General features: G+C 45.4%; 37 protein-coding genes (1 of these 37 running past the window's edge). 26 read left to right on the plus strand and 11 right to left on the minus strand.

Translation table 11 applies throughout. The annotated features are described in order from the left end of the window. Nucleotides 1–521: 521 nt before the first annotated feature. From JJU34_RS09490 to JJU34_RS09510, 5 genes are all read left to right on the plus strand, one after another. Nucleotides 522–824 carry a hypothetical protein gene (locus JJU34_RS09490; protein ID WP_228692118.1) on the plus strand — a complete coding sequence of 101 codons (303 nt, stop codon included), beginning with the start codon at nucleotides 522–524 and terminating at the stop codon, nucleotides 822–824. 147 nt (nucleotides 825–971) lie between these two features. Next, a complete protein-coding gene (locus tag JJU34_RS09495; RefSeq protein ID WP_228692119.1) occupies nucleotides 972–2009 on the plus strand; it encodes a WYL domain-containing protein in 1038 nt (345 codons plus the stop codon). Nucleotides 2010–2116: 107 nt separating this feature from the next. Next, nucleotides 2117–2401: a hypothetical protein gene (locus JJU34_RS09500; RefSeq protein WP_228692120.1), complete on the plus strand. Its 285-nt coding sequence runs from the start codon at nucleotides 2117–2119 to the stop codon at nucleotides 2399–2401. Between the two features lie 30 nt (nucleotides 2402–2431). Beyond that, entirely contained in the window at nucleotides 2432–3409 is a 978-nt protein-coding gene (locus JJU34_RS09505; protein ID WP_228692121.1) for a DUF4407 domain-containing protein, read from the plus strand. 255 nt (nucleotides 3410–3664) lie between these two features. Beyond that, nucleotides 3665–4243, plus strand: coding sequence for a hypothetical protein (locus tag JJU34_RS09510; RefSeq protein ID WP_228692122.1), 579 nt, complete (start codon nucleotides 3665–3667; stop codon nucleotides 4241–4243). A gap of 442 nt (nucleotides 4244–4685) precedes the next feature. Here JJU34_RS09510 and JJU34_RS09515 read toward each other — a convergent pair whose 3' ends face one another. From JJU34_RS09515 to JJU34_RS09550, 8 genes are all read right to left on the minus strand, one after another. Continuing rightward, nucleotides 4686–4883, minus strand: coding sequence for a hypothetical protein (locus JJU34_RS09515; RefSeq protein ID WP_228692123.1), 198 nt, complete (start codon nucleotides 4881–4883; stop codon nucleotides 4686–4688). 1274 nt (nucleotides 4884–6157) lie between these two features. Continuing rightward, complete coding sequence (locus JJU34_RS09520; RefSeq protein WP_228692124.1) at nucleotides 6158–7093, minus strand: hypothetical protein; 936 nt, start codon at nucleotides 7091–7093, stop codon at nucleotides 6158–6160. A gap of 2263 nt (nucleotides 7094–9356) precedes the next feature. Continuing rightward, nucleotides 9357–9527, minus strand: coding sequence for a hypothetical protein (locus tag JJU34_RS09525; protein ID WP_228692125.1), 171 nt, complete (start codon nucleotides 9525–9527; stop codon nucleotides 9357–9359). 1046 nt (nucleotides 9528–10573) lie between these two features. Further along, on the minus strand, nucleotides 10574–11458 hold the full coding sequence (locus tag JJU34_RS09530; protein ID WP_228692126.1) for a glycosyl hydrolase family 17 protein: 885 nt from the start codon (nucleotides 11456–11458) through the stop codon (nucleotides 10574–10576). A 2-nt stretch (nucleotides 11459–11460) separates the two neighbouring features. Beyond that, entirely contained in the window at nucleotides 11461–13797 is a 2337-nt protein-coding gene (locus JJU34_RS09535; RefSeq protein WP_228692127.1) for an MFS transporter, read from the minus strand. A gap of 32 nt (nucleotides 13798–13829) precedes the next feature. Further along, on the minus strand, nucleotides 13830–15104 hold the full coding sequence (locus JJU34_RS09540; RefSeq protein WP_228692128.1) for a glycosyl hydrolase family 17 protein: 1275 nt from the start codon (nucleotides 15102–15104) through the stop codon (nucleotides 13830–13832). 35 nt (nucleotides 15105–15139) lie between these two features. Further along, nucleotides 15140–16879 (minus strand): glycoside hydrolase family 3 N-terminal domain-containing protein, encoded by a 1740-nt coding sequence (locus tag JJU34_RS09545; protein WP_228692129.1) that lies wholly within the window; start codon nucleotides 16877–16879, stop codon nucleotides 15140–15142. Between the two features lie 44 nt (nucleotides 16880–16923). After that, nucleotides 16924–20352: a hypothetical protein gene (locus JJU34_RS09550; RefSeq protein WP_228692130.1), complete on the minus strand. Its 3429-nt coding sequence runs from the start codon at nucleotides 20350–20352 to the stop codon at nucleotides 16924–16926. 739 nt (nucleotides 20353–21091) lie between these two features. Here JJU34_RS09550 and JJU34_RS09555 point away from each other — a divergent pair. The 12 genes from JJU34_RS09555 (at nucleotide 21092) to JJU34_RS09610 (ending at nucleotide 42552) form a co-directional block, all read left to right on the plus strand. Then, nucleotides 21092–22303: a proline dehydrogenase family protein gene (locus tag JJU34_RS09555; RefSeq protein WP_228692131.1), complete on the plus strand. Its 1212-nt coding sequence runs from the start codon at nucleotides 21092–21094 to the stop codon at nucleotides 22301–22303. Nucleotides 22304–22312: 9 nt separating this feature from the next. Then, entirely contained in the window at nucleotides 22313–24034 is a 1722-nt protein-coding gene (lysS, locus tag JJU34_RS09560; protein ID WP_228692132.1) for a lysine--tRNA ligase, read from the plus strand. Between the two features lie 202 nt (nucleotides 24035–24236). Then, nucleotides 24237–25427, plus strand: coding sequence for a formaldehyde dehydrogenase, glutathione-independent (gene fdhA, locus JJU34_RS09565; RefSeq protein ID WP_228692133.1), 1191 nt, complete (start codon nucleotides 24237–24239; stop codon nucleotides 25425–25427). A 339-nt stretch (nucleotides 25428–25766) separates the two neighbouring features. After that, on the plus strand, nucleotides 25767–27011 hold the full coding sequence (locus tag JJU34_RS09570; protein WP_228692134.1) for a mandelate racemase/muconate lactonizing enzyme family protein: 1245 nt from the start codon (nucleotides 25767–25769) through the stop codon (nucleotides 27009–27011). A gap of 441 nt (nucleotides 27012–27452) precedes the next feature. Further along, nucleotides 27453–30584 carry a SusC/RagA family TonB-linked outer membrane protein gene (locus JJU34_RS09575; RefSeq protein WP_228692135.1) on the plus strand — a complete coding sequence of 1044 codons (3132 nt, stop codon included), beginning with the start codon at nucleotides 27453–27455 and terminating at the stop codon, nucleotides 30582–30584. 4 nt (nucleotides 30585–30588) lie between these two features. Next, nucleotides 30589–32127 (plus strand): SusD/RagB family nutrient-binding outer membrane lipoprotein, encoded by a 1539-nt coding sequence (locus JJU34_RS09580; protein WP_228692136.1) that lies wholly within the window; start codon nucleotides 30589–30591, stop codon nucleotides 32125–32127. Nucleotides 32128–32375: 248 nt separating this feature from the next. After that, on the plus strand, nucleotides 32376–33434 hold the full coding sequence (locus JJU34_RS09585) for a LacI family DNA-binding transcriptional regulator (protein ID WP_228692137.1): 1059 nt from the start codon (nucleotides 32376–32378) through the stop codon (nucleotides 33432–33434). 45 nt (nucleotides 33435–33479) lie between these two features. After that, the gene (gene dgoD / locus JJU34_RS09590) at nucleotides 33480–34706 is read left to right on the plus strand and encodes a galactonate dehydratase (RefSeq protein WP_228692138.1); all 1227 of its coding nucleotides are present in this window, start codon (nucleotides 33480–33482) and stop codon (nucleotides 34704–34706) included. An 85-nt stretch (nucleotides 34707–34791) separates the two neighbouring features. After that, nucleotides 34792–36144: an enolase C-terminal domain-like protein gene (locus tag JJU34_RS09595; protein ID WP_228692139.1), complete on the plus strand. Its 1353-nt coding sequence runs from the start codon at nucleotides 34792–34794 to the stop codon at nucleotides 36142–36144. A gap of 240 nt (nucleotides 36145–36384) precedes the next feature. Further along, nucleotides 36385–40815, plus strand: a complete 4431-nt coding sequence (locus JJU34_RS09600) for a CotH kinase family protein (RefSeq protein ID WP_228692140.1) — start codon at nucleotides 36385–36387, stop codon at nucleotides 40813–40815. Between the two features lie 200 nt (nucleotides 40816–41015). After that, the gene (gene truA / locus JJU34_RS09605) at nucleotides 41016–41801 is read left to right on the plus strand and encodes a tRNA pseudouridine(38-40) synthase TruA (RefSeq protein WP_228692141.1); all 786 of its coding nucleotides are present in this window, start codon (nucleotides 41016–41018) and stop codon (nucleotides 41799–41801) included. A 55-nt stretch (nucleotides 41802–41856) separates the two neighbouring features. After that, entirely contained in the window at nucleotides 41857–42552 is a 696-nt protein-coding gene (locus JJU34_RS09610; protein ID WP_228692142.1) for an SIMPL domain-containing protein, read from the plus strand. Nucleotides 42553–42602: 50 nt separating this feature from the next. On the opposite strand, the gene JJU34_RS09615 is transcribed toward JJU34_RS09610, so the two are convergent. From JJU34_RS09615 to JJU34_RS09625, 3 genes are all read right to left on the minus strand, one after another. Then, nucleotides 42603–44183 (minus strand): Rne/Rng family ribonuclease, encoded by a 1581-nt coding sequence (locus JJU34_RS09615; protein WP_228692143.1) that lies wholly within the window; start codon nucleotides 44181–44183, stop codon nucleotides 42603–42605. Nucleotides 44184–44374: 191 nt separating this feature from the next. Continuing rightward, the gene (locus JJU34_RS09620) at nucleotides 44375–45193 is read right to left on the minus strand and encodes a tetratricopeptide repeat protein (RefSeq protein WP_228692144.1); all 819 of its coding nucleotides are present in this window, start codon (nucleotides 45191–45193) and stop codon (nucleotides 44375–44377) included. Between the two features lie 26 nt (nucleotides 45194–45219). Then, nucleotides 45220–45528 (minus strand): HU family DNA-binding protein, encoded by a 309-nt coding sequence (locus JJU34_RS09625; protein WP_035807102.1) that lies wholly within the window; start codon nucleotides 45526–45528, stop codon nucleotides 45220–45222. Nucleotides 45529–45689: 161 nt separating this feature from the next. On the opposite strand from JJU34_RS09625, the gene mutY reads away from it, so the two are divergent. From mutY to JJU34_RS09670, 9 genes are all read left to right on the plus strand, one after another. Further along, complete coding sequence (mutY, locus tag JJU34_RS09630; RefSeq protein ID WP_228692145.1) at nucleotides 45690–46763, plus strand: A/G-specific adenine glycosylase; 1074 nt, start codon at nucleotides 45690–45692, stop codon at nucleotides 46761–46763. A 52-nt stretch (nucleotides 46764–46815) separates the two neighbouring features. After that, the gene (locus tag JJU34_RS09635; protein WP_228692146.1) at nucleotides 46816–47262 is read left to right on the plus strand and encodes a single-stranded DNA-binding protein; all 447 of its coding nucleotides are present in this window, start codon (nucleotides 46816–46818) and stop codon (nucleotides 47260–47262) included. 134 nt (nucleotides 47263–47396) lie between these two features. Then, the gene (gene gldE, locus JJU34_RS09640) at nucleotides 47397–48740 is read left to right on the plus strand and encodes a gliding motility-associated protein GldE (RefSeq protein ID WP_228692147.1); all 1344 of its coding nucleotides are present in this window, start codon (nucleotides 47397–47399) and stop codon (nucleotides 48738–48740) included. A 369-nt stretch (nucleotides 48741–49109) separates the two neighbouring features. Next, entirely contained in the window at nucleotides 49110–53600 is a 4491-nt protein-coding gene (gene gltB, locus JJU34_RS09645) for a glutamate synthase large subunit (RefSeq protein WP_228692148.1), read from the plus strand. A 1-nt stretch (nucleotide 53601) separates the two neighbouring features. Continuing rightward, nucleotides 53602–55080 (plus strand): glutamate synthase subunit beta, encoded by a 1479-nt coding sequence (locus JJU34_RS09650; RefSeq protein ID WP_228692149.1) that lies wholly within the window; start codon nucleotides 53602–53604, stop codon nucleotides 55078–55080. A 307-nt stretch (nucleotides 55081–55387) separates the two neighbouring features. Then, entirely contained in the window at nucleotides 55388–56104 is a 717-nt protein-coding gene (locus JJU34_RS09655) for a hypothetical protein (protein ID WP_228692150.1), read from the plus strand. Between the two features lie 9 nt (nucleotides 56105–56113). After that, complete coding sequence (locus JJU34_RS09660; protein WP_228692151.1) at nucleotides 56114–56863, plus strand: hypothetical protein; 750 nt, start codon at nucleotides 56114–56116, stop codon at nucleotides 56861–56863. Between the two features lie 274 nt (nucleotides 56864–57137). Beyond that, a complete protein-coding gene (locus JJU34_RS09665) occupies nucleotides 57138–57659 on the plus strand; it encodes a hypothetical protein (protein WP_228692152.1) in 522 nt (173 codons plus the stop codon). Continuing rightward, nucleotides 57656–57671: the beginning of a hypothetical protein gene (locus JJU34_RS09670; RefSeq protein WP_228692153.1), read on the plus strand. The gene runs 929 nt beyond the window's last position; 16 of the gene's 945 nt are visible here — the first part of the coding sequence; it begins with the start codon at nucleotides 57656–57658; the stop codon falls past the right edge of the window. Before JJU34_RS09665 ends, JJU34_RS09670 begins: the two co-directional genes overlap by 4 nt.

Genomic DNA, 57671 nt, shown 5'->3' on the forward strand with positions numbered 1-57671 from the left:
ACCAAAAGCTATAAAACGAAGCTGTACACCTGCCCAATAGTCATCCCGATTCGCTTCGCTGCTCGGGAGAGGCTATCCTCCCAGGCGGACACTGTCCACTACAATAAGGAGGACGGAGCGTTAAGAAATCAGCCCTTAGGCTGGTTTTAGCGACGGGCCAGGCAGCGGGTGGGCATCGGGTCAACGAATAATCTAAGCTACCGCTACCTCAGGAAACATACGCTCAGGACCTTCGAGGTTTAATAAACCTCAAAGGTCTGCCAAGAAGTCATTGCGGTATGCTATGCTTACTTTGATCAGACGGCTATAACCTGTCAGGTCAAACAGTTGCGTATGCAACCATCATCCTAATTAGAGAATTTATCGCCGGATCCACCGAATAGGAAAAAGCGAAATTTTAAAAAATAGTATCCTAAAGCAAAAATCCCAACAGCAACCTATCTGAACTAATATTTTAATCATAAAACATAACAAGCCCAATGAAATATACTGTCAACACAAGCTCTTGGAAACCCGAACATATGAAGTTCGAGTTTCAAATCAGACACCTTGAACCGGCGAAGGTGTTTATCAACATTTCAGACCTCAAATCAGTCGACGGAGATAAAATTATCCTTAAAGAAACACCGCACAAAAACTACCCTTATCTGCCGCTCTATTTTCAACACCAAGGTGCGGACAAAGTACGAAAGGTCCTTGCCGGAGAATTGGCCGAAAGGGTAATCGAAACTATTCTATTAGAGGAATCCGGTACGCAACTAATTGGCTATATGGAAATAGCCTATGGACGGATCATCAATATCGCACCTTTTGATCCAGGCTGATGAGCCAAAGTTAATCCCACCGGTCTGACGGTTTAAAACCGTCAGACCGGTGGGGCCATTTATGCAATCTAAAACTTTGGGTTTTCGCATAATATCGACATCTTGTGATGCCAATTTCGCACGCTTGTTTTTCCCAAGTTTCCAAACATGCCCAAAAACCGATTCGCAGAAGTCCGATACCGGGTCCTTGATCGCTGTCTACGAGACAGAACCAGAAAGTATACGGTGTATGATTTAGCCGAGGAGTGTACAAAGGCTATTTTTGAAATCGATGAAATCGATCGGCCTACCTTATCCACCAAGCAGATCAAGAATGACCTGATGTTTTTAGAATCAGAGGCGGGATACAGAGCTCCGATCATGCATGAAAAGCTTCCGGGAGAGACCAAACACTTTTACCAATACGAAGATCCCGGTTTCTCCATCAGTCAGCGGCCCCTGACAGACCAAGATGTGACACAGCTACGGCAGTCGCTTGCTATTCTACGGCGTTTTAAGGGGATGCATTTCGACGGCTGGATTGAAGATTTCTCTGGAAGAATCGCTCAACTCCATGATATTCCGGATATACGGCATGTCGATAGCCACCCCATAATCCGGTTTGAACACGAAGACTACTTTACCGGCGCAGATTGGATCGAACGGTTGTACAAAGCAATCGAAACAAAAGAACCGCTTCAACTAACCTATCAACAGTTTGGTCAAAATCCGGTGGAACACCACGTTTCTCCTTACCTATTGAAGCAATATAACCGTCGCTGGTTTTTATTGGGTAAAACGAGACGGTCTCCTACTTGCACCACTTTTCCGTTGGATCGGATCAAACAGGTCGATCGATCCAAGTATCCCTATGAGCCTTACCCCGGCGATCAGCCGGAGGAGTTTTTTGAGGACATCGTGGGGGTAATCAATGATCCGGACCAGGAACCGATGGAAATTCTCCTGGAAGTCGATCCTTCCCGCTTTCCCTATCTCAATTCTAAGCCGATCCATGATTCCCAAAAAAGGTTGTCAGTCGATGCAGATACCCCAGGCTGGCACCGAATACGGTTCCTATTAAAACCCAATTATGAATTTTATGCCATCTTACTGTCTCATGGTGATAAAGTGAAGGTAATTTCACCTGAAAAGGTGAGAAAAAAGCTGAAGGAGATCATTAATAAAATGGCTTCCAATTACGAGTAGGGCGTTTTTCACGTTAATTTTCCCGAAATACCCCAAGTAGGAAGATAGACTTCCTACTTGGGGTATTTTTTTGCATTGTCAAACAGGAAAAAGAAAGGAGGCCAATCATGACAACTACGCAACTGACTGAGAAACAAAGCTACTCCGCGGGTCTTCAGGACCCACAGTGGCAATTGCTTAGGGAGAAAGTGCTCGATAGAGACGGACATCGGTGTCGCTGCTGCGGTAGCGAGCATTCCCTGCAGGTTCACCATCGGCAGTATCACCGCGACAGAAGCTCCGGGGCATGGAAATCTCCTTGGGAGTATCCGTTGACGCTTTTGGTGACTCTATGCGATGAATGCCATTCGGAGGGGCATCGGCTTTACCCGATCCCTGTAAAAGAAGTCTAACTTAGTTTATCACCTTTAAATTTTACGACCATGACAGTATTTATGAAAATCTTCTGCAAACTATTTGGGTATGACTATCAACTAGCGATCAGTCAACCAACCATAAGCCGTCAGCGCATTATGATACTAGGTACGCTGATCCTAATTCCGGTTGGACTGTGGGCATTTTCCGGGTATTACCTGACGTATTATCTATTGGGAACCAGTCATGTGCTGTCCTTGGCCATAGCGGCTGCGCTTGGGTTGGTGATCTTTTTCGTAGATCGATCATTTGTGGCAACTCCCAAGACGGAAAAGGGCTTCGGACTCACGACGCTGAGGGTTGGGTTTGCATTGGTAGCCACTGTTTTGGGATCACTTGCGATCGATCTGGCCCTTTTTGAAGGCGATTTGGAGGAGTACCGACAGGCAAAAGGTACGGGCGAGGCGAAAGTCTATGCGGATGGGTATATAAAAGAAAAGGAAGTTGAGATCCAGAAGTTGGAACTTGCGCTGTCTGAAGCAGAACGTTACTACCGGGAGCGGGCGCTGGCCTTTGAAAAGGAGATAGATGGGAAAGGAGGAACCGGTCAGCGGGGATTTGGCAAGGTAGCTAGTGCAAAGGAACGGGAAAAAGATCAGGCGGCCGAGCGGGTAAGGGCAGCGGAAGCGGCGCTGGAACAGTACAAGCAAGCCATAAAGGACGATGCGGAAGCCTATGCAGCCGGTATGGCTGGGAAGCGATCGGATGCTTTGCTCAGCAAGATCAAGGACCTGCATGAGTTTGTGTTTTCGGATGGCTTGGTGATGGCGGTATATGCATTCTTCTTTGGGTTTGTGTTTTTGTTGGAAGTTTACTTCATGGCTTATAAAGCCTCCGTTGGGGAGAGCCTCTTTGAAGAATTCCTACGAGCGGAGGAAGAATATGGCAGGCAGAGGCTGGACACCTACAGATTGCAAAAGCAAAAAATCTTGCGTGACCGTCAATTGCTGGGAAGTGATTACGAGCGATATAAGTACCTTCTGTAGGAGGGTTGGGTATGGGTGGTTGAATTTTTTCATTGACGGAGTGCCACGGGTGATAACTATTTTTTGGCACTCTTCTTCAACAAGCCAAATTAGGAAAATTGGTTTCCCTGATGAAATCGAGCATGCCGTACTCGTCACACACTGGGATGACTATGCTACATGCGAGATTCCATGTGACCGCTAAAAAACAATTATAGACACATGAAACCTAGATTTGTAATCGAATAAATGTAAAACCTATAAACGACACGTGCTATGACAATTTTCAGTAAATTATTCGGAAAAAGACCTGTAGAATCAAAAACTACTGCGATTCATCAGGCAACAGAACCAGCGAAACCAGTTGTTCCGAGAGATTTGTTTATCGAGGACAGGGACCCCTCCTTTTTCGAGGCGGATACTAGATCTGCTCCCAAGATCGAGAGGAGTTTGCTACAGGACATCCTAAGTCTGGACTATGAGGCAATGGGTAGGACGGCAGGATACAGTTTACACGACCTGGGTAGAATGGACGAGCAGTTGGACAAGATCGCGTCGGAATTTAGGTTAGCCTACGCACGTGCCATACAAGATCTGGATATAGAAATCGACGGACTGGAGCGACACATCACGGATCGACTGGAAGCCGAGACGCCGGACACCTTTAGAAGGATTAAAGGCAGGTATGATCTATGTGTGCGGGAAAAACGGGAGTTGATGCTTCAACGGGACTTGGCGGTGACCGGAGAAGGGTATATGGAAAAGGCTACACGGTACTTCCGGTCGGGATTTAGAGCGGGCTATGACCTGTACATTGAAGAAAAGTTGCTTTTCAAACATCCCAAAACGGTCTAGTCATGAATTGCGCGTCAAGGAATCGGCACCTTTTCCCCGAGGGAGGCAAGGTAGTCTTTCGCGGGAGTATGTTTGCATACCATAAGAGCCGCCCCCTATGAATGGCATTCCAAGCCAATGTATCCAACGACCAAGGCGAACAACCTTGGGTAGCCCATAGGTACTCCCCGGATTTATTTCTGAGGGAGTTTTTTTTGATTTGTGACGTTGACCCGAATTACTTTTCAAGCAAACTCAGATTACTACTGATGAAATCGAGCATGACGCAAGCGACACACACTGGGATGACTATCAGCCATGCGAGATTCCATGTGACCATTGAAAAATCAATTATAGACACATGAAAAATGGAAAGGATCGAATCTCATAGATTTAGAGTCCTAGTAGGTGATGGATAAACAGTGATATCCAAGGGAAAGCAATAGAAACATCCATTCAAATCTTATTTCCGCTTTTCGTCCTTTTTAAACCGTTCAAACAACCTGGCCTTCATTGTTTCGTAATACTCTTTCCCATAGATTTTATAAAAATACTCGTCGCCTACTAATTCGATGTGTGGGTCTTTTTCTGGATCCAGGTAGAGGTTCTGTATATCCCTGTCCAACTCTTCGTCCGTGATATTCATTTTCTTATCTTTCATTTTTCAACTACTTTCTTGTGAAATTATAAAGGCCTTTGATAAACTGGCCTTGATAGTCATTCATGATAGACCAAATTTCGCTGAGAAGTAAAAGCCTATGGAGATGAATTAGGGCATCTCTCTGCTTGCTGCTGGGCCCTGCTAATTTTCTAATGCGGAGGGGCGTTTTTGTTAATGGATCCGGCTAGTGATTCCGCGCCTTTGGCGCTTCGGTGGCGCATTCCCATTTTTCCTTGGGCGTTGCCCAAGGCTAGTGATTCCGCACCTTTGGTGCTTATTTAATTGCCGACACCAAAGGTGTTGCAATGAAAGGTCGTTTACGCAACGGCTGCTTGAAAACTGTCAGAGCTGTTTTGAACTCTGACATCTTTTTGTGGTTTGAAAACCGGTCAGACGGTTCCAAACCGTCTGACCGGTAGCAAAGACAGCGGCCGCAACACAGACGCAGAGACCGCAAAGGATTTAGGTTTAGGGGCGTAGCCCTGATATCTTAATAGAAAACAAAAGATGACTCGTCCTGAAAAAAGTTTACAGATTTAAATTTTATTTACTGTTAGTCCTACCACAAATTTACAATGAAACATTTCCGGCTCGGTGGATAGATTAGTTATCTTACCTTCGCTTTACCCGTTTTGGTACCTCTTTAAAAAATACCGGGTTGTTTTCACACTGAGGATAGAAACGGCAATGCAAACATAAAACCCAACACCTGTCGCATCGAAAGAACCCCAAGGGGCCAACCACATCAAACCTATGGAAGCGATCGTACTATCGAACCATTCGTGTAGCAGTATTTTTTGGAATTTTGTCATGTAACCAATCGGCTAAGTGAAAGCGCAGGAACTCTGAAAATATTGTGTGTATCAAATCTAAAACCGACCCAGTGAAATTTCTTTTCAGTCAAGAAGTAATTTTTAATTCAGGATGTTTTTCTCACGGAATGGGGATTGTTTTTAATTGGAGATCTATGGCAATGCAAGTAGGAGACGTCGGCCCTATATAGTTGAAAGTACAAATTTTATCAGTTGATAAGATTTGTACTTTCAACTCAGCTTAATCTACCAAATGTCAGTTCCGTTCACTTGTTGCCTTTCGTTTTAATGGCTTTAAAACCATAATAAGTAAGAAAGTAAGAAAGAAACCCAGCAGCTATTGATGTATAAAACCCGACTTCGGTGGGATTAAACGAACCATGTGAGCCAAACGCCATCATAATTAGAATGAAGAAGAAACTGCCTATAGCAAGTCTTTTTTTAAAACGATCCATACTTTTTCTATCTGAAACAGGATGTTAACAATTGCGATGCAATGCCATAGGTAACGCCGGTAATAAATCCTCCAGCCCCTCCAACAACAGCTGCACTGACGCATCCTGTGACTGTACCAACTATTGGAAAAGTAACTGTACCCGCTGTGGCCCCAGCATAACATGCGACAGTACCGGAAGTTACTAAGCCAACCACACCATCCGCTAATACGCTTCGGGTATTTACCGAACAACCAGAAGCTTGAAATACCCCTCCTGATTCTGGAAGGAGAATTCTTCTAAATCGGTCAATTCCTCCTTCAAGAACAAAATCTGCATATACCAATGTTCCCGTACTTACGCTCAATAGCCCCAATTTCTCTTCATAATTTAACGAATTTGAGTTTATTATTTGGGTTTGAAACGCTTGGGCTATGCTTTTAGTAACAATTGGATCATTAGAAAGTTCCACATTTCTGATAAAAGGATCAAGCATCGCTGTTTGATTGGGAGTAAAATAATCCCCTGAATTAAAGGCATCAACACGCGTCCGCGCATGAGGGTTGGAGCCGCCCCAAAAACCTTCAATCCCCAATAGGAATTCGTCCTTGTCGTGCCCCTCTAGGCCGATCATATCCTTTGCCATCGCATGCGCAATTTCGGTAAACAGCTTTTCGCTGTTCTCTTGGAGGTCGATGGATTTTGGGTTTGGCGTGTAGTTTTCGACTGCGCTTAATGCGATTTCTATTCCATTGGAGTAGAGTTTAGTCAATTCCTCGATCTCGGCGGAAAAGTTCGAAGGTGGTATTTGCTCATCGCTGGCAACAAATGAATCGCAGGATGCAAACATAAACAGGCTAGCGGCTATGGTAAGCATCCTCTGTTTTAATAGGACTGGGAATCCATTGCTATTCAGGTTTCCTACTACTACACATTTCCAGTTTTTAATTTGGGTCTGTTTCATGACAAAATAGATTTTTTGGTTGGAAATAATTTAACTGAATATCCAAATCTAGAATCGACCCACTGAAATTTCATTTCAGTCTAAAACATTTTTTTGCGTGAGTAAGGCGTTTCAAACAAAGACCGCAAAGCTGACGCAACGATCGCAAAGGGGTGAGTTCAGGGATCAGCCCTGAGATCCTGGTGCTAGCATCCGAATCCTTTACATTTGTGAGGTTTCACGCAAAGTCAGCAAAGACAATGCAAAGATCGCAAAGGAGTTAATGTAAAGTGCTTTAGCCCTGCAATTTTAGTAGTACTTTTACCGGCAAGGGTTTAGTTTACAACCGGTCGGACGGTTCCAAACCGTCTGACCGGTAGCAAAGACAGCTGCCACGACAGAGATGCAACGATCGCAAAGGGGTGAGTTCAGGGGTGTCGCCCTGCTATCTTAGTAGAGATCAGATAACACTAGATATAGATGAAGTGTTTTACAATCAATTTGAAACGGTATTTTCAGGGAGCCTGATTAGATCGAGTGTACAGATTCGCTTTTTGTGGTAGTAGAGTAGCGTGATATGTTTTCTATCTGGAAGCATAAACGGGCAATCTTTTCCTATAAAAAAGGAAATGGTTATTTTCCAGGTGTTTCTGCTTAATCTGCCAAATGTTAGTTTCTTTTACTTTTTACCTTTCATTATAATAGCTCTTAAACCATAAAAAGTAAGAAAGTAAAAAAGAAAACCAGCTCCTATGGATGTATAAAACCCGATTTCTGTAGGATTAAACGAACCATGTGAGGCAAACGCCATCATAGTTAAAATGAAGAAGAAAGTGACTATTGCAAGTCTTTTTTTAAAACGCTCCATTTTATCTTTTTTATCTGAAACAGGATGTTAACAATTGTGATGCAATGCCATGGGAAATGCCGGAGATAAATCCGCCAGCCTCCGCAACAGCAGGCGCATTCGTGACGCTTTTACCGTCAAGGGTTTAGTTTACAACCGGCCTGACGGTTTTGAACCGTCTGACCGGTCGCAAAGACAGTGGCCGTAGCGGCACCGTAACGATTGCAAAAGGGTTGAGTTCAGGGGCGTTGCCCTGCTATCTTAGTAGAGATCAGATAACACCGGGACCGAAGGGGCGTTAGCCCTGACATCTCTTTGCCGGAATAAGCTAAGGTTAGGGCCAAATCCACCCAATTGCACTCTCCTAATGTTTATGCCGTGATTAGCTATCACTACTAGGGAGCTTCTATATGCTTTGTTACGAAGGGTGTATTTAGCAAATTTTATTTTTACAATGCTATGAGAAAAATAACTTTCCGGATAATTTAACTGGAAAGTTATTAATTACCTTTAATAGTACTTTATTAATCCGATCATTCCTCAGGGTTTTTTTGGAATTTTTTAACTGTCCAAGCAGTAGAGAACGACACGAACAATCCTGTAAATAAAGCCCAATAGAAGCCAAAATGATTTGGATTTGTCGAGCCCAATGGATTTAATACCATCAGCGTAAATGCACACAGCAACCCAATGAATAGTGATACTACATGCTCTTTCCAGTTTTTAAACTTCATTATATTAAGGTCTCCAGCAAGTGTACAACAAAGAACCAACTATTCCTAGCTCAGCCTATTCCTAGTGCAGCTCCTTCTATAAAACCACTAGCTCCGCCAAGAACAGCCCCAATTTTTCTTCATGATTTAACAAATTTCAGTTTATTATTTGGGTTTGGCGTGTTATTTGGGTCTGTCTCATGATGATATAGATTTTTTGGTTAGAAATAAGTTAACTGAATGCCCAAATCTAAAATCGACCTACTGAAATTTCATTTCAGTCTGGACGATTTTTTTGGTTCCGGAAGTTTTATTAACGCAAAGACCGCAAAGGTGACGCAAAGATCGCTAAGGGGTTGAGGGATCAGCCCTGACATCTTGGTGAGGGAATTTGAAGGCTGCTAAGGGTATAAGGCCTTATTTGATTTTGCCCATATAATCCTTCTGATATCTTTTTAGCAAATAGTGGAGAGACAAAACCAATATAACCCCGTTGAGGATTGAAATATAAAACCCAGGCTCTTTGTAGTTGAACGTTCCATAGGGCATTAACCACATGCTCAGCACGGATACCAAAAAAATATCGAACGGAATACTGTAAACTATTTTTACGATTGTTTTCATAGCCAATGGGGTAGCAGATTGGGAAAGGCATTTGGATGTGTCCTGCATCGTCCACAAAATCTCACACTCCGCATACACTCGAATAATGGGGCGATTATTTTCAGATTTTCCGGTAATAATGGGCTCTAGCCAAGAAGGTGCCTAGGCAAATTGCCAACATCAATAAGACGAATAGGATATGGATATCAACCAATTGGAAGATAAAATTCACCAAGAGCAATGCGTTCAACGCCAGTGTAATGGTAAAGACTCGTTCGATTTTTGACTTCATAGCCAAATCTAAATCTGACCCACTGAAATTTCATTTCTGTCTGGAAGTTTTTTTAACGCAATGGCCGAAAAGGTAGGCAACGCTCGCAACGGGGTGAGTTCAGGGGTCGAGAATAGGGGCGTTAGCCCTGTAATCTTAGTAGTGTAAAAAAGTTAACACTGGAAACCAAGGGGCGTAGCCCTGACATCTTCAAACCGACTGAAAGAGGGCCATTACGCAAAATTAATGTATCAGATTCACTGGTTCTTTCCTTGCTTTTTTTGGCTTGACGGACCACGAAACCACCAACTTAAGAGAAAATAATTCAGAATCCCAGCGAATATGGAGGAATAGAAGCCAATCTCCGTCGGATCAAACGACCCATTAGATCCAAACGACATCAGCACTAACGTAAAGATGAGGCTTCCAATCAAGAGAATAATCTTATCCCAATTCACGGCGAGTCTATTTTAATTTACCTAAAAAGTCCGTCTGGTATTTTTTCAACGCAGCCCGAATGCTAAACTCCAATGAAATTGCGAGGACGATACAGATATAGAATCCAAGTTCTGTAAAGTCAAACGTACCATAGGGCATTAGCCACATGAACATCAAGCTCATTGATACAATTCCTACTATTGGTTTCAATAGGATCCTTCTCATTTTTTGATTCTTTTTTCAATCAGCACCTCTCAGACTGTGCGTATGGTTTTAGACAGGGGAAAATGTTCTAGAACACACTGACTATCTGGAGGTAATTGGTCCAAATACAAAAATACCCCCTACCCACTGAAATTTCATTTCAGTCTGGAAGATTTTTTTGGTTCTGGAAGTTATTTTAACGCAATGACCGCAAAGGTGACGCAAAGATCGCTAAGGATTTGCGTTCAGTGGCCTAGCCTTGTAATCTTAGCGGAAAACAAGATAATCCCGGGAGCCAGGGGGCGCTAGCTCCGGCATCGTTTTGCGGGATTAGGCCGGTTGTTAGGTCAAGTTACCCATTCAAAGTTCCTGGATCGTTGGTAGGAATTGGTATAGGCTAGGGATTACCTACCCATTTTTCCACCCTAAAATTTGATCTGTTCCTCTTTATCCCACAATCCCCAATACGCGCCCACATCTCCCTCGGTGCCCACTTTCCACGACTCATCGAAGGAGGAGAAATAGAATAGTTCAATGGACTCCTGACGTGACCAGTTTTGGATGTTTATAAAATACTTCATAAAATTTCCATCCGATGGCACCGCACCATAGAGCGGCGTACCTTGGCTGGGCCACCCGGTCTCTGTGACGATTACTTTTTTCCCTTTTCCCGCTCTTACGGCCCTGGCATACATGTCTTTGATATAAAGTAGGGAATAATCGAGGGCGCAACCTTCCCAGTAGGGGTAGCAGTTAGCCAGTAGGATGTCACAGGCATCGGTGATACGGGGTTTGTGCTCAAATTCATAATAGGCATCCACATAACCTACCGGAACAGTGGGCAGCTCGTCTTTAACCTGGAGAATACATCCAAGCAGTTGATCTTCCGTGAGGTCTTTTCGGTACAGCACCTCATTCCCTACCGCAGCAATGTCCACATAGCCCTCTTTAGCCAACTTGATCAGGTTTCGGATCTCTTCTTGATTGATCTTGTCGTCCTTTCCCAACCAGGCACCCACAAGCGTCTTCATGCCATACGCTTTGGCGATTTTTGGGATCAGTTCGTTGCCTTCGGTGCAGGAAAAGGAGCGGATCCACTGGGTGTAGGGCCGTATGATCTCCAAGCGCCTTCGGATTTGTTCTTCGGTAAGGAGATCTCCGGGTTGTTGCCCATCTACATAGGGGCTGAAACAAAGGCCGTGCATGCCCAGGCTCAATGTCTCTCGGAAGTTTTCCGCAAGTTCGTTGGACGATAAGCCCTGCCATTCTTTTCCGGCGAGGGTCAAAATTTTGTCAGCTTTAAACGACATAGTTATTTGTATTTTAGTTCGTCATTTTTATCCCATATTCCCCAAGACTGCCCCACATCTCCTTCCTGCCCAACCTTCCACGATTCATCAAAGGAGGAAAAGTAAAACAGTTCGATCTTTTCCTTTCGCGCCCAATTCTGGATGTTTATAAAGTAACGCATGGCATTTTCTAAGGAGGGGTGCGCCTGATGGTTGCCGGTTCCCGTATTTGGCCAGCCCGTTTCCGTGATGATCACCTTTTTGCCCTTAGACACCTCTTTCGCCAGGGAGTACATATCCTTCAAATGGGCGGCCGCATGGTCAATGTGACTGCCTTCCCAGAAGGGATAGCAATTGACCAACACCACATCACAGGCGTCCACCAACATAGGGGAATCTTTAAATTGGTAGTAGGCATCCACATAGCCAACCGGGATTCCGGGCAATGCCTCTTTTACCCTGGCCAGGTAGGCCAATACTTCTCCCTCCGTCAGTTCATTTCTAAGCAGTACTTCATTTCCAATCACGGCCATATCGACCAGCCCCTGATTGGCCAAATGGATCAAGGCTTGGATTTCCTTTTCGTTCTGTTCTTTGTCCCGATCGATCCAGGCCCCTACCATGGTCTTTAATCCTTTGGCTTTGGCGGTTTTTGGAATAAATTCATGTCCCAGTGTACAGGAAAATGAGCGGACCCACTGGGTATAGGGCGCCACAATTTCCATTCTTTTTTGGATTTGAGCTTCGGACAATGTTTCTCCTATGGTTTGTCCTTCCAAATAGGGGCTAAAACAAATTCCGTGAAGGCCTGCATGGAGCATTTTGCCGAATTGGGCTTTTAATTCATGGTCCGCATGGTGCGCAGGAAATACAAAATCGGTGTCCAAGGTTTTTGGGCCCATAAGGAGTAGGGATTCCTTCCTGCGGTAAATGGGGGTGCGTTGGATTGGTACCGGATTTTTGCGGGCATCCAGTATCGCCCTGATTTCGTTCGATCGTTCTTCTGTCAGATCATAGTCACGCATCACATACATTGCCACCAAGGTGCCAAGTATGGGCAGGCCGGAATAGAATGCCCGTAAGCCTAAAACCGCCCCCTCGCTTTGGGTTTCCAAGGTAGCATCAAAGCCAACGACGGTCAAAATCGCCCCGCTTAGCAGACCGGCTATGGCAAAGCCAAACTTGACCATCCACCAATAGATGGCTCCGAATACTCCCTCCCGCCGTTTTCCCGAACTCAATTCATCCAAATCAATCACATCTGCGGTCATGGACATCATCAGGGTAAACAAACTGCCTATGCCAAAGGAAAAGAAGGGCAGCGCAAAAAGAAACATGTAAGGTTTGCCGGGAATAAACAAAAACCACAGCAGGATGTATCCAAAGACCGAAATACCCTGCGATAGGATAAAGGCCCGTTTTTTTCCCATCTTTTTGGAAATCTTGGCGACAATGGGAATCACGATAAAGGTGGTCACCAGTGCGCCGACACTCCCAAATAGGGTAGGCCAGACCCCAGCTGCCCCGGCATCTCCATTAAATAGGTAATAAACCACGATGAAGAAGGAAAAGGCAGCGATGGTATTGAAAGCATTGAAGATAAGAAAGGTGGCAATACATAACTTCCGAAATGGGATGGAAGTGAAGGCCTCCTTAAATCCCTGCAAGATTTCCTTGAGGCTGGAGCCAATGGTCTTGACAGTCAGCGGAGAATAATTTTCATGCAACGTGGATTCGCTTTTGATAAAAATGGCGGGAACCAGGGCAAAGATCATACAGACAAACCCCACACCAAAGGCCAGCTGCCGGGTGGCAACATCCGCTGATTCAAACCAGGTGGGGTCATACATGATCACCCAAAACCAAGGAGCGATCACCCAGGCCCATTGTCCAATCCACTGCGCCACGGCCATGATGTCTGTGCGCTCGTGAAAGTCATTGCTCATTTCATAGCCCATGGCCACGTAGGGGACACTAAAAATCGTCAACCCAAGATAGAAGATAAAGGACCAAAACAAGAAATAGAGGAAGTTGTATTCTACCCCATTCTCCCGATACAATTGCCACATCACGACGAAGGAAATTCCCAACAGAACGGCACCGACAAACACATACTGCCTTCGTCGCCCCCATTTGGACTTGGTGTTGTCCGAGATAAATCCCATGATGGGATCTGTGATAGAATCAAATACGCGGGGGAGAAAGAAGAGGATTCCCCACATCCAACCGGGAAATCCTAGGTCCTGCACGAGCACCACCATAAATATTCCCAATACGGCCGGGAACATCTGATTGGCTAGCATGCCGATGCCAAAAGCAATCTTTTGGCCCATCGGAACTTTATTGGTAATTGTTGACATGGTCATTGGGGTTTTAAAGGGTTTTTAAAGACTTATTTAGCAGGTGGACTGAGTACTTCTTGCAGCAGCTTTGCTTTGTCGCCGGCATAGGTTTTCACAATTGGATTCCCGTCCCTACTCAAGTTTTCAAATAGGCCCTGGTCTACCAAATCCCATATCGCATATTTCGCCTCCCCCGATTCAGTGAAAATTCCAAAATGATTTTCCGGACCAATCGGGTTTTTTTCATCTTTCCAAGGTTCATTAAAAGCTTCAAAATAGAAACAGGAAATACCTTCGGCATTCGTCCACTCGCGCATGTGCTGATAGTATAGGGCTTGTTTGTATTCATCGGTAGCCCGGGAGCCTTCCGCGCCATAAAATCCATCGGAGACACTGGCCCAGCCGGTCTCACCGATGTGGATGGGTTTGTCTACACCGATGCTTTTCATATAGTTGGCCACCGAGTCATATTGCCATTTGGCAAAATCCCTCGCCCGAAGCATGGCTGCATCCACTTTTTCGATTTCATCGAGGTGCATTTCTTCGGCGGGCACTTTCCAGAAATCCGGATTGTAGTGGGTATTGTGATACGGGTAGGTATGCATGGAGATATAGTCCACCGCATGGGCCAGTTTTTTCAGGTCTTCGGTATGGTAAAGCGGATCGCCGCCACCCCATGAGGAGAAATCGTCGGAGCTTGTGATCCAAAGGTCTTTGGGAAGTTTACCTGAATCCTTGAGGGACTGAACATGGTTGACCCACTTGAGAATCACTGAAGGTTGTACATGGTAGGTAGTGGCCCATTTGACCATGGCTTCGTTTCCAACCGCCAATATTTTGACGATATCGGGATATTGGTTGGCCAATTCGACCGCACGTTCGATCTCTCCTTCGTTTTCTTCGCTTTCAGCATAATGATCGGGTTCTAGGTCTGTCCAAGCATTTTTACAGTCTATCCATGCACCCAACATCACATACATCTCGAAGTCAGGATCGTCTGTTTGGAGTTCCTTGATGGCTCTGAGTAGATTCGCCGCATGGGGAAACTGTACGTTGTAGGTACGCAGGATTTTGATCCCCATGGCTGCAAGGATTTTTACGTCTTCTTTCAACTGGCCTACAGTAGGCTGGATTTCTCTTGATTTTTCACGGTAGCCTTCGTAGGAGATTGCCTGGTAATCGGGGTTTCCCAAAATATCTTTTGCTGTCAATTCCATTTGTTTTGTTGGTTTTTCGGATGATTCCTCGGTTTTCGGGTTGCAGCAGGTCAATGCGGCTGCCAGCGCCATTCCAAGGCAGAGCGGTTTAAGTAGTCTCGATTTCATATCTAGGCAGGTTTATAGCTGGATACATGGTTCGTTTATTTTTGATAGCATAGTCCAAAGCCAAACGGAAAGAGTGGGTCAGCAGAAGGATCCCAAGCGTTCGGGCCGTATTTTCCAGAATAATCGGCTTCTGATTTGGGCCAGGAGTGGGGGAGTTTTCCTTTAAAGTCAAAATGACCATATAGCACTTCGGCAAGGCCATCTCCTTCAGATCCTGGTAACCACGCCACAACAAACGCGTTGGATTGATCAATTTGATCGGTGACTACCAAGGGTCTACCCGTTATCAAAATCACCACGGTCCGAATGCCTTTTTCGGCATAGGTTCTGAGGTAACTTCGATGGGTTTCGGTGAGCGTATGTTGGAATACATCCATTTCACCTCCGATATCCCCGAAAAATTCTGCGTAGGGAGTTTCGCCAACCACAATAAGGGCGACCTCCGCATCCGGATAGGCAGCACTCCCGTTCGGATCATAATAGACCTCGTTTTTAGCAAACTTTTTGATGCCCTCCAGTATCGTGGTTGCGCCTTGATAGTTTTCTGTAGTCCCCTGCCAGTTCACCGTCCAGCCTCCGGATTGGAGCCCGGAATTATCGGCAAACTCACCCACGACGACAATCTTCTGGTCTTTTCTGAGAGGTAAGGTTTGGGTTTCATTTTTGAGGAGTACCAAGGATTCCCTCACCGCCTGTCTTGCAACCGACCGATGTGCGGGGATTCCGATCCTATTTATCAGATCCTTGTCCGGATAGGGCCGATCAAAAAGCCCAAACCTGAATTTCTGACGCAAGATTCTTCGAACCGCATCATTGATCCGCTCAAGGGGAATATCGCCATGATCAACGCCCTTTTTTACCCCCTCCTGAAATAGGTCAAGATCCCCATCCACCGCCATCACCATATCGATACCCGCGAGGATGATGTCATTTTCACCAAACCGGGAATAGGCCTTCCAATCCGAAACCAAAATACCTTCAAATGCCAGCCTTTCTTTCAAAAGATCGGTCAGCATGGCCTTGTGGGCATGCATGGAAATGTTGTTCAAGGTGTTGAAAGAGGCCATAATGGCACCTACTCCCTCGTCGATCGCAGCCTGATAGGGAGGAATCAAGAACTCAAGGACTTCCTCTTTACGGAGCGAAGTATGGCCTCCTTCCACGCCAAAATCCGTGGCCCCATCTCCAATAAAATGCTTGGCCGTGGCCATCACGCCTACGTTTTCCTCGCTGCCCTGATGGCCTCGTACCGACGCGCTGCTAAGCTTGGTTGTCAATTCGGTACTTTCTGAAAATGCTTCATAGACCCGCCCCCATTTTTCATTGAAGGGTATGGCTACGCATGGAGAAAAAACCCATTGAAATCCCGTGGCCTTCGCCTCTATGGCCGTAATTGCGGCTGCGTTCTCCACCAATTCAACATTGCCTGTAGCTCCCAGGCCAATGTTATGGGGAAAGATGGTAGCCCCTTCAAAGGTATTCTGTCCATGCACGGCATCCACCCCAAAAAGCAGCGGTATACCTAACCGCGTGGACAATGCCTCCTTTTGAAATGCGGAAAATTTGGCCTGCCACTCCAGCGCATCTTTTCCGGGCAACGGGCCTTGGGTATGTATCACCGAGCCAATGAACCTTTCCCGAATGTCCTCAAGGCTGATATCGTCAAAATGGCGCACCTGTGTCATTTGCCCGATTTTTTCTTCCAGGGTCATCTGCGTCAAAAGCGCTTCGACTTTGTCTTCGATTAAAGGGTTCCTTTTGCCGGTTTTGCCCATTTTTGTTATCGTAAATCAAACATATTCAATAGTTTACCACTAGGCTACCGTAGGGTTTTTTCATCCAAATAGACCACCAGTCGTACCACATTCCCTGTTCGCATAAAAACTTCATCGCTCGTCGTTTTATCCAGATTCAAGCTTTTGATCCTTGTTTTTGTGCCCTCTTTCAAGAGCACTTCCATGCGATTTTCATCGGTAAGTTGATAAACCACCGGAACTTGGCAATAGGTAAATACCAGAGATTTTCCCTTTACGGGGATTTCCTGCGGTCTCCCATGCACATCGACGTAGCTGAAAATTGCGTCATTCTCTAGAAATTCCGATTTTTTCAGCATGCATGGGTTGAACGTAAGCAAGCCTTTTCGGATAAAAACCCCCAGTTCACCCAATCGGGAGATAATGTCCTCCTTCACCTGCCCGGTCATTCCAGGCTGTTGGGCTCCTTTGTTTGCCGGGGTGTGGGAGTAGGGGTCTGTCGGGAAAGCGCCATACAGGGTGGGGGACTTATGAACCCCTATTCCCTCGCTGATTTCGTAGTAATGCGCTAGGAGCCTGCCCACCAAGCCCTCGGGTTCCCTGCCTTCGATGGCTTTTAGACAACATTCCTGCACTGCCAGCTGCAGTTTGGAAACCATGTGCCAGTAGATGGACCCCAATCCTTCGTATCCATAGAAGGTTCCGGACCTTCCTGTAAAGGCTTTGTGGTTAAAGACCTTTTCAAACACCCGCAGCACCTCTTGCTTGTCCTCGCCGCTCACCTGAAGCTCCGCCTTATCCAATGTTTCCAACGCTTTGCGCAGATCGTGGGCATTTTTGAAATGGCCATTGAAATGGCAGCCCCCATTGGCGTCCATTTCGATGATGTGGTTATTGCCCGATTGGAGCAGCTTTGTCAAAAGCGCGGAGTTAGATACCTCTGCGTGGGGAATGTTGTTTTTTTGAAGGAAGCCGGGGAGTTGCTTGTTGGGATACAGTAGATAACTGTACTGATCTTCCCTGAAAAGTTTACTGGCTTTAAGACTGTCCAATGTAGCCAATGCCTCATCGGCTGATAAGTAGCCTGAGCTCAATACAGCCACCTGTCCTTCCAGCATTTCGTCTAGGTAGAAAAGGGAGACCTCGGCTTCATTTTCTACCGTCATCAAGTTGTATGCATGGTACAACCCGTCTGTTCTTTTGTTGGCCCGGATGGTATGGTCCAGGTACCTGAGACAAAGGTTGCAAAACTCGCCCAATGCTTGTTTGGTCAAAGGCTTTTTTGATCCGGTAAAGGATTGCCCGTATATCTGCTCTCGGTAGTTGCTTCCGGCCTGTCCCAAGCCGTCGAGTATTTTTTTTCTAACCAAGTCGGAAACCGGACCATCCAGATGGTCTTGGTTCTGAAGGAGGGTTGTTTGGATGTTTTCAAAAAAGACGACTAATTCCTCGGATACACTGAACTCCTTATGCTCACCGCTTTCAAGGATTTCATTCAAAAAGGTCATAAACCTTCGCAAATAATACAGCGTGACCATGGAGACTCCATTGCCTACCAGTGCATTGTTGGCATCGTTCCATTCTGGTCTTTGCGTATTCATCCAAATACCCCCCTCGGGAATAAAATTGGACAGCTTGGACAAGACCGTTGCAAGTATTTTTTCGACAAAATTTACCCGATGGATTGTTCCTTGCCTATTTTGAAGCAAGGCGGCGTCAGAACCTAGGGAAGCCCAGCGGTCTTGGATTTCCTGATCCAGTTGGTGGTCAAAATCTATGGTATCTTTTGGGTTTTTCAGGATATCCGCGTAGGGCCTGATTCGATAGGGAACGTTGGCGTAGACGAAGATATCCTCGTCGAAGAATGTACCCAGTCCTTCTGGGGCGTAGTTTTCTGAAAACTCCAGAAATTTCAACAGATAAACGATCTGATGGTCTCCCCAATATCCGATGTAAGACCAGGGATCGTCTGCTTCTATCTTTTCCCAATCGATCCCGTGTTTTGTGATCCTGTAGGGGTTATACCCATCAAAGGTGGAGCCATTTAAAAACTTTAAAATCATGCCGTCGATAAACGCTGGGTAGGCATAAGCCAACGCTTCCCAGTTCTGAAAAATGTCCCTCCAGTTGCCTGCATAATCCAGCACCTTTGTACCATCGTCTTCGTTGCGGGTATTGATCGAGAAATGGTTCCAAGGACGGCTAGGGTCGCCATGCCTCCGACTAAATTTGAGTGGCAGGTATTCAACCAACAGCCGCTTTAGGTCTTTGTCTTCGAGTTGCTGCGCCAGTTGTTTTAGTTCAGTGAGAGACATTTGGTGGGGCCAACCCTTGATGGTCTCTTTATGCCGCTCAAAGAGTTGGAAGTTCGCCTTGGCGAGGTAGTTTAAAAGGTCGGCTTTTTCGATCTGGTAGTTGTTGTCAAAAATTCCACCCCGCATGATGTTGAATAGGGTATTGGCAAAATGGCGGGTATCCTTCAGCGGATCGGAAGTCAACTGGAAGCCGTCCGTTGCCGCATTCAACCTCATAAGCTGTTGTGTCCCGGCTTCAATATCCTGTTTGACCTTGTCCATCAGGTGGGGATCCTGGAGGATGGATTTGGTCCGGGCGATGATCTGGGAGGCGTTTTGGTTGATATCTGCGGCCAACACCCATTCTTTCTTCTCTTTGGCCGCTAGTTTTAGTTCCTTTTGGATAAAGTAGGCCCCTTTTTCCGCTTTGATATCGGATTCTTGGCTCACATTTTCGCCGTTTCTGAAAGCCTTCAGCTGAATGGAAGAGAGGAGATGCTGTGCATTTTCCAGCCCCAAGCACCAGGCCACCGTGGCCTTTAGCGCCTCACTGGGTTCTGGTTTGTCTACGATAATGGCACTTAGGGCAAAAATGCCCAAGCCACTTTCCTTCTCAAGTTCGCTTCTTTTATAGGCATCGACCAGATTGCTTCGCTGGTTTTGCAAGGCACTGCCCACGCCATAGGGCATTATGTTTTGGATTCCGTCTATGAGTGAAACGAAAGTTTCGGTTGGTTCTTCGTTGATTAGCCTGCTGGTCTTTACAAAGCCATAGCGATCGCTGGTACACCATTGGTATTGGAAGGTGAGGCCTAAATCGTGGTTAATTTCTTCAAAAAGAATTTTGTTGCCGAAGGCGTTTTTATACAGGTTACGCGTGAGGTAAAAGTGGTCTGCAAAATGGATGGAGTAAGGTTCCCATACATGCACTTTACCATTCTTTTGTACCCTCAAAATGGTTTTTGAACCTGTTATCTCAGCAGATTCAATAATTTTATCATCCGTGTAATAGGGGAATAGGGCATTATCAGGGTCCTTTCTTCCGGCACTCAAACCACCGTTGCTACCGATGAACAGCCAATGGTTGGAGTTGCTGATGATACTCATAAAAAATGGCCGCATTTTATCAATGTTGGAAATCTGGTAATAGACTTCACCGTTGAGGTGTGTTTGGCTTAATTGAGGGCTTTCGTTTTTCATGTGTCTATAATTGTTTTTCAGCGGTCACAACTTGTCCCGGTTTATCGGGATGGAATCCCTGCCTACCGGCTGGCAGGTCGCATGGTTTCCCCGAGCTATCGGGGCATCCCAGTATGTGACGGCTAAGTCATGCTCGATTTCAACTGGAACTATGTTTGAATTCCTTGATTGATTGACCTGCATTTAATTACCACTCTCTAGGTTTTTGTAAAGGACTTGCAGGCAGTTGAAACCGAATTTCAAGATGAGGCCATTGTGCGGTAAATGAAAAAAAACCATTACATCAATTATTTCCTTACGCTACTACAAAACCTCAACTACTGGAACATAGACCGTTAAAAACAGCCCCGAAAGGCGGTTATTGGTACTGTTTGATTTAAAAATTAATTTCACCCTATTTTGCGGGTCTTGATATGTGATGGATCGAATGAAAGAATGCTCCATCTGGTATTCACAAACTCCAATTTAAGTGTAAGGTGCGTTTTCCTTTCGTTGTTATCTTAGTTTTACAATCAGGTGGCTGTAGCCGGTAGGTTTCCCCTGATACGGATTAGTAAGATTATTTCTGTTTATTTCTATGGAGATTCCGGTGGTGGAATTCTTATGGCAATATCGCCAAAACACGCCTGTTCGATAGGTTACAGGATTAGTCATTAGCAGCTTCTGTCTCATCAAAATGGACAAACAAAAGCCCGTGCTTACCTGTTTTTTTAATATATTTGCAGCTTGAAAAATCAGGATGGAGCCAAAACCCAACGTTTCTTTTGAAAATACGTCCGTAGCCTTTGCACATAGGTCGGACGCGACACTGAAAAAGATGCGGCTGCTCTTCAAGCTCATGCATTACCCTTTCTGGCTGCACATGGGCATCAAGTTGGCCAACGGGGGGCTCAAGTGGGGACTTCCTATCCAAGGGCTGATCAAAAGCACGGTATTTGAACAGTTCTGTGGGGGAGAGGATATCGCCTCTTGCCGCCCCCGTATACAGGAACTGGCCAGCTATGGAGTAGGGACCATTTTGGACTACTCGGTAGAGGGAAAGAAAGAATTATCCAGCTTTGAGGCGACCAAGGCGCAAATCTTGCAGACTATCCGCGAAGGAAGTGGGAATCCACACCTGCCCTTTGCGGTATTTAAGGTGTCGGGAATCGCTAACGTGGATGTGCTTACCAAGGTGCAGGCAGGAGAGGTATTGGATCAGGCAGAAACGGAAGCCCTGCAGCGTGCGGAGAAGCGCATTGGCGAAATCTTTGCCGCGGCTGCCGAAGCCGGCGTACGGATCATGGTAGATGGTGAAGAGAGCTGGTTTCAGGATGTGATCGATCGGTGGGTGTTGTCGGCGATGGCGACGTATAACCGGGAGACTGCCATCGTGTACAATACCTTTCAGCTATACCGGCACGATATGTTGCGGCGGTTGAAAGACGCTCACCACGATGCGGTAGCAAAGGGATATTTCCTGGGGGCTAAGCTAGTGCGGGGAGCCTACATGGAAAAGGAGCGGGAACGTGCCAAGGAGAAAGGTTATCCATCTCCTATACAGCCGGACAAGGAGGCCACTGACCGGGACTACGACCGTGCCCTACAGTTTTGCATCAATAACAAACAGCGCATCTTTCTGGTGAGTGGCACCCACAACGAACTCAGCAATCAGGTGCTCTCCGAATTGGTGGATCTGCACGGCATGAAACGCAACGATCCACGCGTGTACGCTGCCCAGCTTTACGGAATGAGTGACGCCATTTCCTTTAATCTGGCGAAGGCAGGTTACAATACGGCCAAGTACCTTCCCTATGGACCGGTAGCGGAAGTGCTGCCCTACCTTAGCCGCAGGGTGGAAGAAAATTCGGGCATGGCGGGACAGCGAAGCAGGGAATACAAACAGATAAAGCAGGAGTTGGCTCGGCGGAAAAAGGCCCGATCCAGCTTCCCAACCATTGGTAAAAATTAATCCAGCGATATGCAATTATTAAGCGAACAAGAAATAGAGCGCCGCAAAGACCGCGAAGCGTTGATGCAGATGGGCATAGACCCCTATCCGGCCATCTCCTTTCCGGTAAACGTGACGGCAGCAGATATCCATCAGAACTACGAAAACCGTAAAAACGATTACAAAAGCATCAGCATCGCAGGTAGGCTGATGAGCCGTAGGATCATGGGTTCGGCGTCCTTTGGGGAGATTCAAGATGCTACTGGCAGGCTTCAGATATACCTCAGACGGGATGACCTTTGTCCCGGGGAAGACAAGAGTTTTTACAATACCGTGTTTAAGAAGCTGTTGGGAATCGGAGACTTTATCGGTGTTAAGGGGTACATATTTACCACGCAGACCGGGGAGATTTCCCTGCACGTAACAGAACTTACACTCCTGTCAAAATCCATCAAGCCATTGCCGGTAGTCAAGCGGGACGACGAGGGAAATGTGTACGATGGATTTACAGATCCAGAGCTTCGGTACCGACAGCGCTATGTGGACCTGGTAGTAAATCCGGAGGTAAAGCAGACCTTCATCACTCGGTCCCGTGTCATCTCTGCGATGAGGCGGTACTTCGATGATCGGGGTTGGTTGGAAGTGGAGACACCTATTTTACAACAGGTACACGGAGGGGCAGCAGCCAAGCCTTTTGATACGCACCACAATGCGCTGGACATTCCGTTGTTTCTGCGAATTGCCAACGAGCTATACCTGAAGCGCCTGATCGTAGGAGGCTTTGAGGGGGTCTACGAAATAGGCAAGATGTTCCGAAACGAGGGTATGGACCGAACCCACAATCCAGAGTTTACCTCCATGGAAATCTACGTGGCCTACAAGGACTACCACTGGATGATGGAAATGGTAGAGGACCTGTTGGGTAAGATCGCCGAGTCGGTATTGGGCACAACACAGGTGCAAGTAGGAGAAAACCTGATTGAATTTGCAGGACCCTACCGCCGACTGACCATGTTTGAATCTATCCAAGAATATGCCAGCGTGGATGTGAGCGCCATGGATGAAACCCAACTACGCACCGTATGTGCAGATTTTGGCATAGAGGTAGACGGTAGTATGGGTAAGGGCAAGCTGATCGACGAGATCTTTGGCGAAAAAGTGGAGGCCCACCTCGTTCAGCCTACCTACATCACCGACTATCCCATCGAAATGACGCCATTGGCAAAGAAGCACAGGGACAAGCCGGGCCTGGTAGAGCGATTTGAGTTATTTGTAAACGGAAAAGAAATTGCCAATGCGTATACCGAGCTAAACGATCCCATCGATCAGCGTGAGCGCTTTGAGGATCAGTTGAAGCTGGCCGAGCGGGGAGACGATGAGGCGATGGCCATGGACGAAGATTTCTTGCGGGCACTCGAATACGGTATGCCACCTACCTCGGGATTGGGGATAGGTATAGACCGATTGTGCATGCTGATGACCAATAAGCACACGATTCAGGAAGTTTTGTTTTTTCCACAAATGAAGCCTGAGAAGAAAGTCAAAATTGCAACGGATGAAGATTTTGTGGCGCTCGGGGTAGATGCCGGGCTGATTCCGGCCCTGCGGGATCTGAACATCCACACCATTGAGCAGCTAAAATCCCAAGATGCCAATAAGCTGTTTAACGATGTTTGTGGGCGGCGTAAGAAACTGAAGCTCGACGCCGCAAACCCCACGAAAGAGGAAGTGGAGGCTTGGATCAACGCCTAGTTGTCGACCATTTTCCCTTAAATGACACCACCACCTTGGGAGATTTTAACCCCCAAGGTGGTTTTTTTTTGATTCCTATCTGATTGCCACAGAGTTGCGGTGTTTTTTTTCTAGCTTAACCCATTCCAGATCGGATGGAGTGTTTTTGTTTTGCTCTTAACCGGCTGGTATAGGTCGTCAATTCGTTAAACCCAACAGAAAAATGTGTAAAAACCACGGAGTAGCTTACGTACGTCCCGGAGAAGTAGAGGTGCGTGAAATTGATTATCCCAAGCTCGCCTTGGGCAACCGAAAGTGTGATCATGGGGTCATATTAAAGATTGTTTCCACCAATATTTGCGGCAGTGATCAGCACATGGTCCGCGGCAGGACCACCGCCCCCGAGGGTCTTATTTTGGGCCATGAGATCACCGGGCTGGTGATTGAGGCCGGCCGAGATGTAGAATTTATCAAAGTAGGGGACCTGGTCTCGGTACCCTTCAACATTGCCTGCGGAAGGTGCCGTAATTGCAAGGAAGGAAAAACAGGCATCTGTCTGAATGTAAACCCTGCCCGTCCCGGTGCAGCCTACGGGTATGTGGACATGGGTGGCTGGGTCGGTGGTCAGGCAGAATACGTGATGGTACCTTATGCCGATTTTAACCTGTTGAAGTTTCCGGATGCCGATCAGGCAATGGAGAAAATCCGCGACCTCACCCTCCTTTCAGATATTTTTCCTACTGGATTTCATGGGGCAGTGACTGCCGGCGTGGGTCCGGGTACCATCGTGTATGTAGCGGGTGCCGGGCCGGTTGGTTTGGCCTGTGCAGTTTCCTGTCATTTGCTGGGTGCAGCGGTAGTGATCGTGGGGGATATGATTCCCGAGCGACTGGAGCAGGCGCGCAGCTTTGGCTGTGAAACCATTGACCTACGTCAGGAAACGCCGCTGGATGAAGCGATCGCACAGATCGTGGGCGTGCCTGAGGTGGACTGTGCAGTGGATTGTGTGGGTTTTGAGGCTCGGGGCCACGGTGCGGATGCCAGCAAAGAAATGCCAGCTACCGTGTTAAACTCCGTGATGGACATTACCCGTGCAGGAGGCAGTATCGGTATTCCCGGATTGTATGTCACCGGAGATCCCGGTGCGGTGGATGAGGCGGCGAAAATTGGAAGCTTAAGTATACGACTGGGGTTAGGTTGGGCGAAGTCCCATAGCTTGCATACAGGGCAGTGTCCGGTGATGAAGTACCACCGTCAGCTAATGAACGCGATTCTCTACGACAAAGTGCAAATTGCCAAGGCAGTCAATGTTCAGATTATTTCGCTGCAGCAATCGGTGCAGGGATACAAGGATTTTGATGGGGGCGCTGCCAAGAAGTTTGTGATCGACCCACATGGAATGATCCCGAATTGATCTGGTCTTGGTTAAGAAGTCTGAATTCAGCGTAATCCTGGTTAATAGTCAGGAACAATACCGAAAAGGAACCGCAGCATTATTGTGCATCGGTTCCTTTTTGATTTTAGAAGAATCCGAATTTGTCTTGTTTTTCCCTGGGATAGAGATCTCTTGGCTGGATTAAGCGGATAAATAAATAGTCAGTGCTTTATAGGTAAATAGATGTTAAAATATAAGCTGTCTTCGCTTCATTTCAGAGCTCGGTTTGCAAAATAATAATTGTTTTTATTGATAAAAAATAGAATATTAAGAGCGTTTTATGTTTGAATTAATCGTATATCTTAAATATTTCTGCTTATGAAAAGAAGAAAATTTATAAAGTTGGGGGCTATGGGTGCGGCTGCCATGGCCACTGGGATCGTATCTTCGGTCAATGCTTTTGAGGCCTCGGACCTCAAAATCCGTAGAATCCGCTATTACGCTGCACCGGGGTATAACAAACCTTTGTTTAATCAAGCCCGTGGAATTGTAGAAATAGAAACAGATTCCGGCTTGATCGGTGTGGGTGAAGGGGGCAGTAACGACATGATCCGGCAAATCGCGGAAATGATCATCGGAGAGGATCCATTCCGTGTAGAGCATATTTGGCAGCACGCCTACCGCAGTATGTTTTACCCTCCAGGCCGGGAAAAGCTGCATGCACTGGGAGCCATTGAGATGGCGCTGTGGGACCTAAAAGGCAAAGCATTGGGCGTACCGGTCTATGACCTACTGGGAGGTCAAACGAGGGATTTTGTCGAGTGCTACGCGACGGGATTTCGAAACTCCACGGCCACGACCATGGAGGGGCGTGCTTTGGACTGTCTGGCGGCTGGTTTGCGGTGTTACCGCATTGGTCCCACAGGTGGCAACGGCGAGGAACGATTCGATTTTTATGAGCATGCCAAAAAGACCATCGATCAATGCGAGCGTCTCGACAAAGCCGTAGGCGGTAGCGGCAATTGGGCCGTGGACCTGCATACCCGCTTTGACACACCCGAGGCCATCAAAATTTGCGATGCCCTCGAAAAGTTGGAGCCATACTTTGTGGAGGATATCATCCGGTCCGAAAATCCCGAGGTTTATCGAACGATACGGCGCATGACCAAGGTACCCATTGCCGTAGGGGAGCAGTTTGGAGATCGGTGGGATACCAATGTGTTGATTGAAAATCACCTGATCGATTACAGCCGGGTGACTCTGCCCAACACAGGAGGTATCGGTGAACTGAAGAAGATCCTGGCTATTGCTGAGACGCATTATGTCGGTATCATTCCGCATTTTACGGGACCCCTATCGACGGCCGCTCTAGTCCATGTCTTGGGTTCATCTAGCCCTACACGGTGTATGATAGAGCTTGCAGGCGGGGAACCGGAACAACCCGCGTACTTTAATTCAGACTTCTTAAACTTCCGGGAGGGAAAGATGTACCTGAATCCCCAACCGGGGCTAGGGGTTGTTTTTGATCCCGCAAAGGCCGACTTTCAATTTGAGGTCACCGAAAACACCAAATACCCCCACCCTTTTCTATTGGCTCCAGATGGGTCTATACACAATTGGTAAGATATATTTTTTGGCAGGAATTTGCCTTGAGCAGATTCCTGCCCCAGTGTAAAATATGTTTAGAGTAAAAAGTCAAAAAATATTAAAAAATCAATATTTTTGCTTTTTGAAAAACGTTTAAATATAGGTATTTTTATCCAATAATATAAAATCAAATAGCTTAATAGTTTGTAGTATTCGATAAATGCAGTAGAAAAAACTGATAATAATTTGAAAATAAAAATATAAGTTTTATATTGGTTAAACGATTAAGCAATTTTGGTATGCAATGACAATCAGGTGATTTTAACAGTGACCTCAGTTCACTGCACAGGTATGTATGGTGTTTAGTGACTAGTTGCTTAATCGATTAAATTATGAATCGATACCAAGAAAATGGCTTTTTAGTATTTAGATATTAAAAAAGTATAATAATTATCAATAACCCAAATAAAAATTATTATGAAAATCAGTTTGTTACTTATTGCTCTGATCCCATTTGTGTGCGGGTATGGATTTGCACAGGAAATAAATGTATCAGGCCAAGTGGTGGACACCAATGGACAGTCTATACCAGGTGTCAGTATAGTCGTTGGGGGTACCTCAAAGGGTACTATAACGGATTTGGAGGGCAGGTATTCGATCGGCACAGATCCAAGTGCAAGTCTGATGTTTTCTTATATCGGATATCAAAGCCAAACGGTCCAAGTAGGTAATCGGAGTATAATCAATGTTACCTTAACAAGCAGTGATATCGGCCTAGATGAAGTCATCGTTACAGCGTTAGGTATCAAAAGAGAGGCGAAGACGCTTGGGTTTGCAACTACCACGTTAGATGGTGCGTCGATTAATGAGAATAGAACACCAAATTTTGCAGATGCTTTGCAGGGAAAGATCGCAGGAGTTAATATTTCCTCGATGTCAACTGGGCCTGGCGGTACCAGTAAAATTCGAATCAGAGGGCAATCATCCTTTAGTGGTCAGAATAATCCGTTGATTGTAATTAACGGCGTTCCCATGGATAACTCAAACTATTCTTTGGGAGGCAATTTTGGGAATCGTCAGATGAATAACTCAGATGGTGGTGATGGGCTATTAAGTATCAACCCAGATGATATAGAAACACTAACCGTCTTGAAAGGGGCAACGGCGGGTGCTTTGTACGGATCTAGGGCAAAAGACGGTGTGATAATGATAACAACCAAGTCAAAAAACAGTGTGAAGGGGTTGGGTGTAGAATTTAATTCGAATTTCACTACCGACACACCACTAGACTTTACCGATTTTCAATATGAGTATGGGCAGGGAGAAGGAGGTGTAAGGCCCACGAGTCCATTTCCGACTTCTGGTGTTTGGAGTTTTGGTGAACGTTTTCAGCCCGGAATGACTCAAGTTTTGTTTGATAACGAAGTATGGCCCTACGAGCCGGTTTTTAATCGTATTCGACAGTTTTATAACGTCGGTACCAATTGGACCAATACATTGACAGTATCTAATAGCGGTGATAATGGAGGCTTTAGTTTATCGTTTGCAAATATTGACAACAAAGCGATCGTACCAAATTCGAAGCTGAACAGACAGACGATCAATTTGGGGTTTTCACAAAACATAACTTCCAAACTGGTTGCAGCAGGTAACGCTAATTATTCGTACGAAAGAAACCAAAATCCCCCTCAGGTTAATGCTCAGGATTTTTCTACTGCAACTGTCGTTATGACACTCGCTAATTCTATGCCTTTTGAAGCATTGAGGAACAATATAACCTATCCGGACGGACGAGAGATAGTAATGTCCAGGTTCTTGGTTCGAAACAATCCTTATTATTCCACCACCAAGCGCTTTGATAACGTGAAACGAGATCGTTTGATAAGCAATCTCTCCCTTACTTACAATTTAACTCCTTGGCTCTATGCCATGGGGCGCCTGTCTATGGATTTTTATGTGAGAGATAACGATTACAATACACCAAATGGTTATGCACCCATCCCCGCGGCTCCTGCTGGTTTCGTAAATGGCACTTTCGCACAGGATACCCGTCGGTTTCGGGAGACAAACCATGATTTTTTGATTGGGGCGAATAGGGAATTTGGAGATTTTAAAGTCGACATGTCTTTTGGAGGAAACCAACGGTTCGTACGCATGGAATACAATAGTGTAGCAGTTAGGGATTTTGTAATCCCAAATTTGTATACCGTGATGAACGGCCGGGTGAAAGATCCACTTTACAGCCTTTCAGAAAGGAAAATCAACTCACTGTATGGACTGGGAGAAGTTTCGTATAAAGAGTTTTTATTTCTTAACCTGACAGCCAGAAACGATTGGTTTTCAACATTGGCTCCGCAAAACCGGAGTATCATGTACCCTTCGGTATCGACCAGTTTCGTGTTTAGCCAAGCTTTCAACAGCCTTCCCGAATGGCTGTATTTTGGTAAGCTTAGAGCAGCTTATGCAGAAGTTGGCGATGACAACGTGGCTCCTTATTCCAATGCATTGTTTTATGCGGTCGATAATAACCTTTTTCCAAATCCCGATGGTTTACCATCTCCGATAGGTAGGGTTAATGCTTCTACGGTGCCAAATACAAACCTTAGACCGCTTCGGGTGCAGGAGATGGAGTTTGGGTTGGAATTAAGGCTTTTTGACGAAAAGATTACCACTGATTTTGCCTACTACAGAAAAATTACCAACGATCAGATATTGGCTACACAAATATCTGATGCCTCCAGTTTCACTAATCAGTTGGTGAATATTGGACAAAGTATGAATCAGGGTATAGAGATGCTGGTTTCCGGTTCTCCTATTAAAACGAAATCTTTTGTTTGGGATGCCAGTGTAAATCTTACCTATAATACATCTGAAGTCCTTAAGCTTGGATTGACAGATGCCGACACCATGATAACGGTTAGCGATGGAGGCGGCCGCATACTGAGACAGGTAGTGGGTCGCCCTATAGGACAACTGTACACCTTTACCTACTTGCGGGATAGCCAGGGCAGGATGGTTTTCGACGCCAACAGTGGCAGACCTATGCGGAACGATCAACCTCAAAACGTAGGATCGGTCCTCCCTCGGTATTTTGGTGGGATAACCAATACCTTTACATGGAAGGGATTAAGTCTGTTTACGCTAGTTGATTTTAAGCTCGGACACAAAATGATCGCAGGAAGAAACCAAAACTATCTCAGACATGGCCTGCATAAAAATACACTAGATGGAAGGGCAGAAGGCTTCGTCATTGGAGGTGGAGTTAATCCAAATGGAGAAATCAACACTACCCGGTCTTTGATCCAACCTTTTTACGAAACAACCAATGTACTGGGAATAAATGAGGATTGGGTGAGTAACGCCGGGTTTTGGAAGCTGCGTCAGATATCACTTAGCTATGACTTAAGCAAGCACCTACCCCAAAACCTCTTTATAAAACGACTCAGACTAAGTGGTGTGGCAAATAATGTCGCAATAATAAAGAAGTGGACCGAAAACATGGATCCTGAGAATGTATCTGTGACATCTGATAATGCCAACGGCCTCGATTTTTGGCCGGCATTGCCTCCTACCAGAAGTATCGGATTTAATTTAAATGCAAAATTCTGAAATCATGAAAAAGCTATTTAACTATACATTGATTACCGTTGTCACACTACTTACCCTAGCCTGCGACCAGGACTTTGACGATATAAATACTAACAGGGTCGACCCGACGTCGTTGAGTCCGTTGTTCTTGTTGAATCAAGGAATCCTTGATATGCGATACCGGGAAGGCACGCAGACACTTCAGGACCTTTCTTATAACTTTGGGATCGTTCAGCAGATCATCACTCCGTTTGGTAGTTCGTTGGCCGGAGCAAATTATAACCAATTGAATCTTTCAAATTCACAGATTATTTGGCAGAATACTTACCGAAACGCATTAAAGAACATTGTTGATGCGGTTGAAAAAAGTAGGGAGGATCCATTATTTGCTAATTTGCACCAATCAGCCCGGATTTGGAAAGCATATGCGTTTATGGTATTAACCGATAATTACGGTGACGTACCGTATTTTCAAGGAGGTCGTGGCTTTATTGATCAGATTGTAGATCCTGTTTACGACACACAAGAAGCCATATATGCCGACATACTAAAAGAATTAGAAGAAGCTACAGCGGCACTCAACCCATCGAATCCAACAGCAAGCAGTGAAATTCTATATGGAGGAAGTGTTGAAAAATGGCGTAAGTTTGGTTATTCATTGATGCTACGAGCGGCTATGAGGCTTACTAAGGTCGATCCAGCGAGGGCGCAGCTTTTTGTGACCAAGGCAGTTGCCGGCGGTTTGATTAGCGCAAACAGTGAGAATGCCGTTTTGAGAAATACCTCTGTTTTTAATAATCATATCGGTGTCCACTTGGGTGCTAGGGAAAAGGCAAACTATTATTTGACAGCACCTTTTGTAAATCACCTCAAAGACAGCAACGATCCCCGACTACGATCGATTTCAATACGGCACGTCGGTGCAACGAATGGTACTACACAAACGGTCAACCGAATCACCAGAGATCCTGCCCTACAAATAGGAATGCCGATGGGACATGATGATGTGTCGATTAACACTGTTCTAGCGGCAAACGGAGTCGTTAGTTTATGGGATTTTTCCCAAGCAAATATCTATACAGTACTGAAAATCGATGCACCGCAGTTTTTCGTCACATTTGCCCAAACGCAGTTATTACTCGCTGAGGCCGCTGTACGCGGGTGGGTTCAGGGCAATCCGAGTATCTATTTTGCCACAGCTATCCGGGCCAATATGGAACAAATGGCTCAATACGACAGCGATGCGTCCGTTTCAGAAGCGGATATCGTTTCATATATAGCAAATAATCCGTTGATGACTGGGAGAGAACTAGAGCAAATAAATACCGAATACTGGATTGCTTCTTTCTTAGACGGAACAGAGTTGTTTGCAAATTTTAGGAGGAGCGGCTATCCCCTTTTGCAAAAAAATCCTTACGCGGGTGCGGAAATAACGGGGGATTTTATTAGAAGTATGCCGTATCCCGACAGTGAAAGAGTGGTAAACAACGCAAATCTTCAGTCCGCGCTTTCGAGGCAGGGCCCCAATAATTTGGATAGAAGGGTGTGGTGGGATAGGCCATAGGCTGATATCCTTCTAAAAATGCTGGTTTAGGTTCCCGGCATTTGAATAGTCAAATGCCGGGATTACCAGAAGTACTATTCATTTCGGAGACATATTCAAATTGGTTTTGAGAGACGCTGTGCAAATGAGATACTTTCAGAGATAGCAGTTTTATGTGATGCAATATGAGATTGGATTTGTTGGTAAGTAGTTTAGTTTTTAAAAATTTGTGTCATATATTGATTTCTCATGTGATGTTAGAAAACTATATGGCAAGAAGAAAAAAGGTATCACTAAAAGATATTGCCGAGAAGGCCGGTGTATCGACGGCCCTTGTTTCCTATGTTTTAAACGGAAAAGAGAAGGAAAGTAGAGTTGGAGCCGAAACTGCACTGAAAATCAAAGAGCTAGCGAAGCAGTTTAACTATACTCCCAATTTTGTAGCGAAGAGTCTCCGAAGTGGAAAAACCTTCACAATTGGGCTGATTATCGCTGACATCGCCAACCCATTTTTTGCTTCTATTGCGAGAGAAATAGAAAATGAGGCTAAAGACTCAGGTTATACAGTTATCATTGGAAGTTCTGATGAGCGTTCCGATAAATTTCGAGACCTTTTGAGTGTGTTTATTGATAGGCAATTAGATGGATTGATCATTGTTTCAACAGAGGGTTCGGCCGATCAAATTAAGTCTTTGCAAAGACGTAAAATTCCTTTCGTCCTATTGGATCGTTACTTTCCTGAAATTGATACAGACTTTGTTTCTATTGATAGTTACCAGGCATCGTTCAGTGCAGCCCAGCACTTACTGCAGAATGGATTCAAGCGTATTGGATTTATAGGTTATGAATCAAAGCTCTTTCACATGAAGGAGCGTAAAAGAGGTGTATGGGACGCCATGAGGCAAGCAGGTATTAAAGTAAGTCCAGGATGGACCAGAGATTTGAAATTTGACGAAGTCGAGACCAGTATGTATGAAACGATCAAAAGCATGCTTGATGATTCGCAATCGATCGATTCAATTATTTTTGGAACCTATCGACTAGCAATAAATGGGTTAAAGGCAATACGTTTATTAAAGGTGAAGATACCTAGTGAACTAGCTATTGTAAGTTATGGCCAGGCCGAGAGCTTCGAACTCTACGAGTGTCCAATTACTTACCTAGAACAGCCTTTGACCGCATTAGGCAAAAAAGCTGTAGAAATATTATTAGACAGAATCGAAAACAATAAAGAGGAGAAAATCAAATTATTGATGAAGGCTCAGCTGAAAATCGGGGAGTCTTCCAACTACTCGGGAAAAGTAAAAGACCATTCCATATTAAACTAAGAAAACCCAAAGATCACAATGAAGCCCAAAAAATCAAAACCGTCAATGCAATCTTCCCGCCGAGCGGCCATTCAGTCTGTTTTGGGATTGGCGGGCACAGGCCTGCTGTTGCCATTGTCCTCCTATGCCGAGGCACCAGCACCTACATCTGCCAAATTCGGTGAGGTAAGGATTACTCGTTTGGAAACCTTTCTCGTAAAGCCTCGATGGATTTTTCTAAAGATCCATACCGATGCGGGCGTAGTGGGTTTGGGCGAACCCCTGCTGGAAGGCAGAGCCCTGACGATCCAAACCGCCATTCAGGAGATAGAACCCTACCTCATTGGGAAAGATCCACGTCAGGTGGTCCACCATTGGCAGGCCATTTACCGGCATGCTTTCTACCGGGGAGGCCCCATACTGACCTCAGCACTTAGCGGTATCGATCAGGCACTTTGGGACATCAAAGGCAAACTTTTGGGTGTGCCGGTATACGAGCTTTTCGGGGGACCTACACGAGACCGTGTCCGTATTTACGGGCGCGCCAGCAATGCCGAAGACATGAAAAAGCGAAAGGCAGAAGGATATACCGTTATAAAAACGGGGGTGGCAAAACGACAGCCTGCAGGAATCGTAGAGAACCCGGCCTTTATCCGATATGCGGTAGATAACTTTGCCTCCCTGCGTGAGGCAGGAGGTCCTGAAATGGATATTGGGATAGATTTTCACGGAGCGATTTCCCCACAGACTGCCAAGCTACTGATCCGTGAACTGGAGCCATACCAGCCCATGTTTATCGAAGAGCCCTGCCAAGCGCAAAACGTAGATGTAATGGTCGATATTGCCCGTGGCACCCACTTGCCCATTGCCACTGGTGAGCGGATTTTTACCAAATGGGGGTTTCGGGAGATTCTGGAAAAGGGAGCTGCAAGTATTCTTCAGCCGGATATTTGCCATGCGGGCGGCCTCACCGAGTGCCGCCTGATCGCCGGTATGGCTGAAGCCTACTATGCAGCCATCGCCCCACACAATCCCATGGGACCGATTTCGCTGGCTTGCGGCCTGCACCTAGCAGCTAGTATTCCCAATTTTCTAGTACAAGAGCAGGTATCTCTAGGGGATGGGTATCTGAAGAGTCCCTTTAAGCTTCAGTCTGATGGCAGCGTGTTGATACCTCGGGGCCCGGGCTTGGGCGTAGAGCTGGATGAGGATGCCTTACAGGATAAAATCGGCCATGACTGGAAAAACCCGGAGACGTATCATCCCTTTGATGGCTCGGTGGTGGACTGGTAGCGCCTGTCCCTTTTTCGGTTCTCCGGTCTTGATGCACGAATAGCTATCTTTCCAAGTAATAACGTAAACCTAAAAATCCATTAGAATGAATACACCAAAACAAGCTACCCGCAGAAAGTTGCTGAAAGGCCTTGGACTGGGATCTATGGCCGGCATGCTGGGCCTATACCCTGGTCAGCAGGCCCATGCCAAAGAAGAAAGAGAAACACCCTCCTACCTGCGGGGATTGCCCCCGCTGAAGATTACCAACGTCAAGGCAATCGGCACTGCTCCCAGCGGATCGAATTTGATAGTGGTAAAGGTAGAGACCTCCGAACCGGGCCTATATGGGCTGGGATGTGCTACGTTCACACAGCGCGCCTTTGCAGTAATCACAGCGATTGAAAAGTACCTTCAGGAATTTTGTGTAGGCAAAGACGTAGATAATATCGAGGACATGTGGCAAGCGGCCTTTGTAAGTTCCTACTGGAGAAATGGACCCGTCTTGAACAACGCCATCAGCGGACTGGACCAAGCCCTTTGGGACATCAAGGGAAAACGTGCCAATATGCCGGTTTATCAACTGCTAGGGGGGAAATGCCGTTTTGCCATCCCGTGCTATACCCACGCAAGTGGAAGCACGCCCGAAGAAGCGGCAGACAACGTGACTAAGTTTATGGAGGAAGGCTACCGATACGTACGCATCCAGCAGGGAGGCTATGGGGGTACTGGCCTTACGCAGGAACCGGATTTCAAGAAAGCAGGCTTTGGTAGGGAGTCGGACCAGTATATGGATCAGGGCAAATACATCCGCTCGGTTCCCAAGTTGTTTGAGACCGTTCGAAAGCAATGTGGCGAGGAGGTTGAGCTCTTGCACGATATCCACGAAAGATTAGACCCCATAGATGCCATTCGCGTGGTCAAGAGTACGGAACCCTATCATCCTTTCTTTATCGAAGACCCGTTCTCTCCCGAGCAGATGGAATGGTTTAAGGAATTGCGAAATGCGACCTCTGTGCCGCTATCTATGGGTGAGTTGTTCAATAACATCAACGAATTCAAAGAACCCATGGTAAACCGTTTGTTCGATTATATACGTATCCACATTTCCCAAATCGGAGGTATTTCCCCTGCCATGAAGGTGGCCCGATTGGGAGAGTTTTATGGTATCAAAACCGCCTGGCACGGACCCGGAGATGTTTCTCCTGTTGGTCATGCTGCCAACGCGCACATAGACTTTGCTGTTTGGAATTTTGGTATTCAGGAGGCGGCACGGATATCGGATCTGTCGCGGGAGATTTTCCCAGGGTCGCCCACCATGAAGGACGGTTACATGTATGTGAATGAGGTGCCCGGTCTGGGGGTAGACATAGACGAAAAGCTAGCCGCCAAATACCCCATGCACACCCGCTCCAACTGGACAGTAAGGAAGTTTGACGGGACTATTATCCGGCCCTAGCGACAAATTTCCGAAAGCGAATCCCCCGAACACAATTAGTACGGGGGATTTTCTTTTTTAGTACAAATTTGAAGAGGGCGATTGGATTATAGGCAATCTAACCTGAACGGTGTTTGGAAATTGGCGGTAAACGTATTAGGCGGTCTATTCTTGTTTATTACCTTTTTGTTAATATATTTGTAGAACATTTTTTATTATATTAACGGCGATTGTTTGTGTATTAATTTGAAATTCACTTCCATGAAGATTTTCACCTATGTTTTTACTTTAGCAAGAATCCTCTTAGTTGGATTTCCAATATTTTCTTCGAATGCACAGTCAATCGCAATTAACGAAATAATGGCAGTCAATTCTTCTGTTATAGCGGATGAGGATGGGGACTATAGTGATTGGATAGAATTGTTTAATTATGGCTCTGAGGAAATAGACTTGACCGGATTCGGACTTTCGGATAATGCATCGTCACCCTTTAAATGGACGTTTCCGGCGACAATCGTTCAGCCAAAAAGCTACATGTTGGTTTGGGCATCCGGAAAGGATAAGATTCAACCAGGGGAGCCGCTCCACGCAGGTTTTAGCATAAACTCAGCAGGGGAAGATATTTTGTTGACCGATAGCCAGGGTCAGTTAATTGATTTGATTCCGGCCGTTGCAATTCCCGCTAACCTTTCCTATGGTCGACAACCAGATGGAACCGGGAATCTACAGTTTTTTACAGAGCCTACACCAAACGCTCCCAATGCATCGCAGGGGATCGGAGAACTATTGTCCCCACCTGTTTTTTCACATCCCTCCGGATACTATAATGAGCCCTTTACACTGACCATTTCATCCGAGGTGGCCGATGCTACCATTATCTACACAGTCGATGGTTCAGAGCCGGATATCGATAACCTCTCCGGCACATCCTACCAATATGTCAATCAGTATCCCCAAAATCCAGGACAAACGCTGGGGCCATTTTTGACTCAAACCTTTACTTCCCACACGTTTACTGGACCGTTGGAGATTGTGGATAGGACTTCCGAGCCAAATAAGCTTTCCGCGATCTCTACTACCTACAACAATTCCACTTGGTACCTACCCTCTTCGTTGAATAAAAAGGCAAATGTCGTTAGAGCGAAGGTATATAAGAATGGCTTTTCAAGTAAGACGGCTACCTTCACCTATTTTGTCTCGCAGACCAGCTCTTTTGATCACTCGTTGCCGGTAGTATCGATCAATTTAAATGAAGATGGGTTGTTTGATTATTACAAGGGAATTATGGTAGCTGGTGAGGATTTTGTAAAATGGAGGGAGCAGAACCCAACCTTAACTGCCCATGGAGGCAGACCAGCAAACTACGCCAGAGGTGGAGAGGAGACGGAACAACGGGCAAGTTTTCAGCTTTTCGTTGATAAAGATTTAGCACTTTATCAGAATATTGGATTGCGGCTCCATGGTGGATTTAGCAGGCAGCCTGCAAATAAATCGTTACGCTTATATGCAAGATCGGAATACGACGAAAAAAACACATTTGACTATCCAATATTTGAAAATTCGATCCATAATAGCTTCAAGAGATTGGTCCTGAGGAATTCTGGCAATGACCGAAATCTGACATTTTTTAGAGATGCTTTTATGCACGCTTCCGTAAGGCACCTGAGCTTTGATACCCATGATTATCGTCCAGCAGTTGTGTATATAAACGGGGAATATTGGGGTTTGGCTAACTTTCGGGAACGTTATGATAAGCATTACTTGGAAAGAGTTTATGGAATTGGGGAAGGAGATTTGGACCTCTTGGAAAACAATGCATTTGTCGAAGAAGGCGACAGCTCCCATTTTCTAGCCATGAGGGAGTATATTTCTTCCGCTGATTTGTCCATACAAGAGAACTACGACTATTTGAGTACGTTGATGGACATAGATAATTTTTTGGAATATAATGTGGCTCAGATTTACTTTAATAACGACGATTGGCCCCATAATAACGTAAGAATATTCCGAAAGCGAACCTCCCAATACATTCCAGAGGCACCTCCAGGGCAAGATGGAAGGTGGAGATGGTTAATGTACGACACAGATCACGGATTCGGATTGAACGGGGACTTTACATCGAACACCTTGCGACATGCAACGAACCCTGGAGGGGCAAATCCTTGGAGTACGTTAATCCTTAGAAGACTCTTGCTTTCAGAATCGTTCAAAATTGCATTTATCAATAAATTTGCTGATTTGATCAACACGGCTATGGTTCCCGAGAGGCTACATGCTATGATTGATGAAATGTCGTCTCGGATAGCGTCAGAGGTTCCTGCCCATAGGGTGAGGTGGAGTTCCTTGACCCAATGGGAGGAGAGCATTGAGGTCATGAAGGCGTTTGCAGTAAATAGGCCACAGCAGCAGGTAGGTCATTTGATGGAGTATTTTGATATTGCGGGCACGCACCAGGTTAATCTCGATGTTGCTAACCACGAAGAGGGCGTCATAAGGATTAACAACACTGTAATCGATTCGGAGACACCCGGTGTAAACGATGTCCCTTATCCTTGGTCAGGTACATATTTTGAGGGAATTCCCCTTTCCCTGACAGCAATTCCCAGACCTGGATTCCAGTTTAGTCATTGGTCGGGTGATATGGAAAGCATGGATTCAACCTTGTCGATTGCTCCTACCTCGACAGTAAGTCTAAAAGCACATTTTGTCCCCGAAGACACGATAGAAGATGACCATGAGGTACTGTATTTCTGGTTGATTGACAACAATGTACCCAATGACACCCCTTTGGAAAGTATTCAATCAACCTTTAGTCATTCTGATACGCCAGCTCTACTGCATTTTGAATCTGCTCTATCGGGATATCCTTTTGAAAACGGACATCCAAATTGGCGAAAATCATCCATGGAGAGAAGAAATTCACCAACTCCTGTAAACTATTATCCGGAAGCTAACCAGGACCAGCCTTTCGGGTCAGTTAGTATGCGTGGTATACAGGTAAAGCAAGCCTTTCGGACAGAAGATGGTGAAAATTTGCTCAATTTTACGGTTCCAACCACAGGATTTGACCGTATTAAGTTTTCTTTTGCTGCCGTGGATGAAGGCGCCGCGGACCATGTAGTTTTGGAGTATTGGGACAGCGTATCAGGGGCATTTAGTTCTGAGGGAATTACCAACGAAGGAACGAAGCTTCTTGACGTATATAAAAAGTTTGAGTTTGATCTTTCTGAGGTATCTGTGATTTCCAATAGCCCAAGCGCAGTCTTCCGAATCCGGTTTGAGGGGCCGGATATGCAGGCAGATGACGGTGCTAGAGTAACGTTCAATAATTTTGCGGTTACGGGAATTGCAATGGACCCGGATACTACTGAACCACCGTCGCCTATTCATACGGCCGTTTTCATTAATACAGGGAGTTCATCCTCGGCCATTTTTGACAATCAGGAGTTTCAGTCGGATTTCCAAATGGAGTATTTTGACTCGGGTTCTAAGGTTAATCAAAGCAGTTCTGCCAGCACACTCGAGTTGTTTCAAAGTCAAAGATTTGGGGAAAAGGTTGTTTATAGAATTCCTGTCCAAAACGGAACGTATACCGTCGCAACCTATCATAAAGAGACTGAAACGGTAGGTGGTGATGCGGTAGCACTAAGAGGAAGGCGAGTGTTTTCTATCGCAATACAAGGGTTTACCGTGAAAGAAGACTTGGACCTCTTCCTCGAAAACAACAACAAGGAAACTATATTGACATTTGAAGATATTCGGGTTGAAAACGGTCAAATCGAAATCAACCTTACTGCTTCCTCCGGTGATGTAACTATCTCAGGATTGGCTATTGTGCAAAAGGATTTGGAAACACACCTTCCAACTCTTTCACATCCTTCTTTTGGCTTTTCATATTTTGTAAATGCCGGGGGATCGCAAGTGGTTTACGAAAATAATCTTTTCGAGTCCGATTTGGGAAGTGGCTATTTCAGTGAATCCAAATCGTCCCGCTTTGATGATCCAGGAGTGCATGAGTTATTTAAAACGCATCGGTTTGGTATCCGGGTAAATTATGAAATACCGGTTCCTGATGGAACATACAGGGTATTTACTTTTCACAACGAACTAACCTATAGTAAACGAATTACAACCTCGGGTTTTCGTAGGCGCGTGTTTGACGTATTTATCCAGGGAGAAAAGGTGAAAGATCAGTTAGATATGTTTTCTGAGTCAGGCAACGGCCCGTTAGTTCTTCAATTCAATGACATAGAAGTATCGGGAGGAATGATTGATTTAGAATTCAGAGCGTCTATAGATAGCGCTTCGATTTCCGGCATTGGAATAGTCAAGCAAAGCGACAGTACCGTTGACCTCTTTGCAAGTATTCCTCCTAGGTCGATCAATGACCAACTAGGAGTTATTTTATCCAATGAAATAGTTTCGGCAGAGCAACACAAGGCATCGCAACTTTTTCCGAATCCAGCTTCTGAGGAAGCTGTTTTGAGAGTGAATAATAAGCAAAGCAAGTTTAGCGTTAACATATTCTCCATCAATGGTAACTTGGTAGACGTACTATTGCCAGAATGGGAAACCTCGGGGCTCAACGAATATGTTATTTCAGTGAAGGAATTGGGGCCGGGATATTACTTGGTTGTACTTATCTTCGAAAATGGAATAGTCGAAAGGCACAAATTGATGATACAGCGTTGACCAGCGATCTAGGTGAGGACTTTCCTGAGAAAACATCAATGGATAATGTCCTCAATATACAATTTGCATCTAGACTGACTCTGGGATCCTATAAACGTGTAGGCAGAGAATTGTTTGGAAATGCCTAACTCCAATTTACGGTATAGCTATTGGATTGTTTTTTACTATATTGTCCCAGGATATTTTTTTAGTTTTGCGCCATGTTGACACGCCCTTTTTCTTATTTAATAGGAATTCAGTACCTGGGACTCCGCTACCACGGGTGGCAGGTGCAGAAGGGGGTAAAGACCATTCAAGGTACGCTTGAGCGCGTCTTTCGGTATGTGCTGGGTCATGAAGACTTCACGATACTGGGTTCCAGCCGCACAGATAGCGGTGTTTCTTGCCTACAGGGTGCCTTTGTCATATACCTCAGGGAAGCAGCTGATTGGGATGAGCTACTCAAGTATTCCAATGAACACCTACCGGCAGACATACGCCTGCTGTATGTGAAGGCAGTGGACCGGAGTTTCAATGTGATTCAACATGTTGCCAAAAAACGCTACGGCTATTACTTTTCTTTGGGGGAGAAACCCCACCCCTTCCAAAGTGGGGCGTTGGCCTATGCCGGAAGGGGCTTGGATATCGCCCTCATGCGAGAGGCTGCAGCGCTATTCGTTGGGCGCCACGATTTTCGTCGTTTTTGTACCCATGGCAAGCAATTGGATGATTTTGTGCGGGAGATTTATGTTTCCGAACTCTTGCCCTTGGACGGGAAAGTTGCCTTTTGGCCCAGGGAAGATGCCTATGTCTTTCGGGTGGACGGCAATGGTTTTTTGATGCATCAGGTACGAAGGATGGTAGCAGCCTTGTTTATGGTAGGGCGTGGGGAGTTGAGTGTGCAGTCTCTGGCGGCAGCATTCGTTGATCCTACGCCCAGCCCTGTAAGTCCAAAAGCTGCCCCACAAGGCCTAGTGCTCGAGGAAGTTTTTTTTAACGGAATTTAACCTGTATTTGGCTTGGGTTTTGCGTTAGCATTCCTAATCGTTAAACAAATAGAAAATGAAAAAGCTCCTATTGACCGCCCTGCTTGTTGGGGGTGTATTTTTGGGTTATGCCCAACAGATTTTGGTAGAAGGAAAAAGTGAGTTGAAGGCCTTGCCTGATGAGGCGGTGCTGCTGCTTACACTTACGGAGACTGCCATGACAACTTCTGACGTGACCAATGCCCTTAACAAGAAATCTAAAGCAGTGAGTGATGCGTTAAAGAAGTCAGGTGCTAAGGATTATACCTTTACAGCAGACAACTATTATGTAAATGTGAATCGTATCTACACCAAAGGCACTTCCAAAGACAGCGGCTACGTAGCGTCCCAGCAATTACGGGTGGTGGTAACGGATACTGGAGATCACTTGGTAAAGGCCATGGAGGCTGTGCAACAGGCGGTAGATCTTAGCTTTCAGCTTCAGTTTCGTGTGTCAGAGGACAAACGCAAAGGATACGAAACGGAATTGCTGAAGTTGGCGTTGGAAGACGCCAAGCGGCAGGCGCAGGTAATTGCGGAGACCATGGGTATCACTGAGTTCAGGGTGCATCAGGTGGACTATACCTCTGGTACTACTTTTCCGCCTGTTCTGTACCGGGCAGAGGCCATGATGATGAAGATGGCAGATGATCGGGTAGGGCCTACGTTGCAGGCGGAAGAACAGACTATTTCGGACAATGTCCGCGTAACCTTTCGTTTTGAGACACCTTGATCGTAGAAACTAGTTGAGGATTTGGCATTGGGGCAAAAAAAATAGCGAGTCTATTCAGACTCGCTATTTTCGTTTGCTACTAAAACTTCAATGGTATCTCCTGAGTCACTCAGAAAATGGTACTCCGTCACCGGTAGGGAAGAGTCTTTGATCAATTGAACCCATTTGAAATATTTAAAAAACCATTTTACCCGCTTGGAAATGATCCCTTGGGTAAAGTAGGCATGCAAATAAGGATGCAGGCCGATTTTTATTTTTGAGGTGTTTTGGTTTACGGCGATGTGATCCAGGTCTTTTTCCAATTTATCCGCCACTAAAATGGAAGCTTGTATTTTTCCTGTTCCGTTGCAAGAGGGACAGGTTTCTTTGGTGATAATATTCATTTCCGGTCTAACCCGCTGCCGAGTGATCTGCATGAGACCAAACTTTGTAAGTGGCAAGACGGTATTTTTTGACCGATCACCTTTCATTTCCTCTTTCATGGCATCGAAGATTGCGCGCTTGTTGTCGGCTTTCTTCATATCGATAAAATCGATAACGATGATTCCGCCCATATCTCGTAGGCGCAGTTGCCTCGCGATTTCCTTCGCAGCCACCAAATTGGTCTTTAATGCTGTGTTTTCCTGATCACTTTCCTGATTGGATTTGTTTCCGCTGTTTACGTCTACCACGTGCAGGGCTTCGGTATGCTCGATGATGAGATACCCACCTTGCGGTAGACTGACGGCCTGTCCAAAGAGGCTTTTAATCTGTTTTTCAATACCAAAACTTTCAAAGAGCTTGGCTTTTCCGTTGTAAAGCCGAACAATTTTTTCTTTCTCTGGGGCAATGGATCGGATATAGGCTTTTATTTGCTCGTATACCTCTTCCTCTTCTACTGTGATTGCATCAAATGATTCGTTGAGCAGGTCCCTGATGATGGAGGACGCCATGCCCATTTCTCCTATTACCTTGTCTCTGGTTTTGGCCTTGACGAGTTTCTTCATCCCTTCTTCCCATGTCTGCACCAGATTTCTCAGATCTTTGTCGAGTTCGGTTACAGACTGCCCTTCTGCCACTGTTCGGATGATTACTCCAAAGTTGGCGGGTTTGATGGAAGTGATAAGACGGGAAAGCCGTTTACGTTCGTCGGCGCTTCGGATTTTTTTCGAAACGCTTACCGCATCGGTAAAGGGGACCAATACCAGAAATCTTCCGGCTAAGGAGAGCTCACAGGATAGTCGGGGGCCTTTTGTAGAAATAGGCTCTTTCACCACCTGAACCAAGACTTGGTTATTCTTCGATAACACTTGGGAAATCTTCCCTAGTTTATCGATCTCAGGTGCTTTCTCAAAGCCCTTTAGGTTTTGGCCGGAGTATCCATTATTTTTGATCTGCTTTATAAGCTTGCTTAGGCTGTTGATGTTCGGACCTAAATCCTGATAATGCAGGAAAGCATCCTTTTCATAACCTACGTCTATAAAGGCTGCATTCAGCCCATTGACAATCTTTTTGACCGATCCTAAATAAATGTCTCCAACTTTAAACTTGCTGTCCTCCTCTTCAACGTGGAGTTCCACCAAGCTTTTATTCCTTAAAAGGGCTATTCGACTACCGTTTTGAGAAGAATCAATTACTAATTCCGTGCTCAAATCGTGTCTCCTTTGTTTAAAATGTTAAAGAACTTGTTTTTGTTTAATTCAAAAAAGAAGAAGCGTATCACTTCTTCTTGTGTCTGTTTTTCCTAAGTCTCTTCTTTCGCTTGTGTGTAGCGATTTTATGTCTCTTTCTTTTTTTACCACAAGGCATAATCTAACTATTTATGGGTTAACAATACTTTAAATTACATTCGTTCTAAGTAGTTGGAAACGGCTGCCAATATTTGCTCGTCATCTGTGAGTTCCTTCACCGCCTCCAGTTGCCTGCGCGCTTTGTTTTTTTGATCGGACTCGAAATAACTCACGCCCAAGTAAAACTGGCCCTGCACATTTCCAGGATGATGTTTTACCAAATCCTCAAAACGCTCGGCCGCCCGCTTATACTGACCGGACTGCATGGACAGAATGCCCATATTGTAGAGCGCTGATTCATTCGTAGGGTCCTGCTCCAAAATATCCCTCAGCATGGTTATTCCCTGCATGGGATTAGAAGTGGACACGTAGGTCATCGCGACCTTTGTTTTCAGATCCAGCCTTTCCGGATTTGATTCCAATACCTTATTCAGGTATAGCCGGGTCTTTCCTGCCAAAGCGGTCGTTTTCGCTTCATCCATGGCAAACGTGAAAGCCTCGTAATAGGCGCTTCCCGCTTTTTCCATTTTCTCTACCGTGGGTACATTGTCGGCAGCTAACCCGTAAAAGTAAGCCGCACTGTCCAATTTTCCGCGGTCCGCATAGATGGATGCAGTGGAATCCGCGAATATAGCGAATTTTTCCTTATCTTCCTCTATTTCCATTTCCCCCTTCAGCTTTTCAATCAATGACTGGGCCTCAGGGGTAAGGGAGGAGTTGTGCTGATTGTCGAAACTAAATGAATTTCCCAGATCAGCTTCCTCGTCCACCACGCCTTCGTTTTGGTTGTCTACCACTACCATGGGAAGGGAATACAACACGACGATCAGTACGATGCCGAACAATAGGAAAATGATCTGGGATTTTTTCATGGGCTCAATTGGAAATTACCGTCCACTTAGTCCTGTGGAGCCAGTTCTTTTACCTTCTTGCTGTTCTTGATCTTATCAATAAACGTCTTGGAAGGTTTAAAGGCAGGAACATAATGTTCATCAATAACAATAGCAGTGTTTTTGGAGATATTCCTAGCGATTTTCTTGGCTCTCTTCTTATTGATAAAGCTGCCAAATCCTCTGACATAAATGTTCTCTCCCTCTGCCATGGAGTCCTTTACTACTTTGAAGAATGCCTCAACGGTCTGAGTAACGTCGTCCTTCTGAATACCGGTTTTCTCCGAAATCTTTGTGATTACCTCTGCTTTAGTCACTGTTTTTAAAATTTATGTTTGCTTTAAACCAGGCATAATTGCCTATTAACCAACTAATTTTGGGAGTGCAAATTTACACCTTCCAAATCAATTAAAAAATATATTGCTCAAAATTAGTTTGTTTTGTCTTTTATTAGGGCATTCATCAAAAACCGAAAATTTTGAATATCAGTCTCTTTACGAATCAACTGTTGAAGTGGTATCCGGATAACCGACGGGACCTGCCATGGCGAAAAACCAAAGAGCCGTATTTCATTTGGCTATCCGAAATCATTCTTCAGCAGACCCGTGTAGCCCAGGGGTTGCCATATTTTGAGGTTTTTACGCAGCGTTTCCCCACCGTTCAGGATCTGGCGGCTGCCCCGGAGGAAGAGGTGCTCCGCTGCTGGCAGGGTCTGGGATACTACAGCCGCGCCCGCAACCTGCATGCCTGCGCCAAAGAGATAGTCAGTCAGCGTGGGGGGAGATTCCCTGAGACCTACCGGGAGCTTCTCCAGCTGAAAGGCGTAGGGCCCTACACGGCTGCGGCTATCGCCTCTTTTGCATTTCAGGAACCGGTGGCGGTGGTAGATGGGAATGTCTACCGGGTCCTGGCAAGGTACTTTGGCATAGCTGCCGATATCAGCAGCGGTCCCGGCAAGCGGGAATTTGATAGGCTGGCAAACGAACTCATTCCCCGACAGACACCGGATATCTACAATCAGGCGATTATGGAGTTTGGCGCCTTGCAGTGTACTCCTCAAAAGCCAGACTGTCACTCCTGTCCCCTGGTCGGCGCTTGCTATGCCTTCCGACACGAAGAAGTAAAAGAACTGCCTGTAAAGCTGGGCCGTACGAAAGTAAGTAACAGGTACCTCCATTACTATCATATTACCTGCGGTGAAAAAACCGTTGTTAATAGGCGCAGAGGGAACGATATATGGAAAGGCCTCGTTGACTTTCCCCATGAGCAACCGGAATTGGACAGACGCCCCGATCCCGATCAAAGCGTATTGCTGGAGGAAATAAAATCCCTAAAGCCGATCGTGGCCTTTTTGGATGTACCTCCTTTCAAGCACCTTTTGAGCCATCAGAAGATAAAGGCGGATTTTGTACGCGTACGTGTTTCAGTCGAAAAGGAGACGGAATTGGCCAAGTGGGCTGAGCAGTATGGGTATAGCCTGGTAGGCCCCGCTAAATTGGAAGAAATGGGAAAACCAAAACTGATCCTAAGGTATTTGACTGAACAGAAATAATTTGATAAATTTAAACGGGAAATTTTTATTCAACCGTTAAACCAACAAAAAAATGGCTGGAGTAAACAAAGTAATTTTAGTAGGCAACCTGGGAAAAGATCCCGAGGTGAGACATTTGGAAAGCGGGAGTGTGGTGGCAAATCTGACATTGGCCACTACTGAAACCTACAAGGACCGAAATGGAAATCGAGTGGAAAACACCGAATGGCACGACTTGGAGCTATGGGAAGGGCAAGCAAAAATAGCGGAGCAGTACCTACGCAAAGGAAGTCAGATTTATGTAGAAGGAAAAATCAAAACAGATACCTGGCAGGATGAGCAGGGAAACAACCGGAAAAAGGTTAGAATCCGTGTGCAGAGTTTTACCATGCTTGGATCTAGAGCTGCCGGGGGCGAAAGTGATTCCGGGGGAGCGCCGTCTTCAGGCATGGAGCGAAAGCCGGTCCCTGCTGCGCCTGACACCAGTATGGATGAAGAAATGGACGACTTGCCCTTTTAACAGAAGTGTCCTGGCAGTGAGGTGAGTTATCGATAGATAGGAGACAGGAAAAACGCATTAGGAATCCTTTCCAACGGGTTGGCCTGTCTCTACTTCCAATATTATTGCCTAATTTTACGTAAAAAGAACCTTTAATGGACGACCCTTACCCGAGTTTGTTATCCCTGGTGGAATTTCAGGCAGTATCTACCGGCTATTTGCTCAGCAATTTGGTTTTGTTTGTAGTGCTGTTGGTTTGTTCAGCGCTGGTTTCCGGCTCCGAAGTCGCTTTTTTTTCCTTAGACCACAAAAACCTCAGAGACCTTGAAGAGGAGAATTCTCCCGCTTCCCGTCAAGTATTGAAAATGGTACGCGAACCGCAGCTACTTTTAAGCACCATCTTGATCCTCAATAACCTGATCAATATCAGCATCGTAACTCTGACGACTTTTCTGACTTGGTCCCTTTTTGGAGCCGATGCAAAGGGTGTGCTCATCATCATTTTTCAGACGGTAGGTGTCACGTTTCTGATTGTTTTTGTCGGAGAGATAGTACCTAAAGTCTATGCAAATAACGCCAGACTAGCTTTTTCTAAGTCCATGGTGGGGTATATTCGGTTTTTTTCAACCATTTTGTTCCCTTTCTCTAAATTGCTGATGGCTATTAGCAACGTCATCGAAAAACGGATAGAAGTAAAGGGATATGCCCTTTCGGTAAACGAGTTGCACCAAGCCTTGGAGATTACCGCAGACGATTCCAGCATCGGGGAAAAGGATATCCTGAAAGGGATCTTTAATTTTGGAACACTGTCGGTAAAACAGGTGATGCGCTCCAGGATGGATATCACGGCGGTAGATGTAGAAATGGATTTTCATGAGTTGATGGATAAGATCAACAAAAGTGGTTATTCACGCATCCCGGTGTACGAAGAAACGATCGACCACATCAAGGGAATTCTCTATATCAAGGATGTCCTAGGCTATATTGATCAGGACGAACATTTTGAATGGCAGAAGTTGATCCGTAAGGGGCTCTTCGTGCCGGAGTATAAAAAGGTAGACTCCTTGCTGGCAGATTTCAAGGGCAAAAGAGTCCACATGGCAATCGTGGTGGACGAGTATGGTGGAACTTCGGGCCTGGTTACCTTAGAGGATTTGATCGAGGAGATTATCGGGGAGATAAATGATGAGTTTGACGATATTGAAGATATCAACTATAAGAAGCTGGATGAATACACTTACGTGTTTGAGGGGAAAGTATCCCTAAACGATTTTTGCAAGAAATTGGACTTGGATATACAGCTTTTTGACGAGGTAAAAGGAGACAGCGAATCCTTGGGCGGGCTATTATTGGAGTTAAACGCCAACTTTCCGAAGAACGGTACCAAGATCAGGTACCGGAATTTTGAGTTTTTGGTTTTGGCGGTAGATACGCGCAAAATTAAGAAGGTAAAAGTGACCATTGATCCTCAAGGAGAAACCAACGCCAATCATTCCTAAATCAGTCTCTTGTGAATGCTTTATGCATCGGGGGGTTAGCGTAATCCAAGGGGATAAAAATTATTTTTTCTGAATTTTTTTCATATATTTAAAGTTCGGGAATTTCATGGATCTCTCTGGGAAATTTGGAACAAATTCACAGAAAGTCGGTTTTAAAATTAACCGTATTTTTCATTTTAATCATAAAAAACCCAAAAATTGGTTAGATTTTTAACCTGATTACCAATTCCGATTATCATAATTTTTTCGGTTGATATCGGTTATTCTTTCATTTTTGTGTTACCTTTAATGCCTAGATTTTAAAAAAAGAAAAATTTATTGTAAATTATTCAAGTTGATTGGAGACCTGTTTATAAAAATAAAAATATAATGATTCAAGGATTATATCGTTCGCATTTTGAACACGACTCTTGTGGTATAGGTGGCGTTGTTAACGTGAAAGGCTTGAAAAGTCACGAAACGATAAGCGATGCGCTGCTCATGCTGAGTAATATGGAGCATAGAGGAGGTAGAGGAAGTGATCCTAAAACCGGAGACGGTGCCGGTATACTCATTCAATTGCCTCATTCCTTCTTGAAGGAAGTTACCCACCGGCTTGGTTTTTCCCTGCCGGAGGAGGGCAGTTATGGGGTTGGGATGGTCTTTTTCCCCCGAAACAGGCAGCTGTATAAGAAATCAAAGGAGCATTTCAATAAGATAATCAACGACCTTAATTTTGAGCTGATCGGATACCGAGAAGTACCCACGGATGAAACCGTGCCCGGTTCGGGTGCCTTGGAGGTGATGCCTAACATCGAGCAGGTGTTCGTACGCCACAGGGATGGTCTAGTGGATCTTGACTTGGAACGGAAGCTCTATGTGCTGCGCAACTACGCCACACGAGAGATTAACCTGGGTATTCCAGGAGTAAATGATGCCTTTTATATTGCTAGCTTCAGTAGTAGAACGCTCATCTATAAAGGACAACTCCGCACGGATCAAGTGCTGCCCTTTTATAAAGACCTACAGAATAACAAGCTGACCTCAGCAATCGCAGTGGTTCACTCTCGTTTTTCTACCAATACGTTTCCCAATTGGCGTTTAGCACAGCCTTTTCGCTACCTGTCGCATAACGGGGAGATCAATACCATTCGAGGCAACCTCAACAAGATGCGCTCCAAGGAGACCTTGATGAAGTCGGTACATTTTTCCGATGAGGAGCTGCAGATGCTGATGCCGATCACCAATGCTAAAAACTCCGATTCAGCCAACTTGGATGCGATGGTGGAATTGCTTGCCTTGAGTGGCAGAAGCTTGCCCCATGTGATGATGATGCTGGTGCCGGAAGCTTGGCAGGACAACGAAACAATGGACCGAAGCCGCAAGGCATTCTATAAGTTTCACGCGTCACTTATGGAACCTTGGGATGGTCCAGCAGCATTGTTGTTTACCGATGGCAAGTCATTGGGCGCTACTTTGGACCGAAATGGTCTTCGCCCACTACGCTATTTTATTACCTCAGACGATCGACTTATCCTCTCTTCGGAAGCGGGGGCCCTGCCCATCAGAGAGTCTACCATCACCAAGAAAGGAAGGGTTAGTCCGGGAAGAATGCTCCTGGCGGATACAGAAAAAGGTAAGGTTTCCTTTGACGAGGAAGTCAAAAAAGAAGTGTGTGAAAACAAACCATACGAAGGCTGGATCAGAAAGCAGCGTCTTAAATTGCGGCTTATTCCTGCTCCGAAAGAGCTGAATTTTCCTTACACCACAGAACATATCAAAAAGCGTCAAACCATCTTTGGGTATACCTCTGAGGACCTAAAGGTGATTTTAGCCCCGATGGGCGATACAGGCTACGAGGCTGTTGGGTCTATGGGTGCCGATACCCCGTTGGCAGTGCTGTCAAAACAAAGTCAGCACATATCCAATTATTTCAAGCAACTGTTTGCCCAAGTAAGTAACCCACCGATCGATCCCATTCGTGAGCGCTTGGTGATGTCCCTGTTTACCCGTATAGGCGAAAGCCACAATATACTAGACGAAAGCCCCAAACATACCAAGCAAATACATATCTCCCAGCCCGTGTTGCTGAACGAAGATTTGGAGAAACTTCGTAACTTGGAGGAGAAGGGGTACCATGCCCATACACTTCAGGCACACTTCGTCGCGGATGGAAAGCCTGGCAGGCTTTTGGAAGCACTGGATAAAATTTGCAACGAAGCTGAAGAGGCGATCAAAAACGGAAAGAATATCCTGATCATTTCGGACCGTGAATGCTGTACGGACACTGCTCCAATTCCTTCTTTGCTGGCTGTGGGGGCCGTGCACCATCACCTGGTAAACCAGAAGATCAGAACAAAGGCAGGCATCGTAGCAGAGGCGGGAGATATTCGAGAGACCCACCATTTTGCCACAGTCATCGGTTACGGTGCGAGTGCGATCAACCCATACCTGGCCCTCGAATCCCTAGTGGCCATGAACGAGGAAGAGCTGCTTTCCAAAAAGCTGCCTCAGAAGAAATTGTTCGAAAACTACAAAACAGCCATTGGTAAAGGGTTGCTCAAGGTGCTTTCCAAGATGGGAATCAGCACCCTACAATCGTATCAAAGCGCCCAGATATTTGAAGCAATCGGACTTGGTCCCGAGGTAATCCAACGATGTTTCAAAGGAACGGTAAGCCGAATAAGCGGTATTTCCTTTGACGAGTTGGCGGAAGAAGTGCTCCTAAGACACCGTGCGGCATACAAGACCGATAGTCCCATACTGGAAACAGGCGGGGTGTATCAGTGGAAGCGCCGCGGAGAGAAGCACCTCTTCAATCCAGAGACCATACACTTGTTGCAAAAGTCTACCCGCAACAACGATTACCAACTCTACAAGAAGTTTGCCGAGAAGATCAACAACCAAACCCGTGATGCGCTGACGTTACGCGGATTGTTTGAGTTTAAAAAGCGTATATCGGTGCCTTTGGATGAGGTGGAACCTGCTGAGAAAATCATGAAGCGGTTTGCCACCGGTGCCATGTCCTTTGGTTCCATTTCGCACGAGGCGCATAGCACCTTGGCGATCGCCATGAACCGAATAGGGGCCAAAAGTAACAGCGGCGAGGGTGGAGAAGATGAAATTCGTTTTGAAGTGAAAGAAAACGGTGACTGGGAACGGTCTGCTATCAAGCAGGTTGCTTCTGGTAGGTTTGGAGTTACCAGCAACTACCTGACCAACGCCGCCGAACTACAGATAAAAATGGCCCAAGGCGCTAAGCCGGGCGAAGGTGGTCAGCTTCCAGGCCACAAGGTAGATGATTGGATAGGTAGGGTAAGACACTCTACTCCAGGTGTGGGGTTGATATCGCCCCCTCCCCATCACGACATATACTCCATCGAGGATCTGGCACAGTTGATCTATGATTTGAAAAATGCCAACCGAAAGGCACGTATCAACGTGAAGTTGGTGTCCCAGGCAGGTGTGGGTACCGTGGCAGCGGGTGTTGCCAAGGCTCAGTCTGACGTGATCCTGATCTCCGGAGCGGATGGCGGTACAGGGGCCTCGCCATTAAGTTCCATACGCCACGCAGGTCTGCCTTGGGAACTCGGACTCTCCGAGGCCCATCAGACCTTGGTAAAAAATAACCTAAGAAGCCGAGTGGTGCTGCAGACCGATGGTCAGCTACGAACCGGAAGGGATATCGCCATCGCTACCCTGCTAGGGGCAGAAGAGTGGGGAATCTCCACAGGCGCGCTGGTGGTAGAGGGCTGTATCATGATGCGTAAGTGTCACCTGAATACTTGTCCCGTAGGTATTGCTACCCAGAACCCAGAGCTGAGAAAGTTGTTTACGGGCCGTCCGGAGGACGTGGTGAACTTTTTCCGATTCCTAGCAGAGGACCTACGGGAAATCATGTCATCCTTGGGCTTCCGGACTATCGACGAGATGGTGGGACAGAGCGATGTGCTCAAGGCTACCGGTTACCTGAATCACTGGAAATGGGATAAGCTGGATCTTAGCCCCATTTTCCACAAAGTGGAGGTGCCAGACCATGTGGGTATCTACAAGCAAATCGATCAAGATTTTAAGTTGAAGCGTGTATTGGATAGGAAATTGATCAAGGAGGCGCTACCTGCCTTGGAGCAAGCCAATCCCGTTACCGGAAAATTTGAAATCAAGAATGTGGATCGTACGGTAGGTGCCATGCTATCCAATGAGGTTTCCAAGATCTTTGGCAGTGTAGGTTTACCGGAAGATACCATCAAATACAAATTTATGGGGTCTGCCGGACAAACTTTCGGAGGCTTCTTGGCCAAGGGTATTTCCTTTGAACTGGAAGGGGAAGCTAACGACTATTTTGGCAAGGGACTTTCCGGTGGTAAGTTGATCGTATACCCCAGCCGAAACGCACAGTTCGTAGCAGAGGAAAACATCATTATAGGAAACGTCGCTTTTTACGGAGCTACTTCCGGACAGGCATTCATTCGGGGCAAAGCAGGTGAGCGTTTCTGCGTACGGAATTCGGGCGTGGAAGCAGTGGTAGAAGGTATCGGAGACCACGGTTGCGAGTACATGACCGGTGGTATGGCGCTGATCTTAGGGGAAATAGGCCGTAACTTTGCCGCTGGTATGAGCGGAGGTTTGGCGTATATCTTTAAAGAGAATATGGAGAATATCAACCAAGAAATGGTGGATCTGGATCCCCTGAACGAAGATGACTTTGCCACGATCAAGCAAGCGCTGAAGAGCCACCAGCAGTTTACCGCTAGCCAGGTTGCGGATCAGCTATTGGAAAACTGGGATGAGACCAAGGAACGGTTTATCAAGGTGATTCCAAGAGACTACAAAGAAGTATTGAGAAAAAGAGCGTTAGAACAATCAAAAACATTAGTGTAATATGGCGGATAAAGAAGGTTTCTTGAAATACAAGAGGGAATTGCCTAAGTCCCGGCCACCTCAAGATCGCGTAAACGACTACAAAGAAATATACCAGCCACTGGATCCCAAAACGTTAAACCAGCAGGCTGCCAGGTGCATGGACTGTGGTATTCCATTTTGCCACAATGGCTGTCCTCTAGGCAATGTGATCCCAGAGTTTAATGATGCGGTATACCACAACGAGTGGGAGGAGGCGTACCATATCCTCAAAAGTACGAACAACTTTCCGGAGTTTACCGGCAGGATCTGTCCGGCGCCCTGTGAGGCAAGCTGTGTGCTAGGGATCAATAAAGATCCGGTAGCCATCGAGCTGATCGAGAAGAATATAGCGGAAAAGGCCTACGAATTGGGCATTGCAAAGCCCCGTATTCCGGAAGAGAGATCCGGTAAGAAGGTGGCCGTGATAGGCTCTGGCCCGGCGGGTTTGGCCGCTGCGGATCAACTAAATCAAGCAGGTCATGAGGTGACCGTCTTCGAAAAAGACAAGGAAGTAGGTGGCCTGCTGCGTTATGGTATCCCGGATTTTAAGCTTGAGAAGTGGGTGATCGACCGCAGGGTAGACATCATGAATGAGGAAGGCGTTATCTTTAGCAAAGACACCGAGGTAGGTTTCAATATCAAAGCCGATAACATTCTTGCCAACTATGACGCAGTAGTGTTAGCTACGGGTGCTCAAATGCCAAGGGACCTACCGATCGAAGGCAGAGACGCCAAAGGAGTCTATTTTGCGATGGAATTCCTTGGACGTCAAAACCAGGTGATCGCTGGTGAGATACCCGAAAATCCGATCAATGCCAAGGGGAAACACGTCATCGTAATTGGTGGAGGTGATACGGGTTCCGATTGTATCGGTACATCCAACCGACACGGTGCTGCTTCCATTACCCAATTGGAGCTGTTGCCCAAGCCACCTTCCGCCAGAACGGAGCTAAATCCATGGCCGGAGTGGCCCATGACCATCCGTACATCCAGTTCGCATGAGGAGGGGGCTGAAAGATACTGGTCGGTACTTACCAAAGAATTTACCAAAAACGACCAGGGTGAGGTGACCGGCCTCAAGATCGTTGAGATCGAGTGGAAAGAGGAAAATGGTAGGATGAAGTTCGTGGAAATCCCCGGGACCGAAGAGATCCTACCCTGTGATTTGGCATTTTTGGCCATTGGGTACTTGGGACCTAAAACCGGACTATTGGAAGCCTTTGAAGTGGATCTTCAGGATAACTCCTTACCCAAATCGAATAAATATAAGAGTAATGTGCCTGGAGTTTACCTGGCGGGAGATATGCGCAGGGGCCAGTCTTTGGTCGTGTGGGCTATTGCGGAGGGCAGAGAATGTGCCGTGGAGGTGGATAAATTCCTAAACGGGGGTGTATCTTCTCTTCCTAGACGAGATCAATCGTTCTTTTCGTACGAGAGCGATGCGGAGATGTCCGTTTGATCCTCGTATAGATATCAAAGCAAGAGAGAGGCTGCCCGAAGAGGGCAGCCTTTTTTAATGCCTTCATTTTCACTACACATTGGCCTTGCTAAAGGGGGGTGGGTGCACGGACCTCCGGTAGGAGGCACCTGCTAGCCGCCGTTCTGTATTGGTTTTTAGGTAGCTAATAGGTATTGAAATGAAAAAGCTAGTTGGGTAAAGGCGGATTTTTGCTATCTTTAGAAGCACTCGGTACTCGGTACATAGGGCAGCTAACCGCAAGCGGTTGCGGTTAGCCAGTAGTTAGGCACAATTATAACAGACAGGAATGACTAAAGCACAAATTATTCAGATTGTAGTAGAAGTTATACTTTTTTTAGTTGCTTCATACTTCCTATTTTACAAAGCGTGGCTTGCTGAACTTGGAAAAGAAATTGCGAAATTATCGACAGCTGAAGAATTAACACGTCTTACTGAGAACGTAAAAAAGGACTTTCAAGAAAAAATTGAGCTATATAAAAGTAAATTGAGTGAAGAACTAACTTTGAAAATTGAACCTATAAAATCTGAACTTGCAAAAGCCAATATAACACATCAAATTCAATTTGGTTTTCTGCATCAAGAACGGGCAAAAGTTATTCTTGAATTGTATAAAAAACTTGTTGAATTGAATTCGGCTATGGTTGATTGGACAAACTTCATGCACCCAGTAATTGAAGACGGTGAGAAAGAAAGTCAAGAAAGAACTAAAAGAGCAAATTTAGCTTTGCATGATTTCAGGAATTTTTATCTATTGAATAAACTATTTTTTCCAAAGTCACTTTGCGCTTACATTGAAGATGTGTTTAAGGAATATTGGGACAAAGGATGGGATTTTGGCTATAGGCAAGAAAGACTTAGGAGTGGACAGCTAACTGATGATTATTATAAAGAATATTTAGAAGATATGTCCAGAATTTCAAAAGAATTAAAGACTAATTTGCCTCAAAAAATAGACGAACTTGAGACGAAATTCAGAAAATTACTGAATGTTGAAGAAGAATAACCCACAACCATGAAGTTTTACCTTACCATATTATTTTTATCCTTTTCACAGCTGACAATTGGTCAACAAGTGGACAGAGGAATTTTTGATGCAACTCTTGGTACAGAAAAAGCACACACATATTCGATGCTTGAAGGGTCATTTGAGCAGTTTTTAATTTTAAATTATCCGAACGAAAAATCAATATCCAAGAAGATAAAGAGTTACCTAATGGATATTCAAGACCAAAATTTTAATTGGACTTTTGATAGTAATCTAAGTTCAATAACTCTTCAACAATTGGAATCCTCAGGTTTACGGAAGGATATTATGCTTTATAAAAATGAAACATACAAAGAAAAATTTCCATTTGAGTACTACATAAAAGAAAAAAAAACAAGTACAGAAGAAAGTGAAGAAGTTGAAATAAATGAAGATTTTGAAGACATTATTGAAATTCCACTGATCAGTATAAAGGAAGAAAAAAGGTTAAGAAAGGAAGGAATTAAGCGTCAAAAGATTCGAGACAAATTTCCTCAACCGAATAAAGATGGACTATTTTATTATGCTCTAGCAAAAGCTAATAAAGAAAATGAAGATATTTTAGCCTATGTTTCAGGTATCACCAGATATGAAAATAGACCAAGCCCATCATTGATAGCTTACGGTTTTATAGAAAATTTAACAGAAGAAGAATTCATTGAGTGGGAAAATAAGCTCTTAGTAATTGTTGAAATTTATTTAAGTAGTTTGATACATAATGATATAATGAAAAAATAACATGTGCCTAACAGCACCTAAGAAAACATGGGGCGGTCAGTGGAGTTCGAAAGGTTTGTTCCTCGAAATAACATTATCTAAGGCCAACGCACAAAATGCCCCCCTGGAGGAAAACAACACACAACATGTCACTTCCATCAAAGCGGGGCCAACCGCGCCTTGGCAACTTTGTGGATTTTAAGTACCTTCATTGCATCACAAAGATTTCCGCCATAAATTCCGCTCAGATGGAAGCGACATACCGTTATAGGCAATATCTCCAGACCGCATAATAATGAATCACTTATTAATTATCCTCACTTTTTTCTTAACTGCTTTTGGCTGTGCATCAACCAAGAAATTATCAACTCCGCTGGATTTCAACACTGAAAATGGATTGAACAACATCATGAGGGGAACAGCCGAAGAAACAATTCTTCGAACACTTGGCAACCCTGAATTTATTGATAGAGAGTGGGAACAGTCTGAAAACCTGAAATACTTTAATTATTACAGTAAAGGCGTCCAAATTTCGGTCAAGGACAACAAAGCTCTTTGTGTGTTTCTCTTTTACAAGTCGAAGAGATTCAAAAAGTACTCTGGATCGAACAACATTTCACAATATATCCAAACAATAGATGGAGTCAAGTCAACTTTTGGCGAACCAGATTACTTTTCTCAATCAACTAAAAAAGAATACGGTGAATTTCCAGGACAAGAGGAGACTTACATTTCGTACGAACAATCTGGAATTTCTTTCACTTTCTGGAACGGTGAACTTGGTGATATCAGATTCATTAAAGAGATAGGCTTATGAATGTGTATCTCG

The organism is Lunatimonas sp. (genome assembly GCF_020832325.1).
In the GTDB taxonomy this organism is placed as follows: domain Bacteria; phylum Bacteroidota; class Bacteroidia; order Cytophagales; family Cyclobacteriaceae; genus Lunatimonas.

Coding starts and splice junctions, on each gene's coding strand:
- JJU34_RS09490 (WP_228692118.1), top strand. CDS start 522: ATGAAGTTCGAGTTTCAAATCAGACACCTTGAACCGGCGAAGGTGTTT.
- JJU34_RS09495 (WP_228692119.1), top strand. CDS start 972: ATGCCCAAAAACCGATTCGCAGAAGTCCGATACCGGGTCCTTGATCGC.
- JJU34_RS09500 (WP_228692120.1), top strand. CDS start 2,117: ATGACAACTACGCAACTGACTGAGAAACAAAGCTACTCCGCGGGTCTT.
- JJU34_RS09505 (WP_228692121.1), top strand. CDS start 2,432: ATGACAGTATTTATGAAAATCTTCTGCAAACTATTTGGGTATGACTAT.
- JJU34_RS09510 (WP_228692122.1), top strand. CDS start 3,665: ATGACAATTTTCAGTAAATTATTCGGAAAAAGACCTGTAGAATCAAAA.
- JJU34_RS09515 (WP_228692123.1), bottom strand. CDS start 4,883: ATGAAAGATAAGAAAATGAATATCACGGACGAAGAGTTGGACAGGGAT.
- JJU34_RS09520 (WP_228692124.1), bottom strand. CDS start 7,093: ATGAAACAGACCCAAATTAAAAACTGGAAATGTGTAGTAGTAGGAAAC.
- JJU34_RS09525 (WP_228692125.1), bottom strand. CDS start 9,527: ATGAAGTCAAAAATCGAACGAGTCTTTACCATTACACTGGCGTTGAAC.
- JJU34_RS09530 (WP_228692126.1), bottom strand. CDS start 11,458: ATGTCGTTTAAAGCTGACAAAATTTTGACCCTCGCCGGAAAAGAATGG.
- JJU34_RS09535 (WP_228692127.1), bottom strand. CDS start 13,797: ATGTCAACAATTACCAATAAAGTTCCGATGGGCCAAAAGATTGCTTTT.
- JJU34_RS09540 (WP_228692128.1), bottom strand. CDS start 15,104: ATGAAATCGAGACTACTTAAACCGCTCTGCCTTGGAATGGCGCTGGCA.
- JJU34_RS09545 (WP_228692129.1), bottom strand. CDS start 16,879: ATGGGCAAAACCGGCAAAAGGAACCCTTTAATCGAAGACAAAGTCGAA.
- JJU34_RS09550 (WP_228692130.1), bottom strand. CDS start 20,352: ATGAAAAACGAAAGCCCTCAATTAAGCCAAACACACCTCAACGGTGAA.
- JJU34_RS09555 (WP_228692131.1), top strand. CDS start 21,092: ATGGAGCCAAAACCCAACGTTTCTTTTGAAAATACGTCCGTAGCCTTT.
- lysS (WP_228692132.1), top strand. CDS start 22,313: ATGCAATTATTAAGCGAACAAGAAATAGAGCGCCGCAAAGACCGCGAA.
- fdhA (WP_228692133.1), top strand. CDS start 24,237: ATGTGTAAAAACCACGGAGTAGCTTACGTACGTCCCGGAGAAGTAGAG.
- JJU34_RS09570 (WP_228692134.1), top strand. CDS start 25,767: ATGAAAAGAAGAAAATTTATAAAGTTGGGGGCTATGGGTGCGGCTGCC.
- JJU34_RS09575 (WP_228692135.1), top strand. CDS start 27,453: ATGAAAATCAGTTTGTTACTTATTGCTCTGATCCCATTTGTGTGCGGG.
- JJU34_RS09580 (WP_228692136.1), top strand. CDS start 30,589: ATGAAAAAGCTATTTAACTATACATTGATTACCGTTGTCACACTACTT.
- JJU34_RS09585 (WP_228692137.1), top strand. CDS start 32,376: ATGGCAAGAAGAAAAAAGGTATCACTAAAAGATATTGCCGAGAAGGCC.
- dgoD (WP_228692138.1), top strand. CDS start 33,480: ATGCAATCTTCCCGCCGAGCGGCCATTCAGTCTGTTTTGGGATTGGCG.
- JJU34_RS09595 (WP_228692139.1), top strand. CDS start 34,792: ATGAATACACCAAAACAAGCTACCCGCAGAAAGTTGCTGAAAGGCCTT.
- JJU34_RS09600 (WP_228692140.1), top strand. CDS start 36,385: ATGAAGATTTTCACCTATGTTTTTACTTTAGCAAGAATCCTCTTAGTT.
- truA (WP_228692141.1), top strand. CDS start 41,016: ATGTTGACACGCCCTTTTTCTTATTTAATAGGAATTCAGTACCTGGGA.
- JJU34_RS09610 (WP_228692142.1), top strand. CDS start 41,857: ATGAAAAAGCTCCTATTGACCGCCCTGCTTGTTGGGGGTGTATTTTTG.
- JJU34_RS09620 (WP_228692144.1), bottom strand. CDS start 45,193: ATGAAAAAATCCCAGATCATTTTCCTATTGTTCGGCATCGTACTGATC.
- JJU34_RS09635 (WP_228692146.1), top strand. CDS start 46,816: ATGGCTGGAGTAAACAAAGTAATTTTAGTAGGCAACCTGGGAAAAGAT.
- gldE (WP_228692147.1), top strand. CDS start 47,397: ATGGACGACCCTTACCCGAGTTTGTTATCCCTGGTGGAATTTCAGGCA.
- gltB (WP_228692148.1), top strand. CDS start 49,110: ATGATTCAAGGATTATATCGTTCGCATTTTGAACACGACTCTTGTGGT.
- JJU34_RS09650 (WP_228692149.1), top strand. CDS start 53,602: ATGGCGGATAAAGAAGGTTTCTTGAAATACAAGAGGGAATTGCCTAAG.
- JJU34_RS09655 (WP_228692150.1), top strand. CDS start 55,388: ATGACTAAAGCACAAATTATTCAGATTGTAGTAGAAGTTATACTTTTT.
- JJU34_RS09660 (WP_228692151.1), top strand. CDS start 56,114: ATGAAGTTTTACCTTACCATATTATTTTTATCCTTTTCACAGCTGACA.
- JJU34_RS09665 (WP_228692152.1), top strand. CDS start 57,138: ATGAATCACTTATTAATTATCCTCACTTTTTTCTTAACTGCTTTTGGC.